Below are 57098 nucleotides of genomic sequence, written 5' to 3'. Positions count from 1 at the left end.
AGAACCGGAGATGGTGAAGAACGGAACATTTGCCTCGCCAGCAACAGCACGGGCTGTCAGCGTCTTACCGGTGCCCGGAGGACCGACAAGCAGAACGCCGCGCGGGATCCGGCCACCAAGACGCTGGAACTTCTGCGGGTCGCGCAGAAACTCGACGATTTCCTGGAGATCTTCCTTGGCCTCGTCGATACCGGCAACATCCTCAAAGGTCACCCGGCCATGGGCTTCCGTCAGCAGCTTGGCCTTGGACTTTCCAAAACCCATCGCCTTGCCGCCTGAACCCTGCATCTGGCGCATCAGGAAAATCCAGATCCCAAGAATGACCAGCATCGGCAGCCAGTTGAACAGCAGGCTGACGAGAGAATTGTTATCTGCGGGCGGGCGGGCCGTAACCGTCACGCCCTTGTTGCTGAGCGCATCGACATATTGCGCACCATCAGGCGCGTAAGTCTGGAACGTGCCGCCAGAGGTGTAATGACCCAGCACCTGCTGTGACTGGATCGTCACATCCTTGACTTCGCCTCGCTCAACGGAACTGAGAAACTGGGAGAATGGTATCTCGGATGCCGTGGTCCGCTGTCCAGATCCCTGGAACAGCTGGAACAGGGCGATCAGCAGGACTGCAATGATCACCCATAAAGCGAGGTTGCGGAAATTTGCGTTCATCTCGATCCCTTGGCCGCAAGACGCGGAAACTATGCGAGGGGTTTGTTCTTGATGTTCAAGATAGGTTGCTGAACCGCCTCTGCCAAGGCGTTGCGCCACTGTGGCCCTCTTGAACTGACTTTTTTCTTAAACTCTAGCGAAAAACAACGAGGCAAAATGGCTCTTCCTTGCATTGGCCGACCCAAGTTCGTCTTCCTGCTTGTCATTTGAGCGGCCTGAACCGGAATCGCCCTGCCCAGCCGTCCGCAACATAAAGCTCTGGAACCTGTAAAAGTTCCCTGCTGTTCCAGACCGCCGGAGCCGTCCTGAATGCCGCCTTCGGCCACCCGTCCGGCCAATGAATTGGCACAGCGGGACCCGGAGCATCGGCCAGCGCCCCGAAATACAAGTCCGGGCCTGGCGTTTCTCCGCAAGCTGCGCAGCTGTACCGGCCGTCCCAGGTTTGCGGCGCGCCCTGCACCAGCGGGACCGGCGGAGCCAGGGCACGGCCCGCCTCACGCCAAATTGATAGCCGCTTCTTCGCCAGGTCCAGGACTGCGCCGTTTAAAGTGAGCCGGACCGGCTTCCCTTTGCAAAGGCGGCAATCCGCACCCTCCAGTTTTTCAAGCCGGGGCCCGACGGCCCGGTTGGAGACCCTTGCAGTAAGCCGCGACAAAAGGCGCAGGCGGATTTCTTCGGGCAACGGCACGTAATCTGTCAATGCGAGCTGCAACGGACCAGCCGCATGAGCCTCTACAGCAGAGACCTCAACCGAAGAGACCCAGCTTTCGAGCGCTTCATCCGCTCTTCTCATGTTTTGGGCGGTCCTGGCGATACGTTCCCGGTCGAGCCCCTCAGACGCCAGATGATCCGCCATCTGGCGAAGGCGGACCCGCTTGTAGGCAGGATTGCTGTTGGACGGATCCTCAACCCACGCAATCCCCGCGGAGCGGAGGGTTGCAACGAGCCGTGCCTTGGGAAGAGACAAAAATGGCCTGAAAATCTGCAGCCCTTCCGGTCCGTGGTCTTGACAGGCAGACATGGCGCCCAATCCCGTAACGCCGCTTCCGCGGGTCAGGCGGTCGAGAAAAGTTTCGGCCTGATCATCAAGATGATGCGCCAACACCAACGTACGGGTTCCCCGGAGCTCCATCGCTTCACGGAAAAGACGGTAACGTGCCTTGCGGGCTTCGCTTTGAATGTTCGAGACAGGTTTCCCGCCTGTCCAGAGAAGCGTTTCATGCTCGATATCAAGCGACCGGCAGTGGCTGGCGACCATTTCCGCTTCGGCAGCGCTCTCAGGTCTCAGACCGTGGTCGACGGTCAGAACATACAGCGCGCCTCCCCAGCCGTTTCTGCCACGCCAATCTGCAAGCGCATGCAGCAAACAGAGAGAGTCAGCACCTCCGGAAACACCCAGTGCAAGTGATGAGGCGGATTTCAGAGAAAAGAAAAGCTGGTCAAATTCGCGAGCGTCGAGCGGAGCCTCACTGGCCGGAAAGCCATCAGTATCAGGAGTTTCCGGCATGGCTCGACGTCACGAGCATTTCGCGCGGCGGCGCTCGTCGCGGGCCTGCTCAAGAACAGCTGGCGCGGCATTCGGATATTTCGACTGCAATTCGGAGAAAGTCGCGCAGGCGGCATCCCGCTCGCCAAGTCCTGCCAGAGAAACCCCGAGCTTCAACAGGCTGTCAGCGCTCTTGTCGCTGCCCGGATGCTCGGTATAGGTCTTCAGGAATGCATCCGCGGCTTCCCGGAATTTCCGCTGGGCAAGCAGGCTTTCCCCCAGCCAGTACTGGGCACTCGGCACCAGGCGGTCCTGAGGATAAAGCTGCAGAAAGGACTGGAAACCTGCGGCGGCAGAGGCATAGTCGCCGTTGACTGCCTGGCTGTATGCCCTGTTGTAGTCCTCGCGGGGGTCTCCCGTGCTGCTGGACAGCCCGGCGATCTCATCAGCGGCCTTTGCCGTTCCCGCGTCCTGGTTCAGGCCAGGAACACCTTGCAGACCGCCGCCGGCCAGCTGGGACAGATCGATCGGCCCATTGCCAAGCGGAGCGGGCTGCTCGTCATTGGAATACCCGCCCGAAGCCGACCATTCCGCATCTCCCCCGCCCCCCAGGGATCCGAGAGTTTGTGGACCAGGGGCAAGCCCCTGGTTCTGGTCAGCTCCTTGCGGCTGACCGAGGTCTGAACGTTTTCCGGCCGCCGGACGGTTGGCGTTGCCAGCTCCGCCTTCAAGCTGCTGGAACCGGTACTCGTTGTCTTCCTGCATACGGCGCATCTGATCCTGGATCTCGCGCATCTGATAGCTCAGCTGCTCCAGCTGACCAGTCAGGTTCCGCATGCGGTCTTCGAGCTCATTCAATCGAACGGCTGAATCATCGCTTTTACGGCCAAAAATCTGGGCTTCAGACGGGGCCGAATAAAGAACGGCCATCAGCGCCGCGGCAAGGAGGATCGTCAATCCTCGAAGTTTCGCCATGCTCTTCCTCCGACGTGACAAAGAGGACACGACCATCGTGCCCCTTACCTGGCTTCGATACCACAGAGTGCAGTGACTTCGGCCAAATTTTGACGAATACACTGAATTTTCAAAGAAACTGCAAGTGAACAGGCCGGGTCCGTGGTTTCCATGAAAAAAGGGGCCGGATTTTCTCCGGCCCCTTTCAAAAATCTCACACCAGTCCAGCGGATCAGTTGATCGCGTTGTCCAGAACAGTCACAGCGCGGCGGTTCTGAGACCAGCAGCTGTTGTCGTTACAAACAGCGACCGGACGCTCCTTGCCATAGGAAATGGTCTTGATCCGGGACGGATTGACACCACGGGCGACTAGATAATCGCGGGCAGCCGTTGCACGGCGCGCACCCAGAGCAATGTTATACTGTCGCGTGCCGCGCTCATCAGCGTGACCTTCGACGGTGATGCTGTAGCGCGAGTACTGGCCCAACCACTGCGCCTGCTTGTCCAGGGTTGCCTTGGCCTGGGAATTGATCGTGGACTGATCTTCTTCGAAGAAGATACGGTCGCCGACGTTGACCACGAAGTCCTGGCCGGACCCAGGTGTTGCGTTGCCCGCGCCACCGTTCAGCCCGTCCGGGTTGGTCTGCGCACAGGCAGCCATGAACAAAAGCGCACCGAGCGCTGCACCGATCTTCGCACCGCGTGCGAAAGTCCCCATTTCAAACATCTGAATTCTCCTATCCCCACCGGCCCCGACAGGGAAAACAATCTCTAACCAAGGATGGTTAATGCCCGCTTTTGAAACATGGTTAGCGAAACCTTAACCGGTAAATTCCGTCTGGCTCAACACCTACCGGATCAAAGACCTCACCCGGTTGAGGTGAAGGTCTTTGACTGCCTCCGCAGAGGCGTTAGTCGATGAGGGGCGACCAGGACGGGTCTGATGCGAACGCTGGCGTCTGAATACGCTGCTCGTTGTATCCTGTCAGGTCCACTGTCCAGACCTGAGGACCGCCATTCGCACCTGGCGTGTCACGGAAGAACACCAGCACACGGCCATTCGGCGCCCAGGCCGGACCTTCGTTGTGATATCCTTCAGTCAGAATGCGCTCACCCTTTCCATCCGGCTTCATCACACCGATCATGAACCGGCCCTGATGCTGCTTGGTGAAGGCGATGAGATCGCCGCGTGGAGACCAGACCGGCGTTGAATAACGGCCCGGGCCGAACGAGATGCGCTGCGCGTTCGATCCGTCCGAATTCATTACGTAGAGCTGCTGAGTGCCGCCACGGTCGGATTCGAACACCACCTGACTGCCGTCCGGGGAGAACGAGGGACTGGTGTCGATCGCGGCCGTATTGGTCAGACGCGTGGTCTTGCGGGACCTCAGATCCATCGTGAAGATGTTCGCGTTCCCGCCCTGCTCAAGACTCATCACCACTTTCTGCCCATCGGGCGAAAAGCGCGGTGCGAAGGTCATGCCCGGGAAGTTGCCGACAATCTCGCGCTGCCCCGTCTCGATGTTCAGCAGATAGACACTCGGTTCGGCCCCGCCGTAGGACATATAGGTAATTTCCTGCGTCGTCGGCGAGAAACGCGGGGTCAGAACGAGGTCATCGCCCCGTGTCAGGTAACGCACGTTGAAGCCGTCCTGATCCATGATGGCCAGACGCTTCATACGCTTGTCCTTCGGCCCCGTTTCATCAACATAGACGATGCGGGTATCGAAATAGCCCTTTTCACCGGTCAGACGCTCATAGATCGCATCCGCGATGATATGCGCCAGACGGCGCCAGTTTTCGGGCGTCGTGTAAAACTGCTGACCCAGCATCTGCTCGGAGGCGAACACATCCCAAAGCCGGAACTCTGCCCGCAGCCGTCCATCGTTCTGCTTGACCACGGAGCCGGACACCAGAGCCTGGGCCCCGATCGTCCGCCAGTCACCGAAACGGGGCGTGGTGCTGACACCCATATTGGTCTGGATGAAGCTCGCCGGATCGAGCGGCAGGAACAAGCCCGACCGCTTGAGGTCTGCCGAGATGACTGCGGTCATGTCCGCAGACAGCTTGGGATCCCCCCCCTCAGCCGTGAAAGACGGCAAGGCGATTGGCATCGGCTCAACATTGCCCTGGGTAATGTCGATCTCGATCAGGGCATGCGCAGGCGCAGCAGCGCAAAGAAACGCCCCAACAGACATCACACATGCGGCAAACATCCCGGCCACCCGGGATTTGAGACGGGCAACACTCGGCAGGTCGCTCATTGGCATCGGCTCCTTGTGTCCACTCACTGAAATCACCCGCCGATCATTTCGCGCGGATCAAAGTTGATGATGACTTCCTTCCAGGCATCGTATTTCTGGATCGGAAGCGAATAGGGGGCGCAGCGCATCACCGCACGGACCGCACTGGACGCGGCGGCGCGGAAACCAGGCGCACTGCTGGAATTCAGAACCTCAGGGCTGCCCTGAACTTCGCCGCTCTCGCTCAGGCTGAATTGAAGCCGGACCTTCAGGTCCTCGGCTCCGATCGCACCGACAGGCGGGCTCCAGCACCGGGCAATCATGCCGCGCAGAGCATCCAGTTCAGACTGGGTCATCTGCACATGCTGCTCCCCCTTCGGGCTGCCAAGGGATGCGGGCTGTGTCGACTGCGACCCCCCACCTGCCGGCTCCACCTTGTTCAGGAGGGCCGCGATCTGGTTGGTGTTGAAGTCCTTTTTGGGCTGCTGCTGCGCGGTCTGGGTCTGCTGAACCGGCTTGGGTGGCTTGGGCTTGGTCTTAGGCGCAACGCTGGTCAGGATTTCCTTCGGCTCCTCGACAGGGGCCGGTTCCGGCTCCTTGGGGGGCGTTGGGGCTTCCGCCACCGGCTTGGGTTCCTGCTTCGGCTCCTTGGGAGGCGCAGGCGTTGCAGCCGGTGCGGGCGGTTCCTTGGGCTCGGGCTTCTTCGGCTCCGGCTTTTTCGGCTCAGGTTCCGGGGTTGGCGCAGGAGTTGGCGGCGGGGTACTGGCCTGAGCTGTCTTTGCCTCTCCAGGCGCATCGTCCGGCTTCGGCGTTTCCTGCTTGGGCTTTTCGACCGGCTTGGTGGACGGAACTTCGCGGATTTCCTTCGCGTCCTTCTCGCCCTTCTGTAGCCTGGTCAGCTCGGAAATCGGCACCAGGTCAACAGGCAGGGAATCCACCGGCTTGACGTCAAAAGTCTTCGCATCCGGAAAGGCGATAAGCCCCCAGAGGAGGAGAGCCGTATGCCCGGCCAAGGATGCAATAAGACCTGCACGCATAGAGCGTCACGAATTCCGTTCTTCGAGAGTGACAAGACCGAGCCGCTTGAACCCTGCGGCATTGATCCGGCCCATGAGCTTCATCATCATGCCGTAGTCGGCATTCTGGTCGCCGCGCACATAGATGCGCTCTTCATAACCGTTTGCGGCAATCGCCTTGAGTTTTGGCACGACCTCTTCCAGCGGGATTTCCGTTTCCTGGATAAAGATCTGGCCATCGGAGTTCACCGATATGGTGATCGGTTCCTTGTCCCCCTCCAGGGCCTTGGCCTGGGTTTCGGGGAGATCAATCGGAACGCCAACCGTCAACAGCGGCGCCGCCACCATGAAGATGATGAGCAGCACGAGCATGACGTCGACCATCGGCGTCACGTTGATTTCGCTAACCGGCTGGTTGCGGCGTCTGCGACGGCCGCGCCGTCCGCCGCCACCCGCGCCTCCGAGCTGCATGCCCATGGATCAGGCCCTTTCGTCGATCTGACGGGAGAGGATGGACGAGAACTCGTCTGCAAAGCCTTCCATGCGCGATACGGACTTGCCGACGTCAGAGGACAACTTGTTATAGGCAATAACCGCCGGAATTGCGGCAACGAGACCCAGAGCCGTAGCGAAGAGTGCTTCGGCGATACCGGGCGCCACAACGGCGAGGTTAGTGCTTTCGGAAGCTGCAATGGCCTGGAATGCGGTCATGATGCCCCAGACCGTGCCGAACAGGCCAATGAAGGGGCCGGCAGAGCCGATGGTTGCCAGCACCAGAAGCTTGGATTCGAGCCGGTCAGCCTCGCGCTGGATTGTCAGGTCCATGACCCGGTCGATGCGCTGCTGCAGACTGCCGATGGCAGGGCGAGCGCCCTCATGGCTTCGCTTCCATTCGCGCATTGCTGCAACGAAAAGAGCAGAAAGGGAGTGATTGGTACGGTTCTGCAAGGTGCCGTAAAGGTCTTCCAGGGACTGGCCGGACCAGAACACATTCTCGAACCGGTCCATCTGGCGCGAGGTGCGCTTCAGAAGAATAACCTTGTCGAAAATGATCGCCCAGCACCAGACCGATGCGGCAAGAAGACCAAGCATCACCAGTTTGACGACAATGTGCGCCTGCCAGAACAGGGCGAAGAACGAGATGTCTCCCTGCGGAGCAGCCAGCGTCGTCTGGACGAGTTCATTCATGAAACAAAAGACCTCTTGGCCGGGTACGTATTGCCTGTGTTAAACGCTCGGAACACTTTTCGGGTGCGGATCACGAGCATGATCCTCATCGGCTCGATGTCTCTCTGACCGCCGATTTTGGCGAAACTGGGACTTCGGCAAAGACTTTGAACCGAAGTTTAAAAGAATCAATTAAGGTTACGGACCTGTTAATACCGTCCGTTTCTGACAAAACAATTTCTTGAAGCAGATCCGGGCCTGATCAGAATTTCAATAAGGAATAGATCTGGCAGGACTATGGCGCTGTCCGCGCGATCAGGCGGGACATGAGCTCCTTGGGCAGCCGTGCCGGCCGGCCGTGGCCATTGATGACGGCGGCAAACACATCCGCACTGCTCAGCAGCTCTCCATCGCGCCTGATTTCCTGGCGGAGAGACAAGCGGGCTCCCCTGGCTTCAACAAGAGTTGTTTGCACTTCCAGGACATCATCTATCTTCGCGGGCCGCAGAAACTCGACCTCCATTCGCCGGACAGCAAAAGCCAGGCTACGGGAGGGATCTTCATGCAGAAGAAGTTTATGATGAACTTCGCACAGCCGGAGATAATCGGACCGTCCCCGCTCGAAGAACTTAATAAATGCGCCGTGATAGACAACGCCTGTGAAATCCGTGTCCTCATAGTAGACCCGTATAGGCAAAATATGAGAACCGCCTTCAATGCGGCCGGCAAGATCAGGCCAGTCAGACACAGCACTTCCACGCGGTCTTGAGTGAACACCACGCTGCTTTAGCAGACTGCAGGCCTTAAAACCAATATCAGGGCGGCCAGCTAGGCCCCCCCGATATTGGTTTCGTCTTCCGGAACCGCTGTGCGCGTTCCGTCCCGTGGTCACATCATGCCATTGCCCGACATCAAGTGCGGCAGGAGACCGGTAAGACCGATCAGGATCAGATAGAAGGCCACCACGTAGTTCAAGATCCGTGGCACGAGAAGGATCAAGATGCCGGCAATAAGGGCAACAAGCGGCTGAACAAAAAGATAGGTTTCCATAATCGTCTCCTTGACGTTCATCCTATGGTCGATGGGCACATGCTGTCTTAAAGGCGTTAGAGCCCCGTTCGCGCCTTGCTGAATTCGGAGATCAGTTCCTGTTCCTTGGAGTTATCCAGGTTGGTCCGCAGAATTTGCCCTCCATGAACCGAGAGCTTATCGATGACCTTGTCCGACGCAGCCCGGTCGGCAAGGATGAACAATGCTGCCTGTCCAGGCTGAAGAACCTTCGCCACTTCCTTCATGAAGTTGTCGTTGATGCCATAGTCGGTAAGGGCCCCGGCCAGCGCCCCAGCCCCGGCACCGGCTGCGACACCAAGCAGAGGATTGAAGAACAGGATACCGGCGAGCAAACCCCAGAAGGCGCCTCCGCTGGCACCAACGCCCCACATGGACACCATCTGGTGCAGCTTCACGTCACCCTTGTCGGTGGCTTCGGCGACCACGGCGTCCTTCACATCGACCAGATATTCCTTGGAGAGGGAGTAAAGGGTCTGCCGGGCTTCTTCCGCCGTGGCATTATCCTTGTATCCAATCACGATCAGCTCAGACATAGCGTGTTCCTTTCAGGAATGCTCGAAACAGTCCTATTGCAAACGCGCTTCAGGGGTAGCGGTTCCCGAAAACACGAAGATGACGGAAATTTAATAGACCGTGTAAGCAAACGCGCCCTTGCGCAAAATCAAAAAGCCCTGCCACGGTCAGGTGGCAGGGCTTTGTAGGTACTCCTAGATCGAAGCCCCGCTGTCAGGCAGCAGCAACCTCGCTCAGGAAGCGTTCCACCGACTGACGGAGCTGCTCCGCCTGCCGCTTCATCTGCAAGGTCGCCTCGCGCATATGATCGGCAGAAGACGCATTTTCCTCAACATCGTGGCTCAGCGAAGACACCGCTGTCGTCACGCTCATGGTGCCCTGAGCCGCTTCGGTAACATTGAGCGAAATCTCACGGGTTGCCGCCCCCTGCTGCTGCACGGCGCTGGCGATGGCGGAGGTATAATTATTCACCTCATCCATAGAGCCGGAGACCAGAGCAATCTCCTCCACGGCTTCGTTGGTCGATGCCTGGATCGCGGCGATCTGAGCCGAGATTTCTTCCGTTGCCTTTGCGGTCTGTCCAGCCAGCGACTTGACTTCCGATGCAACGACGGCGAAGCCGCGGCCAGCTTCTCCGGCCCGTGCCGCTTCGATGGTCGCGTTCAATGCCAGAAGATTGGTTTGCTCCGCAATTTCGGAAATGAGGGAAACAACATCTCCGATCTTGTTGGCAGCATCCGCAAGACCTGCGATTTTCTCGTTTGAGGATTGAGCATTGCTGGTGGTCCGGCCAACAATTTCGGCCGTTGTTTCAACCTGCCGGGCAATTTCAGAGATCGAGGCATTCAGCTCCTCGGTCGCCGAGGCAACAGCCTGGACATTGGACGAGGCGCTTTCTGAATCTCCAACGGCCACGCTGCCACGGTTGGCTGCCGCATTGGACCGCTCGCTCAGGAGGTTTGACATGTCTTCCACGCGGATCAGGTTCTCCTCCACCGAGGACAAGACTGCTTGTGCTTCAGACCGGAAGGCCGCGATCAAGCTGTCGATGTTTTTCTCGCGGCGTTCCCTGGCGATGTGACCTGCCTTTCGTTCCTCGGCAAGCCGTTCCCGCTCCAGCGAGTTTTGCTTAAACACTTCAATACAGCGGGCCATATCACCGATCTCATCAGCACGCTCCGTTGCATCCACGGCCACATCCAGATCCCCGTCCGCTATCCTCCGGGTTGCGCCGGTAAGGGTCTGCAGGGGCGCGAACATGCGTATGGTCAGCCACCAGATAAGTCCCACCACGGGCAGCAGACAAAGTACACCGGTGATAACAGCTCCATAGCTGATCTTGTGTGCTGCGGCAGAGAGCTCACTCTGCTGCACAGCCTCAATCAGCCCATAGGATTTGCCATGGATGTCGTTATCTGTCCGGGAGAAACGATAGGTGGTGCCATCAATATTCAGAATTCCGGGAGCAGACTGAATGTCGGCGAGCGCGAAAGTGCGCGCTGCCGCACCGGATGCGCTGACTTCGACGAGATGGTCGGCGGAATCAACAAGGATCACGCGCTCACTGTCCCCCAGACCCGTCAAATCGTTCAGGAAGCTGGCAAACCGCTCCATATTGACCTGAAGCCCGACGGCTCCGAAGAAACGGTCCAGATAGAAAACCGGCGCAGCCAGGACCAGACTGACATTTCCGTCTGCGTCTGTCATGAAACCAGAGGTGAATATATCACCCGACTTCAGTGTGCCTGCCGTTCCTGCCTCCACCAGCGGCTTTAACGCAACCCCATAAGCGTTGTTTGCCAGCAAGGGATCGGCAGCGTTCCGGCCGAATTCTTCCCCCTTGTTATAAGAGTAGGTGATGTTTCCGGTCGGGTCAGACAACGCGATTCCAGAGAAAAGCCCCTGTTCGATCAGGCCACGGAACGAAGCATGGATCAGCTCATGATTGCTGGAGTAGTAGTTCTTCTCCTCCGACTTCGTCATCAAGTAACGTTCAGCCGGAGCATTGGGATTGTCCTCCACAAACATCTTGCGAAGGATAGCGGTCTGATCGGTCTTCAGGTTCTTCCAGCCGGCGGTCATCTTCATCAAACCGTCGCGGGCCTCCTGAAGCCCAACATAGAAATTCGCGCTCTGGTTCAGCTGATCTAGAGCAAGACCAAGCGTCTCCGCCTTTGCCTGAGTCGCGCTGCGCAAGGCCCGGTCGGCCTGAGTGTTCGCAACGCCGCTCGCCAGATAAGCTGTAACAGTCACAATAGCAGCGCACATCAGCACGGCACCCGCCAAAAACATCAGCGCAAGTTTGGTCGATAGGTGTTTGCGAATCATCGGAATCCCCCGGGGTATTTTGGGGGCGATATTCCTCTAGGTTCCAAAACAAATAATTAAGGCAGATGTCGAATTAAATTCTTAAGAATATTCGTACTCAGTCAGGCTCCTGAAAAAGACCGAGTTGCGGTGCATCAATTTTCTGCGGAACGGCAAGTCCCAAATGCGCAAAAGCTTGCGGTGTCAGTACCCTGCCCCGGGGGGTGCGCTGTAAGAAGCCGTTCTGAATAAGATAGGGCTCAACTATTTCTTCAATCGCATCACGCGGCTCAGACAAAGCTGCAGCAATAGTCTCGATCCCAACTGGGCCACCGCCAAAGTTGACGGCAATCTGATGCAGATAACGGCGGTCCAGACTATCAAGTCCAGCGCTGTCCACCTCAAGCTGGGAGAGGGCACGGTCAGCCAGAGCGCGGTCCACGTGATCCACGCCCGCCACTATGGCAAAATCGCGGACACGGCGCAGAAGCCGGCCTGCGATGCGCGGCGTACCACGGGAACGCTTGGCAATCTCGTGAGCGCCATCCGGTGCCATGCCAACACCCAGGATCCGCGCACCGCGGTTGACGATATGCTCCAGTTCCGGAACCGTATAGAACTGTAACCGGACAGGAATCCCGAAACGGTCACGCAGCGGAGTCGTCAGCAGCCCGAGGCGGGTCGTTGCCGCAACCAGGGTAAACTTCGCCAGATCGATCTTCACCGAGCGGGCAGCGGGCCCCTCCCCGATGATCAGATCGAGCTGATAGTCCTCCATCGCCGGATAGAGCACTTCCTCGACCGCCGGATTGAGGCGGTGGATTTCATCAATGAAGAGAACGTCCCGTTCTTCCAGATTGGTCAGCAGCGCTGCGAGATCTCCTGCCTTGGCAATTACCGGACCGGAAGTGGCCCGGAAGTTGACACCCAGTTCACGAGCCATGATCTGCGCAAGCGTCGTCTTGCCGAGGCCCGGAGGACCTACGAACAACACATGGTCGAGCGCCTCGCCACGCGCCTTCGCAGCGCCGATGAAGATCTTCAGGTTGGCGCGGGCCTGAGCCTGACCGACAAACTCGTCCAAAGCCTGAGGGCGCATGGTGGTGTCGATTTCGTCACCACGGATTTCCGGCGAGACAAGACGCGTTTCATCCGGCATTGGACACGACCACCACGAGAAGAGCGATTAGAAAAAACGAATAGGCCACCCGGATGGCATGAAACTTCCGGAACGTCTTGCGCACGAACGGGTCATCGCTGAGCACTCTGCGGCCCTTGACCGTATAGTCCCTCCCCTGCACCGCCTGGGAGAACTTGTGATCCAGAACGATCATCCCGCCAACACCCAGAAGGAAGATACAGACCGCAACAACAACGAACCAGAAAACCGTCACTGCGCCAGCTCCTTCAGGCCGAGGCGAATGAGCGTTTCCGTTGTCGCCTCTTCGCCGGCCGTTTTCATCGCCCGCGCCACTGCCGCGCTGGCCTGGGGCTGACCATATCCCAGATTCGTCAGAGCCGAGACCGCTTCGGCAACCGGCCGCGCAGCGACCTTCTCATTGACCGTCTGGGATACGGAGATTGTCTCCGCATCGACGGACGCGTACCCCGGAGCCTTGTCCTTCAGCTCTGCCAGAATACGTTCCGCGACCCGCTTGCCAACACCCGGCGCCCGCGAAATCGTTGCCTTGTCGCCAAGCGCGATGGCATTTGCAATCTCGCTGGCCCTCAGAATACCAAGAACCGCCAGAGCCACCTTGGCCCCAACGCCCTGTACAGTCATCAGCAGGCGGAACCATTCACGCTCGGCTTCCTGGGAAAAGCCGAAGAGCCGGATCATGTCTTCCCGCACCATGGTCTCTATGAAAAGGACCGCGGCCTCCCCTGCCTTGGGCAGGGTCTGCAGCACCCGCGAAGGACAGTAGACCTGATAGCCGACACCGTGGACATCCAGGATCACATGATCCTCGCCATAGCTGTCGATGGTTCCCTTGAGCTTTCCGATCATGCTGCACCTGCCTGGGCCATGCGCCCCGTTGCCGACCCGCGGTGATGGGCATGGCAAATCGCAATCGCCAGCGCATCCGCAGCATCATCCGTATCAAAAACCGCCCGCGGCATGAGGATCTTCACCATGGCTCGGATCTGCTCTTTCTCCGCGTGACCAGTCCCCACAACCGTTTTCTTCACGAGGTTCGGCGCATATTCGGCAACACTCAGTCCTGCGAGAGCCGGAACCAGCAACGCAATCCCGCGGGCCTGACCCAGCTTGAGCGTCGCTCCGGCGTCCTTGTTGACGAATGTGTGCTCCACAGCTGCTTCCATCGGCTCCTGCTTGCGAACGATCTCGCTCAAGCCGTCATGCAGCTGTACCAGCCGCTCCGCCAGTCCCAGCTTGTTGTCGGAAGTCACCGTGCCGGAGGCAATGAAGATCAGCCTGTTGCCGATCACCTCAATCATGCCCCAGCCTGTGCGCCGCAACCCCGGATCAATGCCGAGAACTCGAATCGGATGTGTCATAGAACAAACCGGTAACAAAACTTGCGAGTTGACGCCAGCAGAAGCCGCCCTTAGGCAGTGATTAGACGCTGTTTTTCCCACCTCACCCTGCGCGGCCTGCATGTTCGACATCTACACGTCCTTCGAACCGGGAGTTCTCCTGCTGCTTTGCAGTGTGCTGCTGATTGCCGGATGCGTGCGCGGTTTCGCCGGTTTCGGCGCGGGGATGATCTACATGCCGGTGGCCACCAGCCTGATCTTTCCGCCGACGGCCGCCGCCAGCTTTCTGATCCTCGACTTCGTCGTCGCCATGCCGCTGGTGGTCCGGGCCCTGCGGATCTGCGACTGGAGCACGATCATTCCGGCTGTCATCGCATCCGTGCTCTTCGTCCATGCAGGCACCTGGCTGCTCGCCACGATGGACACCCTGCTGTTGCGCTGGATCATCTTCGGCATTGTTGCCGCCGTGCTCGTTCTGCTGATTTCCGGCTGGCGCTACCGCAACCGGCCCAGCCCTCCCATCTCCTTCGGGGTAGGCATGGTCGCAGGCGTCCTCGGCGGCGTCAGCCAGGTCGCTGGCCCGCCGGTGGTTGCCTTCTGGCTGTCCAGTGCGAAGGAGCCAATGGTCGTGCGCGCCAATCTGATCGTGTTCTTTGCCCTTGCCAGCGTCGGCACCGTCTTCGCTTACTGGCTCAAGGGCTTCTTCAACCTCCCGGTGCTGCATCTGGCCATTGCCGGAACCCCGCTCTATGCGATTGGACTGTTTCTTGGCTCCAAAGGCTTCGGCAAGGCCGACCCGAAGTTCTACCGTCTGATCGCCTACTCGCTGATCGCGCTGGCAGCCCTGTCCTCAATGCCGCTTCTCGACCCGCTCTTCGGCCGCTGAGGCATTATGCCTGCCGACTGAGAACAGCTTCCCATTTGGTGCATTTTTCTGACAGCAACCGCTGCAGCTCGGCATCGAACATCGCCTCGTCGTCACAGGTCTGGGCCAGAATGCTGATCGCAACGATTGCGGCATCCGCTGCTTCTTCACGCACATCCTCAAGGTTCAGCCCCTTGTAGGCGGAACCCGGGGCTCCCGTTGCCGACAGAACGGCCTGGGCTACTTCTCCCGCCTATTCTGCCAGCTTCAGAGCACGCTCCGGCAAGGTCTTGGCATCCAGCTGCGTCAGTCCGAAAATCCGGCTTTCCAACACCATTCCCCTCTTCAAAAACAAACAACCCCGGCAAAACCGGGGTTCAGATTGATTACAAACCCCTCGGTTTTTGGCGGCAGCCAGAATCGAGGGGTTTTGATTCCGATATGTTCACGATTTGAATCTGTGACGTTCCGTGAATCTGAACCTCTTCGATAGGCTTCAGAGGTTTGTCAGCAGTCTGAACCCCGGCAAAACCGGGGTTCAGATTGATTACAAACCCCTCGGTTTTTGGCGGCTGCCAGAATTGAGGGGTTTTGATTCCGATATGTTCACGACTTGAATCTGTGACGTTCCGTGAATCTGAACCTCTTCGATAGGCCTCAGAGGTTTGTCAGCAGTCTGAACCCCGGCAAAACCGGGGTTGTCTTAACTCAGCCTTGCGTCAGAAATCCGGCCTCAAGCCAGAGCTTCCGCATCAATGTCGCAGTTGGCGTAGACGTTCTGGACGTCATCGTCGTCTTCGAGCATGTCGAGCAGCTTGATGACCGTCTGGGCCTTCTCGTTATCGACCGGCGTCAGGTTCTGCGGCTTCCAGATGATCTTGACGGACTCAGCTTCGCCAAAAGCAGCTTCCAGGCCTTTGGCAACATCGTTCAAGTCTTCAAAGGCCGTGTAGATGGTGTGGCCGTTTTCGTCGGACTGCACATCATCCGCGCCAGCTTCGATGGCAGCTTCCAGGACCGCATCCGCGTCGCCGGTTTCCGGCTTGTAGGTGATCTCGCCAACCCGGTCGAACATGAAGGCAACCGAGTTGGTTTCGCCCAATGACCCGCCGCACTTGGTGAAGTAGGAGCGGATGTTGGAAGCAGAGCGGTTGCGGTTGTCCGTCAGAGCTTCAACAACAATGGCAACGCCTGCGGGGCCATAGCCCTCATAGCGGATTTCTTCATAGTTGTCGTCGTCACCAGACTGGGACTTGTTGATCGCACGCTGGATGTTGTCCTTCGGCATAGACTGGGCGCGGGCGTTCTGAACCGCAAGGCGCAGGCGCGGGTTGCCGTCGATATCCGGACCACCGACCTTTGCTGCGACGGTGATTTCCTTCGACAGCTTGGAAAAGATCTTCGACCGGATCGCGTCCTGCCGGCCCTTGCGGTGCATGATGTTCTTGAACTGTGAATGTCCTGCCATGGCTCTTCTCGGCTCGTGCGGATGTGTCTTTTGAAAAGTTGGGACGCTTATAGGCAAAGCCGCTCAGAAAATCCAGCGGGGGCCGTTGGCGGCCTCCTACAGGCTTCGCATCATCCCGTCAGCGCAGTCAGCTCTGCCAGAAGAACGGCAGTACCGGCTCCAGACGGCCGCCGATACGGACCGGAGCAACCCTTAGTGCCAAGCCTGTCCGGTCGTCGGTTTCAACGGCAACACCGCTGATGGTCGCTTCACCCGACGCAGGCGTGAACCGGTTGCCCGGAATCTTGCGCTGAAACCGGTTCACCGGCTCATCCTTTTCCATGCCGAGCACACTGTCATAATCGCCGCACATGCCTGCATCTGACATATAGGCGGTGCCCCCCGGCAGGATCTGATGGTCCGCGGTTGGGACATGGGTGTGGGTTCCCACCACCAGGCTCACACGCCCGTCAAGGAAATGACCCATGGCTTGCTTTTCGCTGGTCGCTTCCGCATGCATGTCAATGATGATGGCATCCGCAACCTGACCAAGCGGGCAATCGTCGACAACGCGCTCGATCCGGGCAAAGGGATCATCCATGGCATCCATGTAGACGCGGCCCATCACATTGGCGACCATGACCTGCGCGCCATTGCGGGCCGTATAGAGATGCGCGCCGCGTCCTGGCGTGCCAACGGGATAGTTCAATGGGCGCAGCAACCGGTCCTGCCGCTCAATGTAGACGAGCGTGTCGCGCTGATCCCAAACGTGGTTGCCAGTGGTCACGACATCCGCCCCCGCATCCAGCACATCCTGCAGGATTGCCTCGGTAATGCCGAAACCGGAAGCAGAGTTCTCTCCGTTGACGACGACGAAATCCAGTTGCTGCATTTCGACAATGGCGGGTAACTGATCGATGACAGCAGTCCGGCCGGTGCGCCCGACCAGGTCGCCAAGGAACAAGAGCTTCATAAAGCCTCTCGGAAGTTAGAACCGGCGCAGACCGGTAGGGGTCAACAAGGCGTCCAGCCGCCGGTCATGGGCTTCGGCAGGCACTTCGCCAACCTCCTGAACATCAAATGCCAGACCGATACACACGACCGGGGCCTCTTTTTCAAGAACCGCAATGGCACGGTCGTAATGCCCCTTGCCATATCCGATCCGGTTTCCGCGGCTATCAAAGGCGGCCAGCGGCATCAAAAGCACATCCGGGCGCAGTTCTTCCGCATCCGGGCAAGGGGCCATTGTCCCAAACCCGCCTGGAACAAACTTTGTGTCCCGGCCAAAACTTCTGAAAATGAGCGTGGGGTGAATGACAGCAGGCAGACAGAGGGGATGCCCCATATCGCGCAGCTTAACAAGCAAGGGCCGGGGATCGATCTCGTCCCGAATCGGCCAGAAACCCGCCACTGCCACAGCGGCCGGCAATTCCAGATCCGTTGCGAAATCTGCAAGCTTGAGAGAGGCTTCAGCCCTGTCCACACCCGTCAGAGCCGCCCGCCGTGTCAGCGCCTGCCGGCGCAGGCGCTCCTTTGCCTCGGCAGGCGGTGTCAAAGGATGCTCAGACATGGCTCAGATCTTTGGCTCGGAAGCTGGCTTCAAAGTGCAAAGCCGCACGACCGTTGGAATTCGCAATCCCGGGAAACCTACTATGTAGGTGGGCGCCGTATGCAACAGACCACGGTCCGAAGCGGGGACAGCTCCCAAAGGAATGCGTAAGGCCCCGGGGATATGGTTCCTGACGTGTCGCGCAGCCAGGTTATCATATAGCGCCGTGTCAGGCACTTTGCCAGAGGACAGTACAAGGGGAGATCATCCCTTCTGACCAAAAGCCAAACCCGCAATAAAAATGGGACCGGCAAGTTGCCGGTCCCAAGGTCGTTTCCGCCGGGTTGCGGTAGGTGATCCGAGTAAATGGATCAAGTAAATTTAACAACTCACATCCCAAAGACATAAAAAACAGGCTTGCAGTAGCCGCCTTTTCTCTGACACAAATACCTATGCTTCCGCATCCCCCAAATGGGGTATGTCAAACATTTGCTGATTAGGATCATCTGGGCACAGACACAGTCTCAAGGGCTCCAATTCCATGACTGACTTCAGCGAAGGCCTTGAGACACTTACAGATCTTTTTTTTGATGCCGCGCTAGTTCCCGAACTCTGGCGCGATGCCTTGATCCGGCTTTCCGACTTCATCGGCGGCTCGGCTGTCAATCTCATCGTCATCGACACCATTGGCAGCCAGCCCGTTATCGAGCATTTCGAGCGCGGAAATGAGGATGCCTACGCCACATATCTCAGCGACTATTTCATCATGGACAGACGTGTGCCCCGGGTCGTGAGCGCTCCGATCGGCAAGGTCCTGCTGGAACCAGATGTTCTCAGCCCCGAGGAGATCCGAACGGACACAGTCTACAACGAGATTCTTGTAATGAACGGCATGCGGAACCTCGCTCTTTGCAATCTCTCCTCTCCCGATACGTTCATGGGCCTCGGCATAGCTCCCCTGAACGACGCGATTCCTTTCAACTCCTCGCAACTCCATCGCCTGCAGGGCCTGCTACCAGGCCTTCGCCGGGCCGTAAGACTCTATACGGCCAATACAGAACTTCACCTTCAACGGGGGCTGCTCGGAGATCTTTGGTCCAACACGGGAAGGGCCGTGGTCATTCTGAATGCCAAACGGAACCTTCTTTTTGCCAACAGCATTGCGGAAGAGCATCTCCGGACGGGCTTGATGGCCAGCCGGAACAAGCAGCTCTCCTTCACCGACAAAAAGACGGATGATGACTTTCAGGAAACGCTTGGAAAACTGGCAGGAGCACGGGGATCCAGCACCGGCGCCTTTTTGGCCTGCGATCCTCTGACGATGGATCAATACAGTGTCAGGGTCATCTCATCGGCACCGGTTCTGTCGCATTTTAACGCTTTGTCGGGACCATCCATCATGCTGGTCATTACGCCGCTTTCTGCAGAAATGGTCATCACGCACGAGGAAGCTTCCCGGTTCGCCCAGCTGTTCTCGATTACCAGCGCTGAAACCCGCGCCATTTCCGCCGTCGCCAAGGGAACGGCGCTGGCGGACTATGCTGCGGAAAACGGGCTTGCGACCGACACGGTCCGCAAGCAGCTAAAATCTGCGATGGCCAAATGCGGGGTCAATAACCAGAAAGCACTGGTCTCGAGATTGGAGCGCTTCTGTTTCCTGACCCGCAACGGATAAATTTTACGGGTCTTTGCGCAAGCCGGACGGCAACGGCTATTCGGACCGGAGGCTACGGCTGAGGGCTTCCGCCAGTGATTCGATTTTCGCTGCCGCCTTGTCGACCGCACCAGCCACATCGCTCTCGTGGGTGTTCAGGGTCTTCACTGCAGTGGCTTGGGCTTCCTTGGCCTGCGACAGATCCGCTTCCAAGGCAGCGATCTTCTTTTCCAGTTCGACAAGCTGGTCCGTTGCCATGATACCTGCCATCACGGTCAGCCGCTGGTCGCCAATTTCGCCGAAAGCACCGCGGAGATCATCGATCCACCCATCGAAACGCTTGGCAAGGCCGATCAACCGGTCCTCTTCCCCGTCGTCGCAAGCCATCCGGAAGGACCGGCCGTTTATGATCACATTGATCTGAGCCACCGGCCTTATCCTCCTTGCGCGTCAAGAACGCTGCGGATGGTTTCCATTGCGGACACCAGACGCCGGGAAACGTCCCGATTGGCGTCTTCCAGGCGCTGCGCTCTCGTCTCGGACTTGTCGAGACTATTTGCGAGCTGAGACCGGTCCTCGCCCAGCCGCTGGAGGTCATCCTGAAGGGAATTGAGCGAGCGGTCGGATTCAATCCGGCGCTGAACAGAGGTCTCGAGCGTTCCTAGCGCCTTTGCCAGACGCTGCAAGGCAGCTTCAATGGTCACCCCGGAACGTGGTCCCTGTTCTGCCATTCCCTGTCGTTTCTCCAAGCTACGGTGCTGAGGCACCTTGCAGTTTTCATATTGCTTTGCAGCAAACCTGATCCTGCATATCTAGCAAAGACGCTCGGTCGTCCAGCCCCGGACGCCCAGCCTATAAGGCAAATCAACCACCAGAGCGGTTTCGGAAGCCGCCGGAACTTCGGAGACTATGGAAACCTGTTCAACCAGAGTGCGAACAATTCCGGGCAAGACAATGGCCAGATACTGTCATTCCAGCTCAGTTTGACGCCACGGTTTCGAGATTAGGCAAGCCCTGATGAATACGTCAATGGGAACAGTGGCAGAATCCTCAGTCCTTTTTGGGCTCATTCAATGCCCCTTAGACAATGCGGATTGATTGACTCGCGCAATGTTCCTGATATTTGTCGGGCGCCTTCTGGGCTGGGGTGGGCAGTCTGCGCCAAGGCTGGCATTGCTCCCTCCCGCCCGTTCTGGACCTGATGCCGGGACGGCACATTGGATTTCTCCGGCATTGCGCCGACACAAGCTACGGGACACACATGGCCGATCTTGAAAAACACCAGCGCATGGCAAATGCGATCCGCTTCCTTGCCATCGATGCCGTGGAAAAAGCAAAGTCTGGCCACCCAGGCCTGCCGATGGGGGCAGCTGACATCGCGACGGTGCTCTTCACCGAATTCCTGAAGTTCGATCCGACGGCGCCCAACTGGTGCGACCGGGACCGCTTCGTCCTGTCGGCCGGCCACGGCTCCATGCTGCTCTACAGCGTACTTTATCTTCTCGGCTACGAAGACTTCACTCTCGACGAACTTAAGAGTTTCCGTCAGATCGGCGCACGCACTGCCGGCCATCCGGAATTCGGCCATGGGGCCGGTATCGAAACAACCACCGGTCCGCTCGGACAGGGTCTCGGCAACGCGGTTGGTATGGCCATCGCCGAAAAGCTGCAGGAAAGCCGCTTCGGCACTGACATCGTCGACCACTTCACCTATGTGCTGGCCGGTGATGGCTGCCTCATGGAAGGCATCAGCCAGGAAGCACTTTCGCTTGCAGGCCACTTGAAGCTGAACAAGCTGATCGTGATCTGGGACGACAACGGCATCTCGATTGACGGCCGCGTCGACATCACCGATTCGACCAATCAGACCGCCCGTTTCGCCGCTTCCGGCTGGAGCACCATCTCGATCGATGGTCACGATCCGGCAGCGATCGCAAGTGCGATCCGTCAGGCACAGTCCAGCGACCGCCCGACCCTCATCGCAGCCAAGACAACCATCGGCTTCGGTTCGCCGAAAAAGGCCGGCACCAACGGCGTCCACGGTTCTCCGCTGGGCGCTGAGGAAGCGGCGGCCACCCGTGAGGCTCTCAATTGGCCGCATGAGCCGTTTGAAGTCCCGAGCGACATTCTCGACGCATGGCGCATCGCGGGCCTGCGTTCCGCTCAGGCTCACAAGGACTGGCAGAAGCGGTTCGCCGCCAAGGACGCCGACACCCGCGCCGAGTTCGAACGCCGGAACCGCGGCGACCTCCCTGCAGGCTTCGAAGCCGCAGTGCAGGAGTACAAGAAGCAGCTCGCGGAAACCAAACCGAAGATGGCAACTCGCAAGGCTTCAGAGGCTGTTCTGACCGTCCTGAACGAAGTCATTCCGGAAACCATTGGCGGCTCCGCTGACCTGACCGGTTCAAACAACACCAAGACCAAGCAGACAGCCTCCGTCACTCCAGACGACTTCTCCGGTCGCTATATCCATTGGGGCATCCGCGAGCACGGCATGGCTGCTGCCATGAACGGCATGGCTCTGCACGGTGGGCTGATCCCCTATTCCGGCGGCTTCCTGATCTTCTCCGACTATTGCCGTCCGTCCATCCGCCTCGCCGCCCTGATGAAGCAGCGCGTGATCCATGTGATGACGCATGATTCCATCGGCCTCGGCGAAGATGGCCCGACCCACCAGCCGGTCGAGCATTACGCCGCTCTGCGCGCGATCCCGGATCTGCTGTTCTTCCGTCCGGCAGACATCACCGAGACGCTCGAGTGCTGGCAGCTGGCTCTGGAAACCAAGGACGCTCCGTCCGTTCTGGCCCTGACCCGTCAGGACCTTCCGGCTCTGCGCACCTCCTACGAAGAAGACAACCTGTGTGCCCGTGGCGCCTATGTGCTGATCGACAGCGACGATGAAGCTGCCGTCACCCTCTTCGCCTCCGGCTCGGAAGTCGAACTGGCGGTGGAAGCACATGGCAAGCTGCAGGAAGCTGGTGTCGCGGCCCGTGTGGTCTCGGTTCCGTGCTTCGAGCTCTTCGAGACCCAGTCCGAGGACTACCAGGCCGCCGTCATCGGCGACAGTCCGGTCAAGATCGCCGTCGAAGCAGGCATCCGCATGGGCTGGGACCGCTTCATCGGCAATGACGGCCTCTTTGTCGGCATGCATGGCTTCGGCGCCAGCGGCCCTTACAAAAAGCTTTACGAGCACTTCGGCATCACTTCCGACGCCGTCGTCGCAGCCGCTCAGGCCAAGCTCAAGGCCTGAGCCATACCAAAATCAGACTGCCCTCGTCAGACGCGGGCAGCCAGTCGGGGCGATGCCGTTCGGGCTCCGTCCAATCGGCCACGCCGCCGTGGCCAATGATACCGGCGCGCCAAAGCATGCGCTGTGAACCATGGAGTGGAATATGGTGACCAAGGTAGCAATCAACGGTTTTGGCCGCATCGGCCGGAACGTTCTTCGTGCCATCGTCGAGTCCGGCCGGACCGACATCGAAGTCGTTGCCATCAACGACCTGGGTCCAGTTGAAACCAACGCCCACCTGCTTCGTTTTGACTCCGTCCACGGCCGTTTTCCGGCTGAAGTGACCGTCAACGGCGACACCATCTCCATCGCTGGCGGCAACCCGATCAAGGTCACCGCGATCCGCGATCCGAAGGACCTGCCGTGGGGCGAGCTGGGTGTCGACATTGCAATGGAATGCACCGGCATCTTTACCGCAAAGGAAAAAGCTGCCCTGCACCTGGAAGCAGGCGCAAAGCGCGTTCTGGTGTCTGCACCGGCAACCGGCGCAGACAAGACCATCGTTTATGGCGTCAACCATGGCGTTCTGACCAAGGACGATCTCGTCGTCTCCAACGCCTCCTGCACCACCAACTGCCTGGCACCGGTGGTTGACGTTCTGCATGCCGAATTCGGCATCGAACGCGGCATGATGACGACGATCCACTCCTACACCGGCGACCAGCCGACACTGGACACGATGCACAAGGATCTGTACCGCGGCCGCGCAGCAGCCATGAGCCAGATCCCGACCTCGACCGGCGCTGCAAAGGCCATCGGCCTGGTGATCCCGTCTCTGGCTGGCAAGCTCGACGGTATTTCGGTCCGCGTTCCGACCCCGAACGTCTCCCTGGTCGACTTCAAGTTCATCTCTTCGAAGGAAGTCACCGCAGAACAGGTCAACAAGGCACTTATTGCTGCCGCTGACGGACGTCTGAAGAACGTTTTGGGTTACACCAACGCACCGAACGTCTCGATCGACTTCAACCACGACCCGCATTCCTCCACCGTTGCTTTGGACCAGACCAAGGTCATGGACGGCACGATGGTCTCCGTTCTGGCCTGGTACGACAACGAGTGGGGCTTCTCCAACCGCATGTCCGACACCGCCGTCGCCATGGCAAAGCTGATCTGAGTGATGCCATGCGGATGACACGTCATCCGGACTAGAATTGAGGGCGGATGCGGCTTGACCGGATCCGCCCTTTTTTGTTCCTCACGGCCTAGGATGCTCAAATTGGTCGAGCTATTTACAGTTCTTTCCCTAACCATCATCGTCGCCATCGTGCCGGGTGCCGATCTCGCGGTGGTTATCCGCAACGCTCTCGTTGGCGGGCGGACCGCGGGCTTCATGACGGCGCTCGGCATCGGTCTGGCTCTTGTTGTCCACTCTGCGTATGCCATTGCCGGCATTGGCCTGGTTGTGTCCCAGTCGATCCTGCTCTTCAACTCGATCAAGCTGATCGGCGCGGCCTATCTGATCTTCCTGGGGATCACCATGTACCGGGGCGCCAGCCGGGACATGCCTGTTGCCGATCAGGCAACGGCGATGCCGCCCCTCAAGGCGCTCCGCTGGGGCTTCCTCACCAATGCCACGAACCCCAAGGCCACCATGTTCGCCTTGAGTGTTTTCGTGCAGGTCACGGCGCCTGGCACTCCCCTTGCCGTTCAGATCGGCTATGGCGCCATCATGGCCTCAGGCGTGTTCCTCTGGTTCGTGCTGGTCACCCTCTTCTTCACGCAGAGCCGGGTCCGGGACACTTTCTTCCGTGCCAAGCTCTGGATTGAACGCTCCTTTGGTGTATTGCTGACCCTGTTCGGAATCGGCATTGCCGCAACCACCAGTTCCACGCGCTGACATTTGACGGATATCTCTCTCATGGCCTTCAAGACTCTCGACGATCTCAACGATATCGCAGGCAAGCGCGCGCTTGTGCGCGTCGACCTCAACGTTCCGATGGACGGTGGCAAGGTGACCGACACCACGCGTATCGAGCGCGTTCTGCCGACCATCCAGGAACTCTCCGAAAAGGGCGCAAAGGTCATTCTTCTGGCCCACTTCGGCCGCCCGAAGGGCGAGCGCGTCGCCGACATGTCCCTTGAGCCGGTCGCCCAGCCGCTTGCAGACCTGCTGCTCGCGCCGGTCGATTTCGTTGACGACTGCATTGGCGCATCGGTTGAGGAAGCCATCGCAGAAGCTTCCAACGGCGACGTGCTCCTTCTGGAAAACACCCGTTTCTACAAGGGCGAGGAAAAGAACGATCCGGACTTTGCCAAGGCCCTTGCTGCCAATGGCGACTTCTATGTGAACGATGCCTTCTCCGCAGCACACCGCGCCCATGGCTCTACCGAGGGCATTGCCCGTCTGCTGCCGTCCTATGCGGGCCGCACCATGCAGGCCGAACTGGAAGCCCTTGGCTCTGCCCTTGGTGAGCCGAAGCGCCCGGTGCTGGCTGTTGTCGGCGGTGCGAAGGTCTCCTCAAAAATCGACCTTCTGGAAAATCTGGTCGGCAAGGTCGACATGCTGGTGATCGGCGGCGGCATGGCCAACACCTTCCTCGCCGCACAGGGCGTCAACGTTGGCAAGTCGCTCTGCGAACACGATCTGGCAGATACCGCCCGCAAGATCATGGCCGCGGCTGAAAAGTCCGGCTGCGAAATCGTTCTTCCTGCAGACGCCGTCGTTGCCCGGGAGTTCAAGGCAGGCGCAGCTAACGAGACCGTGACGCTCGACGCCATCCCGGCCGATGCCATGATGCTCGACGTTGGAGCCGCCTCCATCGCCAAGGTTGCCGAGAAGATCGACGCTGCCAACACGCTGGTCTGGAACGGCCCGCTTGGCGCCTTCGAGATCGCCCCCTTCGACACGGCAACCGTCGCAGCCGCACGTCACGCAGCAGCCCGCACCAAGGCCGGCCAGCTGAATTCGGTCGCCGGCGGCGGCGACACAGTCGCGGCTCTGAACCACGCTGGCGTTGCGGATGACTTCTCCTATGTCTCCACCGCAGGCGGCGCTTTCCTCGAATGGCTGGAAGGTAAGGAATTGCCGGGCGTCAAAGCTCTGGAAGTCTAAATTTCGGCCCCTGTCCAGAAATTATGTCCGGACAGGGGCATTTCGCGCTTGCAAAAATTAATTTACAGTCCAAATTAAAGACAGCTGAAAAATTACGAAACTATTTGAATTTCAAACGATTTAGGTTTCGGCAGGTGTCTTTTCAAACCGCCGGTATTTGCTAAGTACACTTCCAAATTTGACGCAGCGCGAAGACTTCGGCCATCACCGGCATCGACGCGCCAAGCCAACACGGGAGTTTTGAATGGCACGTATCACGCTTCGCCAGCTTTTGGATCATGCAGCTGAGCACGACTACGGTGTTCCCGCGTTCAATATCAATAATATGGAACAGGCCCTGGCCATCATGGCCGCTGCCGACCGTACAGATTCTCCCGTCATCATCCAGGCCTCCCGCGGTGCACGTGCCTATGCCCATGACGTGATGCTGAAACACATGATGGATGCGGTTTGCGAAATCTACCCGCATATCCCGGTCTGCGTGCATCTGGATCATGGCAACGAGCCGGCAACCTGCATGACCGCCATCCAGTCCGGCTTCACGTCCGTGATGATGGACGGCTCCCTCAAGGCCGATGGCAAGACCCCGGCGGACTGGGACTACAACACCGGCGTCACCAAGACGGTCACCGACATGGCTCATCTGGGCGGCATCTCCGTCGAAGGCGAACTGGGTGTTCTCGGCTCGCTGGAAACCGGCATGGGCGATAAGGAAGACGGCCACGGCGCTGAAGGCGTTTTGAGTCACGATCAGCTGCTGACCAATCCGGACGAAGCCGTCAAGTTCGTCAAGGAGACCAAGGTTGACGCTCTGGCAATCGCCATGGGCACCTCCCACGGCGCCTACAAGTTCACCCGCAAGCCGGATGGCGATATCCTCGCCATGCATGTGATTGAGGAAATCCACCGCCGGCTGCCGGAAACCCACCTGGTGATGCACGGCTCGTCCTCGGTCCCTCAGGATCTTCAGGACATCATCAACCAATATGGCGGCAAGATGCCTCAGACTTGGGGCGTGCCGGTCGAAGAAATTCAGCGCGGCATCAAGAACGGCGTGCGGAAGATCAACATCGACACGGACAACCGCATGGCCATGACCGGCCAGATCCGTAAGATTCTGTCCGAAAACCCGGGCGAATTCGATCCGCGCAAGTATCTGAAGCCCGCTCGCGAGGCGATGGAAAAGCTCTGCATTTCCCGTCTGGAAGAATTCAACACCGCCGGACAAGCATCGAAGATCAAGCGCGTCATCACGCTGGCTGAAATGGCCGCCCGTTACAAGGATGGCAGCCTGGACCCGAAGGTCGCCTGAGAAAAGTGCTGGACCTCATCCGGTAACACGCTCACTATCTGACGAGCTTTCAGCAAAGAGGGGCCTTGCGTCCCTCTTTCGCCGTCTTTAGGGACAATAGAAGCATTCTGCAGTCACCCCATAAACCGGAACCGCTTCGTGAACCGTCCTCGCCTCTTTCTCGTGACCCCTCCGGTCTTCGACCCCGCCGACTTCGCCCCCAAGCTCAAGGATGCGCTTTCGGGCGGGGATGTCGCGTGCGTGCTGATCTACATGCCCCAGGCAAGCAGCAAGGCTCTGCAGGACACAGCCGAACGTCTGGTTCCGATCATCCAGGACGGTGGCGCCGCCGCCCTGATCTATGGCGACACCCAGGTCGCAGGCCGCACAGGCGCGGATGGCGCCCATGTCGAGACCTCCCTTGAGGACATCAAGCTCGCTGTCGAAAGCCTCCAGCCTGAGCGGATCGTTGGCGCAGGCGGCACCAAACTGAGGCATGAGGACATGGAAATCGCCGAAACCGGCGTGGACTATATCTTCTACGGCAAACTCGATCTGGACGAGCGGGAAGAAGCCCACCCAAAGACGATTGACCGGGCACAGTGGTGGGCGGAACTCTTCGAGACGCCATGCGTTGCCCTAGCGGGCAACACAATTACCTCCATCGAAGACACCGCTGCAACAGGCGCGGATTTCGTCGCTTTGAAGGATGCGGTCTGGAACCACAATGAAGGACCGGCGGCAGCCGTTGCCGCGGCCAACGCCATTTTGGAAAATCACCCATTCGTCGACGTGGAATGAAACCATGCAACTTCGGACCGCCGCAGCCTCTGCTCTGCTTCTGACCGCCCTTGTGGGAGGCACCTATGAACTGGCCGCCCAGGACAAGGCGCCGGCGAAGCAGGACATGGAGCAGCCTGCGGCGGCCGCGAAGTCTGATGCCACACCGCAGGAGGCAAGCGGAGGATCCTCTGCCCAGGATGCAAACGATGGCCCTGCCAGCGTCGGCGCAGCGCCAGATACTCCGGCGGAGAGCGCTAACGCGGCTGAAGCGGATCAGGGCATCTTCCCGATGGAGCTCAAGAGCCCCATCGAGAGCCCCCTCCCGCCTTTGCCGGAAGGCCAGAGCGCTACAGCAGACTTTGTCTACGGCATCTTCCAGCGCGGCTGGTATTTGACTGCCCTTGCCTTCGCGACCCCTCTTGCCGAGACCGGTGATCACAATGCCCAGACCTTGATGGGCGTGATGCATGAAACCGGCATGGGCATCCAGCAGGACAAGACCAAGGCCGCAGAGTGGTATCAGCTTGCCGTCAACAGTGGCGACACATCGGCCGCCATGCAGCTTGGTCAGCTCTATCTTCTTGGCACTGGCGTGCCCCAGGACAAAAAGAAGGCCGCGGATCTTTTTGAAATTGCCGCCAAGGCCAATATCCCGTCGGCGATCTACAATCTTGCTATCCTGTATCAGGAAGGCGAAGGCCGCCCTTACAACGAGGAAAAGGCGCGTGAACTGCTGAAGCAAGCCGCAGACCTGAACGATGACGAGGCGCAATACACGCTGGCTCTGTCCTTCCTTGAAGGCTACGGCGGTTTGACCGATGAAAGCAAGGGCGCCTACTGGATGGGCAGGGCTGCGCGCAGGGGTAACCCCTCCGCGCAGGTCTACTATGGCATCCTGCGCTTCCAGGGCAAAGGCGTGGAACCGGATGAAAAAGAGGCTGCCGACTGGTTCGAGCGGGCAGCCACTGCCGGCAATCCCGTTGCCATGAACAGACTTGCCCGGGTCTATGCCTATGGCCGTGGCCGCGATCTCGATCCAGTCTCTGCCGCAGCCTGGCATCTTGTCGCCCGCACCATGGGCGTATCGGATCTGGAACTTGATGGTTTCGTCGGCAGCCTTGATGAGGCAACGCAGGCCGAGGCCCGCAAGAAAGCCCAGGAATTTGCTCCGACCCTGATGGCTCCCACCATCGACGAGAGCAATGGTTCCCCCTGATCCGGTAACTCCAATCTGCTTTTTTCCTTGAAACCGTCCCGCATTTGTGTAGGACAGGCCAACGCTGGGTTTCCGTGCCGTCTAGACTGACAGTTCCGCGCGCCCGGTCCCCATTTCTCAGTCACTCAATCGGTCGTTCCATGAAAATCAACGGTAACGAAATCAAGCCTGGCAACGTTCTTCAGCACCAGGACACGCTGTGGGCAGTCGTCAAGACCCAGCACGTCAAGCCGGGCAAGGGCGGCGCTTTCGCCCAGGTCGAACTCAAAAACCTGCTCGATGGCCGCAAGCTCAATGAGCGCTTCCGGTCGGAAGACAAGGTCGAGCGCGTTCGCCTGGAGCAGAAGGACTTCCAGTACCTCTACACCCAGGAAGACCAGCTGGTGTTCATGGACACCGAAACCTATGAGCAGCTTGAGCTGGCAATGGATTTCGTTGGCGACCGCGCAGCCTTCCTGCAGGACGGCATGATGGTGACCGTGGAACTGCATGAAGAGCGCCCGATCGGCATCAGCCTGCCGCAGTTCGTCACGCTTCAGATCACCGAAGCAGACGCAGTGGTGAAGGGCCAGACCCAGTCTTCGTCCTACAAGCCCGCGATCCTGGAAAATGGCGTCCGCGTTCTGGTTCCGCCGTTCATCACGGCTGGCGAAAAGATCATCGTCGACACCGGCACTGTGGAATACGTCCGCCGCGCGGACTGATCCATCTTATCCCTGACCTGACGCGGGGGGCCCGGCCCGCCCGCGTCCAAGAAACATCGGCAATCAGCAAATGGCCCGCACAGCCCTCCTCAATGTCATGGTTCAGGCAGCCTCCAAGGCTGGCCGCAGCCTCGTCCGAGACTTCGGTGAAGTCGAGAACCTTCAGGTCTCCCGCAAGGGCCCCGGAGATTTCGTCTCTGCCGCAGACCGACGGGCCGAGGAAATTGTGCGCACCGAGCTGACCCGTGCCCGTCCGACCTTTGGTCTGGTGATGGAAGAAAGCGGCGAAGTCGAAGGCACCGATGGCCAGCACCGCTGGCACATCGATCCGCTCGATGGCACCACCAACTTCCTGCACGGCATTCCGATCTTCGCGATCTCCATCGCTCTGGAGCGCGCGGGACAGGTCGTCGCCGGTGTGATTTACAACCCGGTCATGGATGAACTCTACACCGCGGAACGTGGCCGTGGCGCCTTCGTCAATGACCGCCGCCTGCGTGTTGCAGCCCGTTCCGAGCTGCCAGATATGGTGTTCGGCACCGGCCTGCCGATGATCGGCAAGGGTGACCATGGCCGTGCACTGAAGGAACTGCGTTACTTCATGCCGGAAGTGGCAGGTATCCGCCGGTGTGGCGCGGCCTCCCTGGATCTGGCCTGGACCGCAGCTGGCCGCCTCGACGGCTACTGGGAACACAACCTGAATTCCTGGGACCTTGCAGCAGGCATCCTGATGGTCAAGGAAGCGGGCGGGTATGTTTCCGACGCTGAAGGCAAGGAGAGCATGCTCACTTCCGGCGATGTGGTTGCCGGCAACGAGTTCGCCCACAAGCACATGCTGCGCCTGATCAAGAAGGCTGCTGAATAAGCATTTCCTGGAAGACTTGTATTCTCAAAAGGCGGGCGGAAACGTTCGCCTTTTTTGTTTTCTGGCCCCAGCCATTCAATTGCCCCAATAGCCGTACCCGATAGGCCACAGCGCAAGAGGAATTGGTAAAACCCTGATTAACGGTTTCCATGCCTCGGGAAATCACGCTATCAATTCAGGACGTTCAACAGGCGATAGATGGCGACTCATGGCACGCGATTACGACCCCTACAGTCTGTCCAGTCCGAAGGCATATCTCTCTTTCATGATCATCTTCCTGGTGATCGTTTCCTTCATCGCCTTCATTCTCTACCGGCAGATCTCGGTCGCTTTCATGAGCAACCCCGGCCTGAACGGTCTGATCATCTTCGTGGCCGGGCTTGGCGTTCTCCTGCTGTTCGGCAGGGTTATCAGGCTCTTCCCCGAAATCTCCTGGGTCAACAGCTTCCGCATTGGGGATCCTGGCCTCGACACCCGGTCGCCCGTCCTGCTCGCACCCATGGCGACGCTTTTGGGCAACAAGGTCGGGGAAATGGCGCTGACGCCGATGACAGCCCGCTCAATCCTCGATTCTATCGGCATGCGCCTTGAGGAATCGCGCGAGATCTCCCGCTATCTGACCGGACTTCTCGTGTTTCTCGGCCTTCTCGGCACCTTCTGGGGTCTGCTGCAGACCATCACCGCCGTTGGCCAGACGATCCAGTCGCTGAATGTGGGCTCTGGCGATGCAGGCGTGATCTTCGAGGATCTGAAGGCTGGTCTCGAAGCCCCGCTTTCCGGCATGGGCACGGCCTTCTCGTCCTCGCTCTTCGGTCTGACCGGTTCCCTCGTGCTTGGCTTCCTCGACCTTCAGGCCGGACAGGCGCAGAACCGCTTCTACAACGAGCTGGAGGACTGGCTATCAACCGTCACCGACATCGAACCGGAAGACGGTCCGGTCATGTCCGTCCCCTCCTCCAACACCGAGCAAATCCAGGCGTCTCTCGCCCAGCTGCAAAAGACGCTGGAAGACGGATCCAGCAAGAATGCCGCACAAGCCATGTCGAACCTTGCCGAAGGCATCCAGGGACTCGTCAAGCATGTGCGCTCCGAACAGCAGATGATGCGCGACTGGGCGGAGCAGCAGGGAGAGCAGCAGAAACGGGTCGAGACCCTTCTGGCGTCGATTTCTGCAGCCTTCGACCGGGCCAAGGGGTAAGCCATGTCGAGCTGGCGATCCAGACGCCGACAGCAGGGCACCGACTATTGGCCGGGCTTCGTGGATGCCATGGCGACCCTTCTTCTCGTCATCATCTTCCTGCTGTCCATCTTCATGCTCGCCCAGTTTTTCCTGAGCCAGCAGCTGTCCGGCCGCGACACGGTGCTGAACCGCCTCAACGCCCAGATCAGCGAGCTGACCGAGCTGCTGTCCATGGAGCGGGCGAACAGCAGCAATCTGGAAGAAACCATCCAGGGACTGCAAGCAAGCCTCAGCTCGGCAACGGATGAACGCAACCGTCTGCAAGGCCTGCTCGACAGCAACAGCGGCGCGGCAGAAGCTGCCGGCGGACGTGCCGCCCAGCTGGAAACCATTCTGGACGAAGAAAAACAGGTCTCCCAGCGCGCCCTTGCGCAGGTCGAGCTTCTGAACCAGCAGATCGCGGCCCTCCGCCGCCAGATCTCCGCAGCCAATGCCGCCTTGGAAGCAGCCGAAGCCAAGGAAAGCGAAAGCCAGACAAAGATCGCCAGCCTTGGCCGCCGGCTGAACGCCGCTCTGGTGCAGCGGGTACAGGAACTGTCCCGCTACCGGTCGGACTTCTTTGGCCGCCTGCGCGAAATCCTGTCTCAGCGCTCCGACATCAGCGTCGTGGGCGACCGTTTCGTCTTCCAGTCCGAAGTTCTGTTTTCCTCCGGCTCGGAAGAGGTCAATCCGGAAGGGCAGAAGGAGCTGGACAAGCTGGCCCAGGCAATCCTGGAGCTCAGCGAGGAAATACCAGACGAAATCAACTGGGTCCTGCGTGTCGATGGCCACACCGATGCCCGGCCCCTGTCCGGTTCCGGGCGCCTGCGCAACAACTGGGAGCTTTCCGCCGCCCGCGCAATTTCCGTGGTCCGCTATCTGATTTCCAAGGGTGTCGATCCGAAGCGGCTCGTGGCTGCGGGCTTTGGTGAGTTCCAGCCTCTGGAGGAGGGGGATTCGCCCGAGGCGCTTGCCCGCAACCGCCGGATTGAGCTGAAACTGACCGAACGCTGACCTCCCCGTCAGGCAAGCATTAAGAAAAGCCCCGGAAATCCATGAGGACTTCCGGGGCTTTCTCTGTTCAGATCCTGAAACGGTCCGTCCGCTTAGACGTCGTCTTCGTCTTCATTGCGGGATGAGGACTTCAGGGAGTTGAGCTTCGCGAAGACTGCGTCCGCGTCGAACTCTTCTTCCTCTTCCTTCACAGGACGGCTTGTGTCCATGGTGAAAGCGGCAGCGATGGCATCCTCGCTGGTGGTTTCGTCCACCGGCATCAAGGTCTCGTAATCGGCTTCCGGACGGATCGGCGCGTTCTTGGCGGCCTTTTCGACCTCAATGTCCAGCTCGAGCTGGCTGCACAGACCTAGGGTAACCGGATCGGACGGTGTCAGGTTCGACGAATTCCAGTGGGTACGCTCGCGGATGGCCGCGATGGTAGGCTTGGTGGTGCCGACGAGACGGATGATCTGGGTGTCCTTGAGTTCCGGATGGTTACGCACCAGCCAGAGAATCGCGTTCGGACGGTCCTGACGGCGGGACACCGGCGTATAACGCGGGCCCTTGCGCTTGGATTCCGGAACGACAACCTTCGAAGTATGCAGCTTCAGCTGATAGTTCGGATCGTTCTGCGCTTTTTCAAGCTCTTCACGGGAAAGCTGGCCGGTCAGGATGGGGTCAAGACCCTTGATGCCCTGAGCGGCTTCACCATCAGCAATCGCCTTCACTTCGAGCGGATGCAGTTTGCAGAAATTCGCAATCTGCGTGAAGCTCAAAGCGGTATTGTCGACAAGCCAGACGGCAGTTGCCTTCGGCATCAGCGGCGTGTTCGCCATCGGTCAAATTCCTCCTGTCAGCCCCCTCGCCCGGCAAGGCGAAAAAGCAAAGATCCATTCAAAAATGATGGGGGATAGGTGATCTTATACATTTATCTGCGGACGAACGCAATTGCTCACGCTCATGCGCCCCCTGAATTCGCAGAAGCCCCTGAGTCATCAAAGCGATTGCCGGATGGCTCAGGAACCGGCCCCGACCGTCAGCACGATTTTGCCGATGTGCCCGGAACTTTCCATGCGCCGGTGCGCCTCAGCCGCCTGTTCGAGCGGGAAGGTTGAATCCATCACCGGTCTGATTCTCCCCGCCTCGATTAGCGGCCAGACTTGCGCACGCAGGGACTCAGCGATTGCGGTTTTGAAGGCATCATCACGTGGCCGAAGAGTCGAGCCAGTGTGGATCAGCCGCTTCATCATCAGGCGGGAGAAGTTCACTTCTTCCGCGGTGCCATTCAGGGTCGCTATCTGGCAGATACGGCCTTCGATAGCTGCCACCTTCCAGTTCTTCTCGACATAGTCACCGCCGACCATATCCAGAATGACGTGAATGCCTTCCTTGCCGGTCACTTCCAGGAAGTGCTCAACAAAGTCGGTCTTGTTGTAGTTCACCGCATGATCCGCGCCCAGCGCCTTCACGGCTGCCAGCTTGTCTTCGGAACCAACGGTCGTGAACACTTCCGCGCCAAACGCCTTTGCCAGCTGGATGGCCGTTGTGCCAATTCCGGACGTGCCGCCATGAACCAGAAAACGCTCTCCTGCCTTGAGGCCGACGCGATCGAAGACATTGCTCCAGACCGTGAAGAAAGTTTCGGGAAGCGCAGCAGCTTCCACCATGCTCAATCCTTCCGGCACCGGAAGGGCATGCCCCTCATGGACCTTGCAATACTCCGCATAGCCGCCCCCAGCCACCAGCGCGCAAACCTTGTCGCCGATCTGGAACTTCGCCGCATTCACGCCCCGGTCCACCACCGTACCGCTAACCTCAAGCCCGGGCAGATCAGATGCCCCTTTCGGTGGCGGATAGGCTCCCATGCGCTGGAGGACATCCGGACGGTTCACACCCGCGGCTTCAACGCGGATCAGAATATCCTCCCCGAGCGGGGCAGGCACATAGCGTTGCTCCACACCGAGAACGTCCGGCCCACCAGGCGCAGTGATGGCGACAACATTCATCTTCTCGGGCAAGCTCGTCATGGCCTTGATCTCCATTTGCAGATCACACAGATCTAGGGTGTGGACTCATAAATTTGAAGGCAATGGTTTGAGCGAATTTGTTTGGATACAAGGCGCAAGACTGCAGGAAGCCTTATGGCTTTCAAAGTCTTGCAACGCTGTAGCCGGACGAATTCGCCAAATCCTTGCCGGACGCGCAACTGGATGTGAAAGGCAGCGTTGAGCGTCTCAACCGGGCATAAAGCCCGCTTTTCGCCACCCGCCTTGCCTTGTCTCGGCCAGTTGACGCGCCATTGCCTTCAAATTTATGGGTCCACACCCTGGTGTGTACCTGAATCAGACAATCGCGCGCAGGCCGGCAAACTGGAATCAGGCAAAGAAACAGGATGAAAGTCCTGCTCAGACAGGAGGAACGCATGTTCGAGGAAGAAACCCCCAGAAAAATGACCGCCGGGAATCCCGTCACTGCGGGCGAAGATCTCAGCCGGTTTTCCGAACAGGAGCTCGCCGAGCGGGTCGAAACCCTGAAGCAGGAGATTCTCCGTACCGAAGAGGTCCTGTCCCAAAAGAGTAAAGTCAGGGACGCAGCCAATGCTTTTTTCGGGAAACCACCTAGTTAATTATGCCAATAAAAGCATCAGCGAATGCATTACGTCCCTATTCGGAACAGATTCAGTACAATTTTCATGAATTTTACTGATCATTAAGCTTTCTACGCGATAACCATATTTATCCAGTCATCTGGATCTTGAGTGGCTCCTGTCCACTCTGTTTGACGCCTCCCTGTTAATGACTCTGAGCCGCATCCGTTGCGGCTCTTTTTTTTCGCAGACCGTCCCTGTATCTTCCTGATCAAGAACGGACGGCTGATCGCCAAGAACTGGCACGCGGCTTGCAAATTTCGTTGCACAGGCGCCGCAGCGTCCCGGCATGAAACACTCAACGGACCTTTGTCTCGTCAAGTGCCCGATTGTCTAAGGGGACTGCCGGCATGGTGAAACAAGAAGCTTAAAGGCGTAGCGGATCGATGACTGACAAGCCCACCTATATGGATGAACGCGCAGAGCCGGTCGCATTTGCTCTTCGCCTGGCCAGTTCCGACAATTTCCAGAGCCTGTTTCAGGAGGGAATGTCCCTTGTGGAAGAGACGGCTCTCTATCTCGATGGAGATGGCCGCAAGGAATCCAAAAATCTGGACCGCCCGGCCTCCCTTGCCTACGCAACCGAGTCGATGCGGCTCACCACCCGCCTGATGCAGCTGGCCTCCTGGCTTCTGCTCCAGCGAGCTGTGAACGAAGGTGAAATGTCCAAGGACCAGGCCAGCAGCGAGAAGAACAAGGTTCGCCTTGACCGTCTTAGCAGCTCCGTTGAAAGCACCGCCTGGAACGATCTGCCCGAGAGCCTGCGCGACCTGATCAGCCGTTCCATCCGCCTTCAGGAGCGGGTCGTGCATTTGGACGAAATGCTCTACCGTTCCTCTCCGGTCATCGAAGCGGACGACAATCCGGTCGCACTTCAGCTGGGACAGCTTCAGGCAGCCTTTGGCCGGATGGGCTAAGCCCGTGCCATTTTGCAGCCCCCACAAAAAGGGCCGCTCCAACCGGGCGGCCCTTTTTCTTTGTTCGCTCTTGCCGGCCCAATCCCATCCCAAACCGGCTGTGCCAATTCGCGCCAGTCTCCCGCCCTGAAGCGATACCAGCGCAGCAATTTCAATTCAGCACAAACGAAAAGACCCAGCCGAAGCTGGGTCTTTGAAACAAGGCCGGAACGGCTGGATCCGATTAGGAACCCAGGAAGCCAGCGAACTTGTTCTTGAAGCGGGAAACACGGCCGCCACGGTCCATGATCTGGCGGTCGCCACCGGTCCATGCCGGATGGGACTGCGGATCAATGTCCAGAGCCAGAGTGTCGCCTTCCGCGCCATACGTGGAGCGGGTGAAGAATTCGGTACCATCGGTCATGACAACCTTGATGGTGTGGTAATCGGGATGAATATCCGTTTTCATGGCCGGTCCTTTCCTGCGCCTTTCCGGTCCGCTCCTGGCGGGACAACAGTCAGGTGCAAACGAAACAAAGGGCCGCCGATCCAAATCCGGACGCAGCCCCAGAAACATGTGGAGGGGCTATACCGCATGAAGCGGCACGAAACAAGGGGCCAATGTGAATCCCCCGCGGCATTTTAGTCCTTGGTTTTTCGCGCCCGATCCCTCAAGTCTATCAACGGTCCTAGAAACAGAAGAACGTGGAACGATACAGTGGCCCGCCGCCAAACGCCGGACAACATCCAAACCCGCCGCAGCCTGAGGCCTCTTGCAAGGCTTCTGCCCTATCTGAAGCGCTACCGCGCCATGACATTCATGGCCTTGACCGCCCTGGTCGCAGCCGCGGTCTTCACCCTGATCCTGCCGACCGCCGTGCGGCGGATGATCGACCAGGGGTTCGGCGGGGACAACCCGGGCCTGATCAACTCCTATTTCGGAATGCTGCTCGGGGTTGTCGCAGCGCTCGCCGCCGCCAGCGCCATCCGCTATTTTCTGGTGATGTGGATCGGGGAGCGGGTCGTCGCGGATTTGCGCTCCGATGTTTTCTCGCACCTCACCCGTCTCAGCGCTTCTTTTTACGACAAGTCCCGCTCCGGCGAAATCCTGTCGCGGCTGACCGCGGACACGACACAAATCAAATCCGCCTTCGGGGCCAGCGCGTCGCAGGCGATGCGCAATCTGGTCATGTGCATCGGCTCCTCCATCATGATGGTGATCACCAGTCCCCATCTGTCGGTTATTGTCCTTGCGGCGATCCCCGTCATCCTGCTTCCGCTCATCGGCTTTGGCCGCAAGGTGCGCAAGCGCTCGAGAGCCGCCCAAGACACGCTGGCCGACAGCGCAGCCTATGCCGGCGAAATGCTCTCCTCCGTGAGGATCCTTCAGGCCTTCACCCAGGAGACTGCGGCCTCCGCCCGGTTCGCAGCAGCGGCAGACACTGCCTTCCATGCCGCCCGAACAGCCACCCTCGCCCGCGCCTTCCTCACCGGCTTTGCCATCTTCATCATCGGCGCAAGCATTGTTGCCGTTCTCTGGATCGGTGCAAACAGCGTTCTTGCCGGAAAGATGACCGGCGGCGAACTGAGCCAGTTCCTGCTCTATTCCATCTTGGCCGCCGGATCACTTGCGACGCTTTCCGAAATCTGGGGCGAGCTGTCCTCCGCCGCAGGTGCCGCCGAGCGGCTGGCTGAGCTTCTGGAGATCCAGCCGGAGATCGATGTCCCAGCCCACCCGAAGCAGCTACCAGATGCTCATAGCGCGCCGATCGAGTTCCAGTCCGCCAGCTTCTCCTATCAGGGCGCAGCTGACCGTCCTGTGCTCAAGGATGTCAGCCTGACCATCCAGCCGGGTGAAACGGTGGCCTTGGTTGGCCCTTCCGGCGCAGGCAAGTCGACGCTGTTCCACCTTCTGACCCGCTTCTATGATCCGGTTAGCGGCTCCGTAAACTTCAATGGCATCAATCTGAAGGACCTGGATCCGCAGGATCTGCGCCACAACATCGCGCTCGTGCCGCAAGACGCCGCAATCTTCGCCGAGACAATTGCGGAGAATATCGCTTTCGGACGGACCGGCGCTTCCAGAGACGAAATTGAGGCAGCAGCCCGGGCAGCCTCCGCTCATGACTTCATCATGGCCCTGCCCAAAGGCTACGATACAATGGTCGGGGAGCGTGGCGTGACCCTTTCCGGCGGACAGAAACAGCGCCTGACAATCGCCCGTGCCATTCTGCGCGATGCACCCGTGCTGCTCCTGGACGAGGCAACAAGCGCCCTGGATGCCGAGAGCGAGCATCTTGTTCAGGGAGCGCTGGACCGGCTTATGAAAGGCCGCACGACACTGGTTATTGCCCATCGTCTTGCGACCGTGCTCAAGGCAGACCGGATCGTCGTGATGGAAGATGGCCGCATCGTGGAGACCGGCACACACCGGGATCTTGTGGCGGCCAATGGCCTTTACGCGAAGCTGGCCCGCCTGCAATTCGACACGGCACATGCAGAAGCTGAAAAGGCCGTGGCTCCAGCCTGAGGCCTGCGCCAGGTTCCAGACTCAAAACAAAACCCCGGAGCCTCAACAGGCCCCGGGGTTTTTCATTTAAGAACTTCTGGTCCCTAGGCTCAGGCCTCGGGCACATCAACCGTGTAATTGAGCGGCAGCCGCCCACCATCGGCGAAAATGGTCTGGCCGGTGACATAGCTGGAATCGGAAGACGCCAGGAACACGGCAATCCCCGCAATTTCAGAGGGTTCACCAACACGCCCCATCGGCGTGCGGGACAAAACGCGGGCACGGGCAGCCGGATCGCTATTCACAGCAGACAGCATATCCGTCATGATGGATCCGGGACCGATCGCGTTCACCCGAATGCCATAGGGGGCCAGAGCAACCGCCGCCGTCCTGGTCAGTTGGGCGACACCCCCCTTGGAAACGCAATAAGGCAGCTGGCCGGGAATTGTGAGAACCGAGTTGATCGACGACAGGTTGATGATGGTTCCCGGCTCTCCGCCGTTTTCCACCTTCTCCACCAGATGCCGGGCGACGGCCTGGGAGCACAGGAAAGTGCCCCTGAGGTTGACGTTCAGAACCCGGTCAAAGTCGTCGATATCCAGGTCCAGGAAGTCCCCGCCTGCAACGATCCCGGCATTGTTGACCAGAATATCGATATCGCCATAGGCGTTCAGCGTTCCGGCGATCAGGTTGCGGACATCTAGACGTTCCGCCACATTGCAGTGGATGTAGGTCACCTCCCCAAGGGCGGCGAGTTCCTCTTGCGCTGCCTGTCCGGCATCGTCATCCACGTCGGACATGATGACCTTCGAACCTTCCTCCACGAAACGCTTCGCGATGGCAAAACCGATACCGCGTGCAGAGCCAGTAACGATGGCAACCTTGTTCTTCAGGGTCACAGAAAACCTCTTGGCCTGTCAAAAAATGGACCGCCGAAGCGGCGGCCCTGACCATAAGAGCTTCCCCCCAGCCTGTCGACGCCGTTTTAGACGGCGCCCTCAGGCCCTTTTGATAATGCCGTGCTGCTTGAGAGCAAGCGTGATCTCCTCCAGAATCGCCGGATCGTCGATTGTCGCGGGCATCTTGTAGCTCTCATCATCGGCGATCTGACGCATGGTCGCCCTCAGGATCTTACCCGAACGCGTCTTGGGCAGACGGTCCACGGTGATCGCGATCTTGAAGGCGGCAACAGGTCCAATCTGGTTTCGCACAAGACCGATCAGTTCCTTTTCGATCTCTTCATGCGGGCGATTCACGCCAGACTTCAGCACGACAAATCCACAGGGCAATTGACCCTTCAGCTGATCCGCTATGCCGATAACCGCACATTCGGCGACATCCTGATGCGTTGCCAGCACCTCTTCCATCGCGCCGGTCGAGAGCCTGTGCCCTGCGACGTTGATGATGTCATCCGTCCGCGACATGATCGACAGATAGCCGTCGGCATCGATGATCCCTGCATCAGATGTTTTGTAATAGCCCGGGAAATCATTGAGATAGGCATCGAAGAAACGCTTTTCCGCATTCCACAAGGTCGGAAGGCACCCTGGGGGAAGCGGCAGTTTGATGACAATATTGCCCAGTGCTCCTTGCCCAAGCGGATGCCCCCCGTCATCCAGGATCTGCACGTCATACCCCGGCATCGGGACCGTCGGAGAACCTGGTTTGACTGGCAGTTTCCCCAAGCCGAGCGGATTGCCGACGATGCACCAGCCGGTCTCCGTTTGCCACCAGTGATCAACAATGGGCACCTGAAGCTGATCGGCTGCCCATTGCACGGTGTCAGGGTCAGCCCGTTCCCCGGCCAGAAAGAGCGCTCTAAAGCGGGACAGGTCGTATTCAGCAATCAGCTTCCCATCCGGGTCCTCTTTCCGGATCGCCCGGAAGGCCGTCGGCGCCGTGAAGAGCGACACGACATCGTGCTCGGAAATGACCCTCCAGAAAACACCCGCATCAGGCGTTCCCACCGGTTTACCTTCGAACACCACTGTCGTGCAGCCGTGCAGCAGCGGTGCGTAAACGATGTAGGAGTGACCAACCACCCAGCCGACATCAGAGGCGGCCCAGAAAACCTCTCCCGGCTGGATATCGTAAAGGTTCTCCATCGACCATTTGAGAGCCACCATATGGCCGCCCGTGTCGCGAACCACGCCCTTGGGCTGCCCCGTCGTTCCGGATGTATAGAGAATATAGAGCGGATCAGTCGCCTTGACCGGAACGCAGGGAACCTCACGCCCTTCTGCTTCCGCCGCCGCCATCAGCGCACCGGCATCATGGTCCCGCCCCTCGATGAGGTTTGCCTCTGCCTGCTCGCGCTGGAACACAAGACAGCAATCGGGCTTATGACTTGCTTGCTCGATCGCGGAATCGATCAGCGGCTTGTAAGCGATCACACGGCCGGGTTCGATCCCGCATGAAGCAGCAATAATCGCTTTCGGGGTGGCATCGTTGATCCGGGTGGCAAGTTCATGCGCGGCAAAACCGCCAAAGACGACCGAGTGGATTGCGCCGATCCGGGCACAGGCAAGCATTGCCATCGCAGCTTCCGGCACCATCGGCATATAGATGATGACCCTGTCGCCCTTGCCGATCCCCTGGTCCTGCAAAACGGCAGACAAGGCGACGACCTTGTCCAGCAGCTGCTGATAGGAATAGACCGCCTTCTTGCCGGTAATCGGGCTGTCATAGATCAGAGCGGGCTGGCCCGGACGGCCACGTTCCACATGACGGTCGAGACAATTGTAGCAAGTATTGCACTCCCAGTCCGGGAACCAGCGGCCATAGGGGCCTGACTCGGGATCGAAAACCTGCTCCCCCGTCCGGATCCAGTCGATTTTCGAGGCTGCGGCCTTCCAGAACCCGAAAGGATCCTCTTTCCAGGATTTGTATGTTTCCGCGTACCGGCTCGACATTGGCGTTGCTCCTCCTCCGGCAGCCGCACCCCTCCTGCGGCGGCATTTTCATGGCTGCAGATTGCGGCAACCGCAGCTTGCCGCGCAAGAGCCGCGCCATAAGACATTCGAAGGGGAAGGGTCTTTACGTAGGCCTGCCCGCGTGGTTGAGTGCAGCTCCCTTCTGCCACCTTGCCGGTGCGAGTTTCATGCATCCCATCGCCGATCCAATGTTCTATGCAGCCGCGATTCCGGCGGTGCTGCTTGCAGGCCTGTCCAAAGGCGGCTTCGGCGGTTCCTTCGCGATGCTGGCCGTACCCCTGATGGCGCTGGTGATCTCGCCGGTTCAGGCCGCAGGCATCATGCTCCCCATTCTGGTTGTCATGGATATTGTCGGCCTGCTTGCCTATAAGGGTCACGCGGACAAGCGCAGCCTCACCATCCTGCTGCCTGCCGCCATAGCTGGCATTGGTGTGGGCTGGGCCACGGCCGCCCTCGTGAACGAGGCATTCGTCCGGCTGCTCGTGGGCTGTCTGTCCCTGCTCTTCGTCGCCGACTACCTACTTAAGCGCCACCGTACCGTCGGGGCGAGTCAGCACAACCTGCCCAAAGGCACGTTCTGGGGACTGATCGCGGGCTTCACGAGTTTTGTCAGCCACACGGGCGGCCCTCCGTTCCAGCTCTACATGGTGCCGCTCCGGCTTGCGCCGACGCTTTTTGCCGGAACTGCAGTGATCTTTTTCAGCGTCGTGAACGCTGTGAAGCTCGTTCCCTATTTTCTGCTCGGCCAGTTCGATGCAACCAATCTGGAAACGTCTCTGGTTCTCCTGCCTCTTGCTCCCGTTGCGACCCTTGCCGGTGTAAAACTCGTGAAGATCGTCAAGCAGAAGGCCTTTTACGGCATCATTTATACGGTGATGGTTGCCGTCGGCATCAAACTGATCTGGGACGGCGCAGCCAGCATACTGTGAGGCTGAAAAGGCTTTTTGTCCCGAGCAAGGCCGTTTCTCTCCCCCCACAGGCACACCTAGCCGAATGACGCGTTGCAGATTGACGCATTTGCAGTTTTCATGTCGCCGTTGACGAACGGGAGGAAGCGGACATGGGCCTCACCAGCGAAAGCCCCAATCCATACACGACTGGCCTTGAGAAGACGGCCGCGAACTATGCACCCCTCAGCCCCTTGAGCTTTCTGGCGCGGGCTGCCGATGTCTTCCCGGACCACATCGCCATCGTGCATGGCCGCCAGCGTACCAGCTACTGGGAGTTCTATGCCCGCAGCCGTCAATTGGCTTCTGCTCTGACTCATGCAGGCGTCGGAAAGAACGACACCGTCTCGGTGATGCTGTCCAACGTTCCGCCCATGCTAGAGGCTCACTATGGCGTGCCCATGGCCGGCGCGGTGCTGCATTCGCTCAACACCCGCCTGGATGCCGCTGTCATTGCCTTCCAGCTCGACCATGCGGAAACCAAGGTCCTGATCACGGACCGTGAATTCTCACCCGTCATGCAGGAAGCGCTTGCCCTGGCAAAGGTAAGGCCCCTTGTCATCGACTATTCCGATCCTGAGTTTCCCCAGGAGGGCTCAAGGCTTGGCACGCTTGATTACGAGGCCTTCGTCCAAAGCGGAGATGCTGATTTCGACTGGTCGCTGCCCGCAGACGAGTGGGATGCCATCGCCCTCAATTATACGTCCGGCACGACCGGAAACCCCAAGGGTGTCGTTTATCATCACCGCGGCGCCTATCTGCTGGCCCAGGCCAACATCCTGACCGCCTCCATGACAAAACATCCGGTCTATCTGTGGACCCTGCCGATGTTTCACTGCAATGGCTGGTGCTTTCCCTGGTCGATCTCGGTGGTCGCCGGAACCCATATCTGCCTGAGGTGGGTCCGTCCCAAGACCATGTGGGACCTGATCGCTGATGAAGGCGTCACCCATCTGTGCGGTGCCCCGATCATCATGTCGACCCTGCTCAACACCGCCCCTCAGGACAAACGGGAGCTGGACCAGTCCGTGGAGTTTTTCACTGCTGCAGCTCCTCCGCCAGAGAGCGTTCTCGCGGCCATGAAGGGCGCCGGTTTCAACGTCACCCACCTCTACGGTCTGACGGAAGTCTATGGGCCGGCGGTCGTCAATGACTGGAAACAGGAATGGGATGCCCTTCCGCTTGCCGATCAAGCCGCGAAGAAGACCCGGCAGGGCGTGCGCTACGTGGCGCTTGAAGGCTTGACCGTCCTTGATCCCCAGACGCTGGAGCCGGTTCCAGCTGATGGTGTGACCATGGGCGAGGTTATGTTCCGCGGCAATGTCGTGATGAAGGGATATCTGAAGAATCCGGAAGCAACAGCGGAAGCCTTTGCGGGCGGCTGGTTCCACTCTGGAGACCTCGGGGTTCTGCATCCGGACGGCTATATTCAGTTGAAGGATCGCTCCAAGGACATCATCATTTCCGGTGGTGAGAACATCTCCTCCATTGAGGTGGAGGAAGTGCTCTACAAGCACCCGGATGTCCAGGCCGCAGCAGTCGTTGCCCGGCCCGATGACAAATGGGGTGAGACCCCTTGCGCTTTCGTTGAACTTAAGGCCGGATCAAATCTGGATCAGGCAACCCTTTTGGCTTTCTGCCGGGAGCATCTTGCAAGCTTCAAGACACCGAAGACCATCGTCTTCTGCGAGCTCCCGAAGACCTCGACCGGCAAAATCCAGAAGTTTGCACTCCGCGAGCAGGCAAAGGCACTTTGAACCAGACATCGCGCCACTGTCTGTCTGGCACCTTCAAAGACACCCAAACGAAAACGCCGTGTCCTTGCAGACACGGCGTTTATCATAAGGCGGGCAACGAGAGGACGACCTCTCATACCCGCCGGATGCGTTCAATCAGTGAATGGTGGGGTCACCTTGAAGCCGCTTGATTTCGTCCTTGAGCATGAGCTTGCGGCGTTTCATTTCTGCCAGTTCCAGGGAGTCCGTACTCGGATGGAGTAACGCGTCTTCGATCTTGCGTTCCAAAGCCGCATGGCGGCGTTCGAGTTCTGCGAGATGCGACTGCATTGACATGGATGTCCTCCTGTCTGTTGGCTCAAACAGGAAGATGTTGCCACACAAATTTGAGGCTTGTCGATTGCTGAAATGGGCCTTGGGAGATTTATTTGCTGCCTTAGATAAAAAGCGCGAAATACCCTTAGAAAAGCCTAAAAACATACCTACATATTAGACGTAGTGTGCCGTCAGGCTGAGGCCGCGCCCCCCGCTTGCGAACCCTTTCTGCCCACCGTTTTGACGCTGAGGATTTGCGTCTGAAACGGGTCTGTGTCATCCCTTTATTCTATCAGTGCAAATTGGCCTGTAGCAGTCTTTAGACATCATGACTGTGCGGTTTATTCTTGCTATGGACAGCCGGTGGGCGGTGCAGTTTCGGGAACAGTTGATGGCAGCTTCGGATGATACGCCCCTGAGGATGGAACTGGCCCAATTGCGGCAGGAGCACAGGGATCTAGACGCCGCCGTTCAGGCCTTGAGTGCATCGGGCAGCGCGGATGCCCTTCAATTGCAGCGCCTTAAGAAAAAGAAGCTGCAGATCAAGGACCGGATCACGGCGCTCGAAGACCAGCTGCATCCGGATATCATCGCCTGACACGGCAACTCTGTCATATCCTCACAAGACCCTTGCATGGCACCCGCTCATGCCTATACTTCGCGCCCTTCTGAAGGCCTGTGGAAACCGGGGGATAAATCGTGGCAAACGCCGACGTCGCAATCATCATGGGCAGCCAATCCGATTGGCCCACAATGAAGCATGCTGCCGACGTGCTGGATGAACTGGGCATTGCCTATGACGCCCGCATCGTTTCCGCCCACCGCACCCCTGACCGGATGTATGACTTTGCAAAGTCCGCGAAGTCCGAGGGATTCAAGGTGATTATAGCTGGCGCCGGCGGTGCCGCCCACCTGCCGGGCATGGTTGCAGCCTTGACCATATTGCCGGTTTTCGGTGTGCCGGTTGAAAGCCGGGCCCTCTCCGGGCAGGATAGTCTTCTTTCCATCGTTCAAATGCCGGGTGGCATTCCGGTCGGGACGCTTGCGATCGGCAAGGCGGGCGCGACCAACGCGGCCCTGCTTGCCGCCGCCGTTCTGGCCCTGATGAATCCTGACATCGACAAGGCCCTTGAAGCCTTCCGCACTGGGCGGACGGCCGCCGTCACCGAGCGCCCGGTCAACGATCCGGCCTGAACGCACACAACACTGACTTGGAGCAAGAAACCGTGGCCATGACTGACGACGCCCGCCTGCGCCCCGGAGACACGGTTGGCATACTGGGAGGCGGACAGCTTGGCCGCATGCTCGCGCTCGCCGCTGCCAGCCTGGGACTCAAGACCCATATCTTCTGTCCCGATCCGGATAGTCCTGCCTTTGACGTCGCTGCCGGATATACGATCGCCCCCTATGACGATGTGTCGGCACTGGATGCCTTTGCCTCCTCCTGCGCCGTCGTGACATACGAATTCGAAAACGTTCCCGGCGCAACGGCCATGCATCTAGCCTCCCGTCTTCCCGTCCGCCCCGGCGTGCGGGCCCTTGAAGTCTCCCAGGACCGTTTCCACGAAAAGGAATTCCTGCGGGCGAGCGGCGTGGCTCTTGCCGACTACGCCACAATCGACAGCGATGAGGATCTCGCAGCAGCCCTGACACTGTTCGGCGGAACAGGCGTCCTGAAAACCCGCCGCTTCGGCTATGACGGCAAGGGTCAGGTCATGATCCGCTCCGCTGCGGACGCGCGGGGGGCGTACGACAAGATCGGCCGCGTGCCCGCAGTTCTGGAACGGCTGATCCCGTTTGACCGCGAGGTTTCGGTAATTGTCGCCCGTGGCATCGATGGCGCTTGCAGCGCCTATGACCTTGCCGAGAACCACCACGAGCATCACATCCTGAAGACCTCGACCGTGCCTGCCAACGTCTCTGCCGGGACGGCTGCCAAGGCGCGGGAGATGGCGATCCGGATTGCCTCCTCTCTGGAATATGTCGGCGTCATGGGCGTTGAAATGTTCCTGAGCGGAACCGGTGATGCCGAGACCCTCCTGGTCAATGAAATCGCACCGCGCGTGCACAACTCCGGCCACTGGACGGACGACGCCTGCCTGACGTCACAGTTCGAACAGCACATCCGCGCGGTCGCGGGCTGGACACTCGGTTCGGCAGAGCGCCACTCCGACGTTGTGATGGAAAACCTCATCGGAGATGACTGCCATAGCTGGCCGCAGATCCTGACCGAGGCCAATGCCCGCCTGCATCTCTACGGCAAGGCCGAAGCCCGTGCGGGCCGCAAGATGGGCCACGTCAACCGGATCACACCGCGCTCAACCTGAGCGCGGTTTTCTGTCTCTGTCTGTCTCGAAGAACCGGCGACGTTAGCGGCCTGCAGGCGCCGCCTTGATCAGGCACAGCGTCTCGCGCCGGTAGAACCGGATAAGGGTTAGCGCCCCGACCGTGGCCAGCCCTCCGGCCAATCCGCTCCAGACACCCGCCCCGCCCCATCCGGCCCAGAATCCCAGACCAAGAGACAGGCTGATGCCGATGATCCAGTACCCGCACAGGGCATAGATCAACGGCACGGTGGTATCACCGAGGCCACGCAGGATGTTGGTTCCAATGGCCTGCGCGCCATCTGCAATCTGAAAGATCGCGGCCACAGCCAGGAACGTCACCGCAAGACTCAGAACTTCCTGAGACTGGGGATTGGAGAAATCCAGATACAAGGAAATCAGTGTCTCCGGAATCACCCAGAAAGTGACCGCGCAGAGGAACATGAAGATCTCCGCCACCGCCAGCGCCGTCCAGCCCGCCCGGCCGACGCCCCCAAGATCCCGGCGGCCTGCCGCAAGGCCAACACGGGTCAAGGCCGCCTGACTGATTCCAAGCGGCACCATGAAGGTGATGGACGCGATTTGCAGCGCGATCCCGTGGGCTGCCAGCGGCAAGGTTCCGAGCCAGCCGATGAGGATCGAAGACGCCGTGAACAATCCGCCTTCAGCAACGATCGTCACCGCAATCGGGAGCCCGAGTTTCAGAATCTGGGCGAGCACTTGCCAGTCCGGCCGCCAAAGACGTCCGAACAAGGAATAACGCCGCAGGCGGCGATGCCTCAGGGTATATACGAAGAGGAACAACAGGGTTGCCAGTGAGCTGCCGACCGACGCAATCCCTGCTCCGGCCAGTTCGAGTTTCGGAAACCCGAGTTCACCAAAAATCAGCAGATAATCGAAGACTGCATTGGCAAGCGCTCCGGTGATCGTAGCGAACAGGACGACCTGAGACTTTTCCATGACCGTCAGAAAAGCCCGCAAGGCGAACAAAACCAAGGACGGCAGGATGGTCCATTTCAGCCAGTCCATGTATCCGCCCGCGAGCTTGGCGAGCACCGGATCCTGCCCAAGGAAAACCAGAACTTCTTCGGCGAAATGCAGGACAACCAGCGCCGGGACACAATAGAGAAAAGCCACCCATAGCCCCATCCGCACAACACGGCGCAATTGGCGAAGGTCGCGCCGCCCGCGAGCCTGTGTAGCAAGGGGAATCACGGCCTGGATGATTCCCATACCGAAGAACCACATCAGAACGTACATGTTGAAGGCCAGAACAGACGCCGCCAGCTTTTCCGCACCCAAACGGCCGATCATCAGCACGTCGGTCGCGTTGATGGCAATTTGAGCAAGCTGCGCGCCGGCCAGAGGCAAGCCCAGTGACAAGGTCGGCCTGATATCACTGCGCCAGACCCGTACGGTCCGCTCGGCAAATGTCTCAGTGTCGGCCGGAACTGGCACGGGAAGATCCTTTGTGGATTGGGAGGGACGCGCATGATGCGCAACCAGACCTATTTCTACTCAGCAGGTGTGTCCAGAGGTGTTTTGCTACCCTGACTCACTTTCGCTAGCGCCCACGGGGCTAAAAACGGCTCACAAGAAGCGGAAATCCGGGCTTTTGATTATGGACAAGGCGCGGGCCTTCTGGTAAGACCCCCGCCAAAGTGAGCGACGCATCGGCGGCGGCATGATCTGCTTGTCTCTTTCCCCGGAGTTTTCCGCGGAAGACTGCGGAAAATAGCTAGACGGTTTTGAGGCGCGGTTCATTTCCATTCAGGCAGAGATACGGTCGCGCTTGCCGCGGTCCGTCACAGAACAGGATTAAGACGCGTGCAGGTTCTGGTTCGCGACAACAACGTCGATCAGGCGCTCAAGGCGCTCAAGAAAAAATTGCAGCGTGAAGGCGTGTTCCGCGAAATGAAGCTTCGCGGCCACTTCGAAAAGCCGTCCGTCAAGAAGGCTCGTGAGAAGGCTGAAGCCGTTCGCCGCGCACGCAAGCTTGCCCGCAAGCGCGCACAGCGTGAAGGCCTTGTGCTGGGCCGCTCTGGCGGCCGCTAATCAGCGAGCGCCGAGCTCTTCCTCCTTTTTTGGAGACGCAGAAATGCCGACCGTAACAACGGTCGGCATTTCGTGTTTTAAGGTATCTAAATCCGGATGCTGAACAGGCCGGTCAATGGCTGACCTCACGGGCGGGTTGGTCTATTCTGGACGAGACACAGAAAGAACATCAGGCAGGCTAATGCATCAGAACCGCAAGCGTATCCTCGACAAGTGGCATTCATCCGCACGCAGAATCGCTCCAGCAATTCTCGGACTGACGCTTCTGACAGCCTGTCAGTCCTCCAGCTATGAAGACACACCGTTCGACAGCGCAGTCGGTTCGGCAGCCAACATTTCCTCCCTGACAGCTGTTGTGGAAGCCAATCCACGCGACGCCTCGGCTTATAACACCCGCGGCATCGCATACGGCCAGGCCGGCAAGCTCGACCTTGCCGTCCAGGATTTCGGCACCGCCCTGCAACTGGATCCCAATTCCTATCAGGCCTACGCCAACCGTGCTCTTGTCCGCCGCCGCCAGAACAACATTCAGGCCGCGATCCAGGACTATAGCAGCGCGCTGAACCTGAAGCCCAATTACGATATTGCACTTGTTGGACGCGGCAATGCCTACCGCGAACTGGGCCAGTTTCCGCAGGCCCTGCAGGACTTCAACGCCGCAATCGCCGAGAACAGCGGCGACGCCCGAGCCTTCTTCAACAGAGGACTGATCTATCAGGCGCAAGGGCAGCACCAGCAGGCGATTGAGGACTTCTCCATCGCCATCGGCCTGAATCCCAATGCAAACGAGCCCTACACCGCCCGTGGCATTTCCTATCTGGCCATCAATGACCCGAACGCCGCGCTGGAAGACCTGACGGTTGCCATCAATCTGGACAAGAATTCGTCCGTGGCCTGGGCAAACCGTGGCGTTGCGCTTGAAATGAACAACAAGACCAATGACGCCCGGCGGAATTACAGCAAGGCTCTGACGCTGGACAGTTCCAACGATTTGGCCCGCGAGGGCCTGTCCCGTATCGACCGCGGCAAGCGCTGAGCTCGCAAGTTTCAGGCAAGGCTCAGAACGGGCATTCCGCAACAAACGTCAGGCGCTCGCCGCCTGACGGATGGTGGATGGTGAGATCATAGGCGTGCAACTGCAGGCGCGCAGAAGCGGCCAAAGCCTCACCTTCCGCATAAAGCGGATCGCCGATGATCGGATGACCGAGGCTGAGCATATGCACGCGCAGCTGATGGGAACGCCCGGTTACGGGCTTCAGACGCATCAAGGTGGTCTTGTCTTCCCGGGCAATCACTTCCCAGTTGGTCAGCGCCCGGCGGCCCGTCTCATGGCAGATTTTCTGCTTGGGGCGGTTAGGCCAGTCGACGACCAGCGGCAGATCGACCTCTCCCAGATCCTCGGCAACGGTGCCCCAGACACGGGCGATATAGGTCTTGTCCGTGTGACGCCGCTCGAACTGAAGACCGAGATGACGGTGCGCTTCCGCCGTCCGGGCCAGCACCATCACACCTGACGTATCAAGATCCAGCCGGTGCACGATCCGCGCGCCCTTGAAGAGCTGCGGCGCGCGTGTTGCCAGGGCATCCTCCCGCCCTTCCCCACGGCCGGTCACGCTCAGCAAGCCGCAAGGCTTGACCACAACAAGAATCTCATGGTCCGCGTGCAGAACCTGCAGGGGGCCTTCTGGCGGCATATAGGTGAAAGGAATGGGGCCGTTGTCTTCCATGGCCATGCGTATCGCCCGCTCCGGTCTCAAATGCAACGCGCAAAAACAAAGGCTCCAGGCGCGGTGACCGCACCTGGAGCCTCATGGACTGCTTCAGAAAGCGCAGCGGGCGGACCGCGCGCTCAATCCGATCAAACAGTCAGGATAGCCAGAAGGCCGCTGAGCACGAAAACGCCAGCCGGAGCAACCCAGCCCTTCTCGCCAAGGGCGAGACCGACAGCCGTCGCAATGATGTTTGCAATCAGCATGAGCCAGCCGAAAACCGTCGCAGCCGTACCACCGAAAGCGAACAGGATCAGGCACAGAACAATGTTGAGGACAGCGATGGTGCCGACCTTCGAGAAATTGATGAAACCTTCGTAGGTCTGCTCATGGGCGTTGTAGTCCATTGCAGATGCGGTATCGTTGGACATGCTATCCCCCGGTTCGAAACAAACTTCAGCCACGGTCTTTACAATAAACCGGTGAGGTTGGGCAATCATTGCGACGGCAATTCTCTCCGCTGAGTGCGGGAAAAATTCCGCAAGCCTGCCCTAGGGCCAAACTAGCCCGCCTGCAATCCCGCTGTCTGCAAGGCCTCCTTCTGGCGCAAGGCGACGGCCTCTGCCGAAAACCCCTCAATCTGCTCGTTGAAAAGACGGAAGAAATTCAACTCTGCCTGCAAATGCAGGAACACCGCACCCAGGCCGATCGCCGCCCTGTCCATGAAGACGAATTCCTGCGGCACCGTTACGGGGCCAAGCTCCTTCAGCGCCTTGTGGACCGTAAAAGCTTCCTTGCGGCCATAATCGGATGGCTTCACCCCATCGGCAATCGTGCGCGTCCGGTCATCCAGAAGCGGTCCGTAGATGAACCGGGCCCAGATGTTGAGAACATCTATCAGCTCCCGGGTCAGACCCTTGAAGCCCCAGGTCTCATAGGCATGGACGACCCGCTCGCCATCCCCCTCCAAAAGACCACGGTACAGGCCGACCACACCCGCAACGAAGCTTTCCGGAAAGATACGGATGCAGCCATAGTCGAGAAGGTTGATCCCTGCTGGACGCCCCTCCTCTTCAAAGACGGTGTAATTACCAAGATGCGGATCGCCGTGGATGACGCCGATATGGCTGAAGGGATGCCACCAGGCATGGAACATGGCAGCGGCGATCCGGTTCCGGTCCTGCTGATCATGCGACTTATAAGAAAGAAGCGGAGCCCCTTCGAGCCAAGTCATCGTCAGCAGGCGGCCGGTTGAGAGCCCGTCCACCACCTGCGGCACCCGCACCTGGGGCGAGGGCTCCAGAAACCGGCGGTAAAGCGCCATGTGCGCAGCTTCCCGCTTGTAGTCCAGCTCCTCACGCACCCTGGCGCTGATTTCCTTGCCGATCTCCCGCGTATCCAGCGCGCTCTGCATCCGGCGATGGAGGGACAGCAGGATCTGAAGCTGCTGCAGGTCCGCTTCAACGGCAGAGGCCATGTCCGGGTATTGCAGCTTGCAGGCAAGCGGTGTGCCTTCAAGACTGGCCGCACGGTGGACCTGACCCAGCGAGGCAGCCGCCGCGGGCTCCTTGTCGAAGGCCCCGAACAGGCTTTGCCAATCAGCCCCAAGTTCGGCTCGCATCCGGCGTTTGACGAAGGCCCATCCCATGGGCGGGGCGTTGGACTGAAGCTTTGAGAGCTCTTCGGCATATTCCGGCGGCAGCACGTCCGGAATGGTCGACAGAAGCTGCGCCACTTTCATCAAAGGGCCCTTCAGCCCGCCCAGCGCCGCCGCCAACTCGCCAGCATTCTTGCCGCTATCTAACTCCATCCCGAAGATTCTGGCACCCGCCATCTTGGCGGCAATGCCGCCGACATTGGTTCCCACTCTCGCATAGCGCCCAACCCGGGCCGTCAGCCGGTTGCTTTCCCTATCCTTGTAGCGCGCCATGCATGGGTTCCCTGAAAACTGGCTATCCTGATATCCGCGGCCTCATGGCCATCCAAAGCCAAATGTAGGGTGCCTGGAACCCCACCACCAGCACGCTTCTATACGCAGGATTGGACTGACCGGTTTTTCGAGGAAAACGTCAGGCCAGCGCTTCAGACTCAGCTGCCGCCATGCGGGACAAGGCGCTTGCGAGCGCATCCCGGAAGGGCATCAAGCCCTTGTAGGCAAGCTGATCGGCGGAAAGGCCGAGAAGCTGCTCTCTGAGGCTGCCTACCAGTGCACAGCCCCTTGGGTCGCGTTGCAGCTGGGAGATCGGATCATGGTGGATCTTGATGGTGAAGAGGATATCTCCGGATCCCGGCAACCGGCGCAAGGTCTGCCGCTCCACCCGGATGAACAGAGCCCCGAGAGACGCAAGACTGCCATCCAAAATCTGCGGTGACAGGCTCTTTGGCTTGGGGTGATGCAGTTCCAGTGTGTCGTAAATCGACCAGTTGTAGCGGGCGAGAAGCTGGCTGGTCTGAAGATTCTGGAAAATCCGGGCAACCACTTGCCCCATGCGGCCAGTGTTGAAATCTGGCACATGCTCGTGAATGCCATGCATGGACTGACCGAACTTGTCTGCGAGAGACCAGGAGGAAGGAAAACAGAGACAGGCGGCAGCAAGATAATAGCCAGCGTCACTCTTGCGCATCAGGACCAGGTCTTCCTGAATGAACCGCGACGCGGTCAGAAGCTCCGGCTCGCCGGGACCGCCTGCGAACACTGCCTCACCGTTTTCATGACGCAGAACAGGCAGACCACCGCTCCAGTCAGGATAGGCATCCGGCCGGCTGCGCAGGTTCGAAACAACCAGATCCAGCACCTCCCTCTGGGCATCAACCGTATCTTCCTTTGCCTGGAAAACCGTCTCCCGCGCGGAGGCCAGAAGATCCTGCTTGCGGGCGAGCTGAGGCAAAAAGGCTTCATCCGTCTCAAGCCACTCCGCCTCCCCTGCAGGCTCAAGCCCGACGGAAAACGGCTGCTTTGAGCCATCATAGGGAGTGTGAAGAAAGGCCATGACTGCTCCGAACCAAAAACCTGAGGCTAAGACCTCCTCCATCCTGCCCTCAGAGCCAGCGTGAAAAATCGCTGGGACCAGAAAAGTCCCTGAAAAGGCAGGGTTTCTACGGACGGGAGCCGTAGAATGACGCAAGAGACTGCCTCAATTCTGGCCATGTCTTTCCCGTATTGCGAGCCGATTTTTTATCCACCAGCGATCTGGTCAGACCAGCTTGATTGAAAGTGCCCTGTTTTGTCTGGATTTTCCGGAAACGGCCATCGATTAGGCACCGGAATGCCCAAAAAATAGACGCACAATATTGTGCTTGTAACCTGTGCATATTCCCAACACTCTCGCTGTCACAAACTGGAAAAACCAGAGGGGAACAGCATGCGTCATCTGATCGGAATGGCCGTTGGCCTGGCGATGTCAGCCACATCGGCCTTCGCCGGCACCGAAATCAAGTTCACGCTCGATTGGAAGTTCGAGGGCCCGGCAGCTCCGTTCTTCATCGCGCTCGACAAGGGCTATTTCAAGGACGAAGGCCTGGACGTCACCATCGATTCCGGCGCCGGCTCACGCGAGTCCATTCCGCGGGTGGCCACCGGTACCTATCAGATGGGCTTCGGCGACATCAACGCGCTGATCAAGCTGATGGACGAAGAACCGGACCTCAAGGTCAAGGCCGTGATGATGGCTTATGAGCGCCCGCCGCTCGCCGTGATCGGCCGCAAAAGCCTTGGCGTGACGGAAGATCCGAAGTCCCTCGCGGGCAAGAAGCTGGGCGCCCCGCCGCCGGATGCCGCTTTCGGCCAGTGGCCCGCCTTTGCCGAGGTTGCCGGTATCGACACCTCCGGTATCACCATCGAAAACGTCGGTTTCCCGGTTCGTGAACCGATGTTGGCTCAGGGCCAGGTCGACGGCATCTTCGGCTTCTCCTTCTCCTCCGTCCTGAACCTGAAGGCCCAGGGCGTTCCGGAAGACGACCTCTCCGTCATCCTCATGACCGAGAACGGTCTCGATATCTACGGCAACGTGGTGATGGTCAACACGGACTTTGCCGCCGCAAATCCGGATGCCGTGAAGGGCTTCGTGAAAGCTCTGGTGAAGGGCTATCTCGACGCCATCGCGGATCCTGCCGCCGCCATCCCATACGTGATGAAGCGGAACGAAGTGCTGAGCGAGCCGGTGGAAGTGGAACGTCTCACAATGGCCGTGAATGATTCCATCGCCACTCCAGCCGTAAAAGCGAACGGCTTTGGTGGTGTGGACATGGCAAAACTCGCCAAGTCCATGGACTACCTGAAGATTTCCATGGGCGTCAGCGATCATCCGCCTGCCCCTGAAAAGGTCTTCGACCCGAGCTTCCTGCCGCCTGCCGAAGAGCGGATGGTGAAATAACCCGAAGATTGAAAACCTCCCTGGCACAGCGCCGGGGAGGATCTCCCCAAAACACAGGAAACATCACGTGTCCGGATTTGTTGACCTGCGCAACATCCGCCTGACCTACGGCGGCGGCCCAGACGGCACCCTTGCCCTCGACGGGCTGGACATGACGATCCGCAAAGGCGAATTCGCTGCGGTCGTCGGCCCCTCCGGATGCGGCAAGTCCACCCTCATGAAACTGGCAACGGGCCTGATGCGGCCCCAGTCAGGCACGGTGGAAGTCGCGGGCAAGGAAGTCGACGGCCCCGTCTCCATGGCTGGTATGGCGTTTCAGAACCCCTCCATGCTGCCCTGGCGCACAACGCTTCAGAACGTCATGCTGCCGCTGGAAATCGTCCAGCCTCACCGCCGTAAACTGTCGAAGGAACGGTCCGCCTATCTGCAGAAGGCCGAGGACCTTCTATCCCTGGTCGGATTGAAGGGCTTTGGTGAGAAATTTCCCTGGCAGCTTTCCGGTGGCATGCAGCAACGCGCAAATCTCTGCCGCGCCCTGATCCACGACCCTGCCCTCTTGATGCTGGATGAGCCCTTCGGCGCGCTCGACGCCTTCACCCGCGAAGAGCTGTGGCAGGTCATGCGGGATCTCCACGCAGAAAAGGGTTTCACCACCATCCTCGTCACCCATGACCTGCGCGAGGCGGTCTATCTCGCCGACCGGGTCTTCGTCATGAGCGCCCGTCCGGGACGGGTGATCCTGGAAAAGCAGATCACCTTCCCCCGCCCCCGTCCCATCTATCTGACCTATGAGGCGGATTTCAACGACATCGTCCACGAACTGCGTGGCTACATTGCAGAAGCGAGGGCAGCCGCATGAGTGACAAGTGGATCAAGGCCGCCCCCTGGCTCTGGACCATCGGGCTCTTCGTTGTCTGGCAGCTGGCGGTGACCGCCCTCAAGCTTCCGGTCTTTATCCTGCCTGCGCCGACGGACATTTTCGCCTCGCTCATTCAGTACTGGCATCCGATCTGGAAGAACTCGCTGCAAACCCTCTTCACGACCCTGCTGGGTTTCGGGCTTGCCGTGGTGGGAGGCCTGTTGCTCGGGCTGGCAATTGGCTGGAGCAGAGCCGTTTACGCCGGGCTTTATCCGCTGATGATTGGCTTCAACTCGGTTCCGAAGGTCGCCGTGGTCCCGATCCTGGTGATCTGGTTCGGAATTGGCACGATCCCGGCCGTGATCACGGCCTTCCTGATCGCCTTCTTTCCAATTGTCGTGAACGTGGCAACGGGCCTTGCGACCATTGAACCCGAAATGGAAGACGTGCTGCGCGCTCTTGGCGCGAAGAAGCTGGACATCATGCTGAAGGTCGGCATTCCCCGGTCAATGCCCTATTTCTTCGGCTCCCTGAAGATTGCCATCACTCTGGCCTTCGTCGGCTCGGTGATCTCCGAAACCGTTGCCGCCAACTCCGGCATCGGCCACATGATGCTGGCAGCACAGTCCCAGTTCAACGTTCCGCTCGTCTGGGCGGGCCTTGTGGCTCTCGCCGTGCTCGGGATCGTTATGTACGCCCTCATGGCCTGGATCGAGTTGAGAATGACGGGCTGGGCCCACCGCGGCGCAAACCGGCCCTGAACGAGCCAACGGCTCAACCAGACAAAAACCCCGCGCTGCATGGCTGCGCGGGGTTTCAGACTGCTGACAAACCCGTAGCATTTGCTTGTGGTTTTTGATTCAGTGTCTTTATGTTGAAGAAGCCCGGCCCCGCCCAGACAGCGCTCGAGATTGTGACGCTCGATCAGCTTGTTCCCAAAGAT

At 59.1% G+C, this 57098-nt stretch carries 59 protein-coding genes and 1 other RNA gene (1 of these 60 running past the window's edge); 26 read left to right on the top strand and 34 right to left on the bottom strand.

Annotated features, from left to right (window positions below; translation table 11 throughout):
* From ftsH to ruvC, 16 genes are all read right to left on the bottom strand, one after another.
* On the bottom strand, window positions 1-666 hold the start of the coding sequence (ftsH, locus tag IG616_RS19475; protein WP_192149997.1) for an ATP-dependent zinc metalloprotease FtsH. The gene continues 1254 nt to the left of window position 1, outside the view; the window shows 666 of its 1920 coding nt (coding positions 1-666); the start codon lies at window positions 664-666; its stop codon lies beyond the left edge, outside the window.
* Window positions 667-868: 202 nt separating this feature from the next.
* Window positions 869-2173, bottom strand: coding sequence for a tRNA lysidine(34) synthetase TilS (tilS, locus tag IG616_RS19470; protein WP_192149995.1), 1305 nt, complete (start codon window positions 2171-2173; stop codon window positions 869-871).
* A 9-nt stretch (window positions 2174-2182) separates the two neighbouring features.
* Window positions 2183-3127 carry a tol-pal system protein YbgF gene (gene ybgF, locus IG616_RS19465; RefSeq protein ID WP_192149992.1) on the bottom strand — a complete coding sequence of 315 codons (945 nt, stop codon included), beginning with the start codon at window positions 3125-3127 and terminating at the stop codon, window positions 2183-2185.
* Between the two features lie 211 nt (window positions 3128-3338).
* On the bottom strand, window positions 3339-3833 hold the full coding sequence (gene pal / locus IG616_RS19460; RefSeq protein ID WP_425504200.1) for a peptidoglycan-associated lipoprotein Pal: 495 nt from the start codon (window positions 3831-3833) through the stop codon (window positions 3339-3341).
* Between the two features lie 184 nt (window positions 3834-4017).
* Window positions 4018-5322, bottom strand: coding sequence for a Tol-Pal system beta propeller repeat protein TolB (gene tolB, locus IG616_RS19455; RefSeq protein ID WP_246476331.1), 1305 nt, complete (start codon window positions 5320-5322; stop codon window positions 4018-4020).
* Between the two features lie 80 nt (window positions 5323-5402).
* Window positions 5403-6386, bottom strand: a complete 984-nt coding sequence (locus IG616_RS19450) for a cell envelope biogenesis protein TolA (protein WP_192149988.1) — start codon at window positions 6384-6386, stop codon at window positions 5403-5405.
* A gap of 6 nt (window positions 6387-6392) precedes the next feature.
* Window positions 6393-6842 (bottom strand): protein TolR, encoded by a 450-nt coding sequence (gene tolR, locus IG616_RS19445; RefSeq protein ID WP_192149986.1) that lies wholly within the window; start codon window positions 6840-6842, stop codon window positions 6393-6395.
* 3 nt (window positions 6843-6845) lie between these two features.
* The gene (tolQ, locus tag IG616_RS19440) at window positions 6846-7553 is read right to left on the bottom strand and encodes a protein TolQ (protein ID WP_192149984.1); all 708 of its coding nucleotides are present in this window, start codon (window positions 7551-7553) and stop codon (window positions 6846-6848) included.
* Window positions 7554-7827: 274 nt separating this feature from the next.
* Window positions 7828-8280 (bottom strand): tol-pal system-associated acyl-CoA thioesterase, encoded by a 453-nt coding sequence (ybgC, locus tag IG616_RS19435; RefSeq protein ID WP_192149982.1) that lies wholly within the window; start codon window positions 8278-8280, stop codon window positions 7828-7830.
* 140 nt (window positions 8281-8420) lie between these two features.
* The gene (locus tag IG616_RS19430; protein ID WP_192149980.1) at window positions 8421-8582 is read right to left on the bottom strand and encodes a DUF3096 domain-containing protein; all 162 of its coding nucleotides are present in this window, start codon (window positions 8580-8582) and stop codon (window positions 8421-8423) included.
* A gap of 56 nt (window positions 8583-8638) precedes the next feature.
* Entirely contained in the window at window positions 8639-9136 is a 498-nt protein-coding gene (locus IG616_RS19425) for a DUF1269 domain-containing protein (protein WP_192149978.1), read from the bottom strand.
* Between the two features lie 193 nt (window positions 9137-9329).
* Complete coding sequence (locus tag IG616_RS19420) at window positions 9330-11444, bottom strand: methyl-accepting chemotaxis protein (RefSeq protein ID WP_209007788.1); 2115 nt, start codon at window positions 11442-11444, stop codon at window positions 9330-9332.
* A 97-nt stretch (window positions 11445-11541) separates the two neighbouring features.
* Window positions 11542-12582, bottom strand: coding sequence for a Holliday junction branch migration DNA helicase RuvB (gene ruvB / locus IG616_RS19415; protein ID WP_192149976.1), 1041 nt, complete (start codon window positions 12580-12582; stop codon window positions 11542-11544).
* Window positions 12572-12817, bottom strand: coding sequence for an endonuclease (locus IG616_RS19410; RefSeq protein WP_192149973.1), 246 nt, complete (start codon window positions 12815-12817; stop codon window positions 12572-12574). Before IG616_RS19410 ends, ruvB begins: the two co-directional genes overlap by 11 nt.
* Window positions 12814-13431 carry a Holliday junction branch migration protein RuvA gene (ruvA, locus tag IG616_RS19405; protein ID WP_192149972.1) on the bottom strand — a complete coding sequence of 206 codons (618 nt, stop codon included), beginning with the start codon at window positions 13429-13431 and terminating at the stop codon, window positions 12814-12816. The genes IG616_RS19410 and ruvA overlap by 4 nt, the downstream gene beginning before the upstream one ends.
* Window positions 13428-13943 (bottom strand): crossover junction endodeoxyribonuclease RuvC, encoded by a 516-nt coding sequence (gene ruvC / locus IG616_RS19400; RefSeq protein ID WP_192149970.1) that lies wholly within the window; start codon window positions 13941-13943, stop codon window positions 13428-13430. The genes ruvA and ruvC overlap by 4 nt, the downstream gene beginning before the upstream one ends.
* Before the next feature lie 100 nt (window positions 13944-14043).
* Between ruvC and IG616_RS19395 the strand changes: the two genes are divergently transcribed.
* Window positions 14044-14808 carry a sulfite exporter TauE/SafE family protein gene (locus IG616_RS19395; protein ID WP_192149969.1) on the top strand — a complete coding sequence of 255 codons (765 nt, stop codon included), beginning with the start codon at window positions 14044-14046 and terminating at the stop codon, window positions 14806-14808.
* A gap of 4 nt (window positions 14809-14812) precedes the next feature.
* Here the strand turns inward: IG616_RS19395 and IG616_RS23220 are convergent, their stop codons facing one another.
* From IG616_RS23220 to ssrS, 5 genes are all read right to left on the bottom strand, one after another.
* A complete protein-coding gene (locus IG616_RS23220; protein WP_209007786.1) occupies window positions 14813-14962 on the bottom strand; it encodes a hypothetical protein in 150 nt (49 codons plus the stop codon).
* Window positions 14963-15520: 558 nt separating this feature from the next.
* Window positions 15521-16255, bottom strand: coding sequence for a YebC/PmpR family DNA-binding transcriptional regulator (locus tag IG616_RS19385; RefSeq protein ID WP_192149967.1), 735 nt, complete (start codon window positions 16253-16255; stop codon window positions 15521-15523).
* Between the two features lie 127 nt (window positions 16256-16382).
* Complete coding sequence (locus IG616_RS19380) at window positions 16383-17207, bottom strand: TIGR00282 family metallophosphoesterase (protein ID WP_192149966.1); 825 nt, start codon at window positions 17205-17207, stop codon at window positions 16383-16385.
* 15 nt (window positions 17208-17222) lie between these two features.
* Entirely contained in the window at window positions 17223-17804 is a 582-nt protein-coding gene (locus IG616_RS19375; RefSeq protein WP_192149965.1) for a 5-formyltetrahydrofolate cyclo-ligase, read from the bottom strand.
* A 35-nt stretch (window positions 17805-17839) separates the two neighbouring features.
* Window positions 17840-17995: non-coding RNA, 6S RNA (gene ssrS / locus IG616_RS19370), on the bottom strand.
* A 329-nt stretch (window positions 17996-18324) separates the two neighbouring features.
* On the opposite strand from ssrS, the gene IG616_RS19365 reads away from it, so the two are divergent.
* Window positions 18325-19458, top strand: coding sequence for a helix-turn-helix transcriptional regulator (locus tag IG616_RS19365; RefSeq protein ID WP_192149964.1), 1134 nt, complete (start codon window positions 18325-18327; stop codon window positions 19456-19458).
* Window positions 19459-19494: 36 nt separating this feature from the next.
* On the opposite strand, the gene IG616_RS19360 is transcribed toward IG616_RS19365, so the two are convergent.
* On the bottom strand, window positions 19495-19866 hold the full coding sequence (locus IG616_RS19360; RefSeq protein ID WP_192149962.1) for a cell division protein ZapA: 372 nt from the start codon (window positions 19864-19866) through the stop codon (window positions 19495-19497).
* Window positions 19867-19871: 5 nt separating this feature from the next.
* Entirely contained in the window at window positions 19872-20168 is a 297-nt protein-coding gene (locus IG616_RS19355; RefSeq protein WP_073013594.1) for a DUF4164 domain-containing protein, read from the bottom strand.
* Window positions 20169-20698: 530 nt separating this feature from the next.
* On the opposite strand from IG616_RS19355, the gene tkt reads away from it, so the two are divergent.
* The 11 genes from tkt (at window position 20699) to IG616_RS19300 (ending at window position 32870) form a co-directional block, all read left to right on the top strand.
* Window positions 20699-22687 carry a transketolase gene (tkt, locus tag IG616_RS19350; protein WP_192149960.1) on the top strand — a complete coding sequence of 663 codons (1989 nt, stop codon included), beginning with the start codon at window positions 20699-20701 and terminating at the stop codon, window positions 22685-22687.
* 142 nt (window positions 22688-22829) lie between these two features.
* On the top strand, window positions 22830-23840 hold the full coding sequence (gene gap / locus IG616_RS19345; protein WP_192149958.1) for a type I glyceraldehyde-3-phosphate dehydrogenase: 1011 nt from the start codon (window positions 22830-22832) through the stop codon (window positions 23838-23840).
* A gap of 93 nt (window positions 23841-23933) precedes the next feature.
* Complete coding sequence (locus IG616_RS19340; RefSeq protein WP_192149954.1) at window positions 23934-24563, top strand: LysE family transporter; 630 nt, start codon at window positions 23934-23936, stop codon at window positions 24561-24563.
* A gap of 21 nt (window positions 24564-24584) precedes the next feature.
* Window positions 24585-25778, top strand: a complete 1194-nt coding sequence (locus tag IG616_RS19335; protein WP_192149952.1) for a phosphoglycerate kinase — start codon at window positions 24585-24587, stop codon at window positions 25776-25778.
* Between the two features lie 244 nt (window positions 25779-26022).
* Entirely contained in the window at window positions 26023-27090 is a 1068-nt protein-coding gene (gene fba, locus IG616_RS19330) for a class II fructose-bisphosphate aldolase (protein ID WP_192149950.1), read from the top strand.
* A gap of 138 nt (window positions 27091-27228) precedes the next feature.
* Window positions 27229-27870, top strand: a complete 642-nt coding sequence (locus IG616_RS19325; RefSeq protein WP_192149947.1) for a thiamine phosphate synthase — start codon at window positions 27229-27231, stop codon at window positions 27868-27870.
* Window positions 27871-27874: 4 nt separating this feature from the next.
* A complete protein-coding gene (locus tag IG616_RS19320; RefSeq protein WP_209007782.1) occupies window positions 27875-29068 on the top strand; it encodes a tetratricopeptide repeat protein in 1194 nt (397 codons plus the stop codon).
* Window positions 29069-29208: 140 nt separating this feature from the next.
* A complete protein-coding gene (gene efp / locus IG616_RS19315) occupies window positions 29209-29772 on the top strand; it encodes an elongation factor P (protein WP_073013602.1) in 564 nt (187 codons plus the stop codon).
* 70 nt (window positions 29773-29842) lie between these two features.
* Window positions 29843-30637: an inositol monophosphatase family protein gene (locus tag IG616_RS19310; protein WP_192149945.1), complete on the top strand. Its 795-nt coding sequence runs from the start codon at window positions 29843-29845 to the stop codon at window positions 30635-30637.
* 208 nt (window positions 30638-30845) lie between these two features.
* Window positions 30846-31835 carry a flagellar motor protein MotA gene (locus tag IG616_RS19305; protein ID WP_192149943.1) on the top strand — a complete coding sequence of 330 codons (990 nt, stop codon included), beginning with the start codon at window positions 30846-30848 and terminating at the stop codon, window positions 31833-31835.
* 3 nt (window positions 31836-31838) lie between these two features.
* On the top strand, window positions 31839-32870 hold the full coding sequence (locus IG616_RS19300; protein ID WP_192149942.1) for a peptidoglycan -binding protein: 1032 nt from the start codon (window positions 31839-31841) through the stop codon (window positions 32868-32870).
* A gap of 92 nt (window positions 32871-32962) precedes the next feature.
* Here IG616_RS19300 and IG616_RS19295 read toward each other — a convergent pair whose 3' ends face one another.
* Together IG616_RS19295 and IG616_RS19290 are read right to left on the bottom strand one after the other, a co-directional pair.
* Entirely contained in the window at window positions 32963-33688 is a 726-nt protein-coding gene (locus IG616_RS19295; protein WP_192149940.1) for a DUF1013 domain-containing protein, read from the bottom strand.
* 180 nt (window positions 33689-33868) lie between these two features.
* Window positions 33869-34879: an NAD(P)H-quinone oxidoreductase gene (locus tag IG616_RS19290; protein ID WP_192149938.1), complete on the bottom strand. Its 1011-nt coding sequence runs from the start codon at window positions 34877-34879 to the stop codon at window positions 33869-33871.
* Between the two features lie 395 nt (window positions 34880-35274).
* On the opposite strand from IG616_RS19290, the gene IG616_RS19285 reads away from it, so the two are divergent.
* Window positions 35275-35478: a DUF1192 domain-containing protein gene (locus IG616_RS19285; protein WP_192149936.1), complete on the top strand. Its 204-nt coding sequence runs from the start codon at window positions 35275-35277 to the stop codon at window positions 35476-35478.
* 407 nt (window positions 35479-35885) lie between these two features.
* Entirely contained in the window at window positions 35886-36416 is a 531-nt protein-coding gene (gene rcdA / locus IG616_RS19280) for a protease adaptor protein RcdA (RefSeq protein ID WP_246476327.1), read from the top strand.
* Window positions 36417-36639: 223 nt separating this feature from the next.
* Here the strand turns inward: rcdA and rpmE are convergent, their stop codons facing one another.
* A complete protein-coding gene (gene rpmE / locus IG616_RS19275) occupies window positions 36640-36864 on the bottom strand; it encodes a 50S ribosomal protein L31 (protein ID WP_192149934.1) in 225 nt (74 codons plus the stop codon).
* Between the two features lie 249 nt (window positions 36865-37113).
* Here rpmE and IG616_RS19270 point away from each other — a divergent pair, with 249 nt between their 5' ends.
* The gene (locus IG616_RS19270; protein WP_343072402.1) at window positions 37114-38925 is read left to right on the top strand and encodes an ABC transporter transmembrane domain-containing protein; all 1812 of its coding nucleotides are present in this window, start codon (window positions 37114-37116) and stop codon (window positions 38923-38925) included.
* An 89-nt stretch (window positions 38926-39014) separates the two neighbouring features.
* Here the strand turns inward: IG616_RS19270 and IG616_RS19265 are convergent, their stop codons facing one another.
* Window positions 39015-39803: a glucose 1-dehydrogenase gene (locus tag IG616_RS19265; protein ID WP_192149930.1), complete on the bottom strand. Its 789-nt coding sequence runs from the start codon at window positions 39801-39803 to the stop codon at window positions 39015-39017.
* Window positions 39804-39902: 99 nt separating this feature from the next.
* A complete protein-coding gene (locus IG616_RS19260) occupies window positions 39903-41816 on the bottom strand; it encodes a propionyl-CoA synthetase (RefSeq protein ID WP_192149928.1) in 1914 nt (637 codons plus the stop codon).
* Between the two features lie 188 nt (window positions 41817-42004).
* Here IG616_RS19260 and IG616_RS19255 point away from each other — a divergent pair, with 188 nt between their 5' ends.
* Together IG616_RS19255 and IG616_RS19250 are read left to right on the top strand one after the other, a co-directional pair.
* Complete coding sequence (locus tag IG616_RS19255) at window positions 42005-42766, top strand: sulfite exporter TauE/SafE family protein (protein ID WP_192150097.1); 762 nt, start codon at window positions 42005-42007, stop codon at window positions 42764-42766.
* Window positions 42767-42897: 131 nt separating this feature from the next.
* Window positions 42898-44541 carry an acyl-CoA synthetase gene (locus IG616_RS19250; RefSeq protein WP_192149926.1) on the top strand — a complete coding sequence of 548 codons (1644 nt, stop codon included), beginning with the start codon at window positions 42898-42900 and terminating at the stop codon, window positions 44539-44541.
* Window positions 44542-44676: 135 nt separating this feature from the next.
* Here IG616_RS19250 and IG616_RS19245 read toward each other — a convergent pair whose 3' ends face one another.
* Window positions 44677-44856, bottom strand: coding sequence for a YdcH family protein (locus IG616_RS19245; RefSeq protein WP_192149924.1), 180 nt, complete (start codon window positions 44854-44856; stop codon window positions 44677-44679).
* A 370-nt stretch (window positions 44857-45226) separates the two neighbouring features.
* Between IG616_RS19245 and IG616_RS19240 the strand changes: the two genes are divergently transcribed.
* From IG616_RS19240 to IG616_RS19230, 3 genes are all read left to right on the top strand, one after another.
* Window positions 45227-45433 (top strand): YdcH family protein, encoded by a 207-nt coding sequence (locus tag IG616_RS19240; protein ID WP_209007780.1) that lies wholly within the window; start codon window positions 45227-45229, stop codon window positions 45431-45433.
* A 98-nt stretch (window positions 45434-45531) separates the two neighbouring features.
* Entirely contained in the window at window positions 45532-46029 is a 498-nt protein-coding gene (gene purE, locus IG616_RS19235) for a 5-(carboxyamino)imidazole ribonucleotide mutase (protein ID WP_425504201.1), read from the top strand.
* Between the two features lie 38 nt (window positions 46030-46067).
* On the top strand, window positions 46068-47162 hold the full coding sequence (locus tag IG616_RS19230; RefSeq protein WP_192149922.1) for a 5-(carboxyamino)imidazole ribonucleotide synthase: 1095 nt from the start codon (window positions 46068-46070) through the stop codon (window positions 47160-47162).
* Between the two features lie 42 nt (window positions 47163-47204).
* On the opposite strand, the gene IG616_RS19225 is transcribed toward IG616_RS19230, so the two are convergent.
* Window positions 47205-48617 carry an MATE family efflux transporter gene (locus tag IG616_RS19225; protein WP_209007778.1) on the bottom strand — a complete coding sequence of 471 codons (1413 nt, stop codon included), beginning with the start codon at window positions 48615-48617 and terminating at the stop codon, window positions 47205-47207.
* Between the two features lie 369 nt (window positions 48618-48986).
* Between IG616_RS19225 and rpsU the strand changes: the two genes are divergently transcribed.
* Both rpsU and IG616_RS19215 read left to right on the top strand, forming a co-directional pair.
* Window positions 48987-49214, top strand: coding sequence for a 30S ribosomal protein S21 (rpsU, locus tag IG616_RS19220; RefSeq protein ID WP_192149920.1), 228 nt, complete (start codon window positions 48987-48989; stop codon window positions 49212-49214).
* A 181-nt stretch (window positions 49215-49395) separates the two neighbouring features.
* On the top strand, window positions 49396-50250 hold the full coding sequence (locus tag IG616_RS19215) for a tetratricopeptide repeat protein (RefSeq protein ID WP_192149918.1): 855 nt from the start codon (window positions 49396-49398) through the stop codon (window positions 50248-50250).
* Between the two features lie 22 nt (window positions 50251-50272).
* Here IG616_RS19215 and IG616_RS19210 read toward each other — a convergent pair whose 3' ends face one another.
* From IG616_RS19210 to IG616_RS19195, 4 genes are all read right to left on the bottom strand, one after another.
* On the bottom strand, window positions 50273-50941 hold the full coding sequence (locus tag IG616_RS19210) for a pseudouridine synthase (protein WP_192150090.1): 669 nt from the start codon (window positions 50939-50941) through the stop codon (window positions 50273-50275).
* A 131-nt stretch (window positions 50942-51072) separates the two neighbouring features.
* Window positions 51073-51354, bottom strand: a complete 282-nt coding sequence (locus IG616_RS19205; protein WP_192149916.1) for an aa3-type cytochrome c oxidase subunit IV — start codon at window positions 51352-51354, stop codon at window positions 51073-51075.
* Window positions 51355-51485: 131 nt separating this feature from the next.
* On the bottom strand, window positions 51486-52853 hold the full coding sequence (locus IG616_RS19200) for an ABC1 kinase family protein (RefSeq protein WP_192149914.1): 1368 nt from the start codon (window positions 52851-52853) through the stop codon (window positions 51486-51488).
* Window positions 52854-52992: 139 nt separating this feature from the next.
* Entirely contained in the window at window positions 52993-53913 is a 921-nt protein-coding gene (locus IG616_RS19195; protein WP_209007776.1) for a heme-dependent oxidative N-demethylase family protein, read from the bottom strand.
* 372 nt (window positions 53914-54285) lie between these two features.
* Here IG616_RS19195 and IG616_RS19190 point away from each other — a divergent pair, with 372 nt between their 5' ends.
* From IG616_RS19190 to IG616_RS19180, 3 genes are all read left to right on the top strand, one after another.
* Window positions 54286-55296 carry an ABC transporter substrate-binding protein gene (locus IG616_RS19190; protein WP_192149910.1) on the top strand — a complete coding sequence of 337 codons (1011 nt, stop codon included), beginning with the start codon at window positions 54286-54288 and terminating at the stop codon, window positions 55294-55296.
* Between the two features lie 67 nt (window positions 55297-55363).
* Complete coding sequence (locus IG616_RS19185; protein ID WP_192149908.1) at window positions 55364-56155, top strand: ATP-binding cassette domain-containing protein; 792 nt, start codon at window positions 55364-55366, stop codon at window positions 56153-56155.
* Window positions 56152-56916: an ABC transporter permease gene (locus IG616_RS19180; protein WP_192149906.1), complete on the top strand. Its 765-nt coding sequence runs from the start codon at window positions 56152-56154 to the stop codon at window positions 56914-56916. The genes IG616_RS19185 and IG616_RS19180 overlap by 4 nt, the downstream gene beginning before the upstream one ends.
* Window positions 56917-57098 lie beyond the last annotated feature (182 nt).

The sequence above is a fragment of the Roseibium litorale genome (assembly GCF_014842915.1).
GTDB lineage: Bacteria > Pseudomonadota > Alphaproteobacteria > Rhizobiales > Stappiaceae > Roseibium > Roseibium litorale.
This window is presented reverse-complemented; position numbering and strand designations above follow the sequence as displayed.

Coding starts and splice junctions, on each gene's coding strand:
- IG616_RS19230 (WP_192149922.1), top strand. CDS start 46,068: ATGACTGACGACGCCCGCCTGCGCCCCGGAGACACGGTTGGCATACTG.
- IG616_RS19395 (WP_192149969.1), top strand. CDS start 14,044: ATGTTCGACATCTACACGTCCTTCGAACCGGGAGTTCTCCTGCTGCTT.
- IG616_RS19285 (WP_192149936.1), top strand. CDS start 35,275: ATGTTCGAGGAAGAAACCCCCAGAAAAATGACCGCCGGGAATCCCGTC.
- IG616_RS19420 (WP_209007788.1), bottom strand. CDS start 11,444: ATGATTCGCAAACACCTATCGACCAAACTTGCGCTGATGTTTTTGGCG.
- IG616_RS19245 (WP_192149924.1), bottom strand. CDS start 44,856: ATGTCAATGCAGTCGCATCTCGCAGAACTCGAACGCCGCCATGCGGCT.
- IG616_RS19380 (WP_192149966.1), bottom strand. CDS start 17,207: ATGAAGCTCTTGTTCCTTGGCGACCTGGTCGGGCGCACCGGCCGGACT.
- tolB (WP_246476331.1), bottom strand. CDS start 5,322: ATGTTTGCCGCATGTGTGATGTCTGTTGGGGCGTTTCTTTGCGCTGCT.
- IG616_RS19250 (WP_192149926.1), top strand. CDS start 42,898: ATGGGCCTCACCAGCGAAAGCCCCAATCCATACACGACTGGCCTTGAG.
- IG616_RS19215 (WP_192149918.1), top strand. CDS start 49,396: ATGCATCAGAACCGCAAGCGTATCCTCGACAAGTGGCATTCATCCGCA.
- IG616_RS19375 (WP_192149965.1), bottom strand. CDS start 17,804: ATGTCTGAGCATCCTTTGACACCGCCTGCCGAGGCAAAGGAGCGCCTG.
- efp (WP_073013602.1), top strand. CDS start 29,209: ATGAAAATCAACGGTAACGAAATCAAGCCTGGCAACGTTCTTCAGCAC.
- gap (WP_192149958.1), top strand. CDS start 22,830: ATGGTGACCAAGGTAGCAATCAACGGTTTTGGCCGCATCGGCCGGAAC.
- IG616_RS19450 (WP_192149988.1), bottom strand. CDS start 6,386: ATGCGTGCAGGTCTTATTGCATCCTTGGCCGGGCATACGGCTCTCCTC.
- IG616_RS19320 (WP_209007782.1), top strand. CDS start 27,875: ATGCAACTTCGGACCGCCGCAGCCTCTGCTCTGCTTCTGACCGCCCTT.
- IG616_RS19425 (WP_192149978.1), bottom strand. CDS start 9,136: ATGTCTGAGCTGATCGTGATTGGATACAAGGATAATGCCACGGCGGAA.
- ybgF (WP_192149992.1), bottom strand. CDS start 3,127: ATGGCGAAACTTCGAGGATTGACGATCCTCCTTGCCGCGGCGCTGATG.
- tkt (WP_192149960.1), top strand. CDS start 20,699: ATGGCCGATCTTGAAAAACACCAGCGCATGGCAAATGCGATCCGCTTC.
- IG616_RS19365 (WP_192149964.1), top strand. CDS start 18,325: ATGACTGACTTCAGCGAAGGCCTTGAGACACTTACAGATCTTTTTTTT.
- tolR (WP_192149986.1), bottom strand. CDS start 6,842: ATGGGCATGCAGCTCGGAGGCGCGGGTGGCGGCGGACGGCGCGGCCGT.
- IG616_RS19200 (WP_192149914.1), bottom strand. CDS start 52,853: ATGGCGCGCTACAAGGATAGGGAAAGCAACCGGCTGACGGCCCGGGTT.
- ruvC (WP_192149970.1), bottom strand. CDS start 13,943: ATGACACATCCGATTCGAGTTCTCGGCATTGATCCGGGGTTGCGGCGC.
- fba (WP_192149950.1), top strand. CDS start 26,023: ATGGCACGTATCACGCTTCGCCAGCTTTTGGATCATGCAGCTGAGCAC.
- IG616_RS19180 (WP_192149906.1), top strand. CDS start 56,152: ATGAGTGACAAGTGGATCAAGGCCGCCCCCTGGCTCTGGACCATCGGG.
- IG616_RS19305 (WP_192149943.1), top strand. CDS start 30,846: ATGGCACGCGATTACGACCCCTACAGTCTGTCCAGTCCGAAGGCATAT.
- IG616_RS19300 (WP_192149942.1), top strand. CDS start 31,839: ATGTCGAGCTGGCGATCCAGACGCCGACAGCAGGGCACCGACTATTGG.
- ruvB (WP_192149976.1), bottom strand. CDS start 12,582: ATGCCGGATGAAACGCGTCTTGTCTCGCCGGAAATCCGTGGTGACGAA.
- IG616_RS19355 (WP_073013594.1), bottom strand. CDS start 20,168: ATGGCAGAACAGGGACCACGTTCCGGGGTGACCATTGAAGCTGCCTTG.
- IG616_RS19190 (WP_192149910.1), top strand. CDS start 54,286: ATGCGTCATCTGATCGGAATGGCCGTTGGCCTGGCGATGTCAGCCACA.
- IG616_RS19240 (WP_209007780.1), top strand. CDS start 45,227: ATGGCAGCTTCGGATGATACGCCCCTGAGGATGGAACTGGCCCAATTG.
- IG616_RS19385 (WP_192149967.1), bottom strand. CDS start 16,255: ATGGCAGGACATTCACAGTTCAAGAACATCATGCACCGCAAGGGCCGG.
- IG616_RS19195 (WP_209007776.1), bottom strand. CDS start 53,913: ATGGCCTTTCTTCACACTCCCTATGATGGCTCAAAGCAGCCGTTTTCC.
- IG616_RS19335 (WP_192149952.1), top strand. CDS start 24,585: ATGGCCTTCAAGACTCTCGACGATCTCAACGATATCGCAGGCAAGCGC.
- IG616_RS19310 (WP_192149945.1), top strand. CDS start 29,843: ATGGCCCGCACAGCCCTCCTCAATGTCATGGTTCAGGCAGCCTCCAAG.
- tolQ (WP_192149984.1), bottom strand. CDS start 7,553: ATGAATGAACTCGTCCAGACGACGCTGGCTGCTCCGCAGGGAGACATC.
- IG616_RS19205 (WP_192149916.1), bottom strand. CDS start 51,354: ATGTCCAACGATACCGCATCTGCAATGGACTACAACGCCCATGAGCAG.
- IG616_RS19430 (WP_192149980.1), bottom strand. CDS start 8,582: ATGGAAACCTATCTTTTTGTTCAGCCGCTTGTTGCCCTTATTGCCGGC.
- IG616_RS19340 (WP_192149954.1), top strand. CDS start 23,934: ATGCTCAAATTGGTCGAGCTATTTACAGTTCTTTCCCTAACCATCATC.
- tilS (WP_192149995.1), bottom strand. CDS start 2,173: ATGCCGGAAACTCCTGATACTGATGGCTTTCCGGCCAGTGAGGCTCCG.
- rcdA (WP_246476327.1), top strand. CDS start 35,886: ATGACTGACAAGCCCACCTATATGGATGAACGCGCAGAGCCGGTCGCA.
- IG616_RS19210 (WP_192150090.1), bottom strand. CDS start 50,941: ATGGAAGACAACGGCCCCATTCCTTTCACCTATATGCCGCCAGAAGGC.
- IG616_RS19260 (WP_192149928.1), bottom strand. CDS start 41,816: ATGTCGAGCCGGTACGCGGAAACATACAAATCCTGGAAAGAGGATCCT.
- ruvA (WP_192149972.1), bottom strand. CDS start 13,431: ATGATCGGAAAGCTCAAGGGAACCATCGACAGCTATGGCGAGGATCAT.
- IG616_RS19255 (WP_192150097.1), top strand. CDS start 42,005: ATGCATCCCATCGCCGATCCAATGTTCTATGCAGCCGCGATTCCGGCG.
- IG616_RS19295 (WP_192149940.1), bottom strand. CDS start 33,688: ATGGCGAACACGCCGCTGATGCCGAAGGCAACTGCCGTCTGGCTTGTC.
- pal (WP_425504200.1), bottom strand. CDS start 3,833: ATGTTTGAAATGGGGACTTTCGCACGCGGTGCGAAGATCGGTGCAGCG.
- IG616_RS19290 (WP_192149938.1), bottom strand. CDS start 34,879: ATGACGAGCTTGCCCGAGAAGATGAATGTTGTCGCCATCACTGCGCCT.
- rpmE (WP_192149934.1), bottom strand. CDS start 36,864: ATGAAAACGGATATTCATCCCGATTACCACACCATCAAGGTTGTCATG.